Source organism: Burkholderia sp. FERM BP-3421, assembly GCF_028657905.1.
In the GTDB taxonomy this organism is placed as follows: Bacteria; Pseudomonadota; Gammaproteobacteria; order Burkholderiales; family Burkholderiaceae; genus Burkholderia.
The window spans coordinates 517,498-575,168 of the sequence record NZ_CP117780.1; the positions used below are offsets into that span (position 1 = coordinate 517,498).

The 57,671-nt window shown below is 68.0% G+C and carries 30 protein-coding genes and 4 pseudogenes (2 of these 34 only partly in view); 23 read left to right on the forward strand and 11 right to left on the reverse strand.

The genetic code is table 11. The features are described 5' to 3' along the window. The 4 genes from Bsp3421_RS03055 to Bsp3421_RS03070 form a co-directional block, all read left to right on the forward strand. On the forward strand, positions 1-113 hold the final stretch of the coding sequence (locus Bsp3421_RS03055; RefSeq protein WP_273995344.1) for an autoinducer binding domain-containing protein. Its footprint begins 904 nt before the window's first position; the window shows 113 of its 1,017 coding nt (coding positions 905-1,017); the start codon falls outside the window, past its left edge; it ends in the stop codon at positions 111-113. A gap of 151 nt (positions 114-264) precedes the next feature. Further along, positions 265-1,308 (forward strand): TRAP transporter substrate-binding protein DctP, encoded by a 1,044-nt coding sequence (gene dctP / locus Bsp3421_RS03060; RefSeq protein WP_273995345.1) that lies wholly within the window; start codon positions 265-267, stop codon positions 1,306-1,308. Further along, on the forward strand, positions 1,305-1,514 hold the full coding sequence (locus tag Bsp3421_RS03065) for a hypothetical protein (protein WP_273995347.1): 210 nt from the start codon (positions 1,305-1,307) through the stop codon (positions 1,512-1,514). The genes dctP and Bsp3421_RS03065 overlap by 4 nt, the downstream gene beginning before the upstream one ends. A 74-nt stretch (positions 1,515-1,588) precedes the next feature. Continuing rightward, positions 1,589-1,909, forward strand: coding sequence for an H-NS histone family protein (locus tag Bsp3421_RS03070; protein ID WP_273995348.1), 321 nt, complete (start codon positions 1,589-1,591; stop codon positions 1,907-1,909). Between the two features lie 829 nt (positions 1,910-2,738). Here Bsp3421_RS03070 and Bsp3421_RS03075 read toward each other — a convergent pair. After that, positions 2,739-4,055 (reverse strand): LLM class flavin-dependent oxidoreductase, encoded by a 1,317-nt coding sequence (locus tag Bsp3421_RS03075; protein ID WP_273995349.1) that lies wholly within the window; start codon positions 4,053-4,055, stop codon positions 2,739-2,741. A 501-nt stretch (positions 4,056-4,556) separates the two neighbouring features. Between Bsp3421_RS03075 and Bsp3421_RS03080 the strand changes: the two genes are divergently transcribed. From Bsp3421_RS03080 to argE, 4 genes are all read left to right on the forward strand, one after another. Further along, on the forward strand, positions 4,557-5,894 hold the full coding sequence (locus Bsp3421_RS03080) for a flavin-containing monooxygenase (RefSeq protein ID WP_273995351.1): 1,338 nt from the start codon (positions 4,557-4,559) through the stop codon (positions 5,892-5,894). A 65-nt stretch (positions 5,895-5,959) separates the two neighbouring features. Next, entirely contained in the window at positions 5,960-6,409 is a 450-nt protein-coding gene (locus Bsp3421_RS03085) for a RidA family protein (RefSeq protein ID WP_273995353.1), read from the forward strand. 383 nt (positions 6,410-6,792) lie between these two features. Then, positions 6,793-7,470, forward strand: a complete 678-nt coding sequence (locus Bsp3421_RS03090; protein WP_273995355.1) for a DUF1028 domain-containing protein — start codon at positions 6,793-6,795, stop codon at positions 7,468-7,470. Continuing rightward, entirely contained in the window at positions 7,463-8,626 is a 1,164-nt protein-coding gene (argE, locus tag Bsp3421_RS03095) for an acetylornithine deacetylase (RefSeq protein ID WP_273995357.1), read from the forward strand. Before Bsp3421_RS03090 ends, argE begins: the two co-directional genes overlap by 8 nt. A gap of 109 nt (positions 8,627-8,735) precedes the next feature. Here the strand turns inward: argE and Bsp3421_RS03100 are convergent, their stop codons facing one another. After that, a complete protein-coding gene (locus tag Bsp3421_RS03100; RefSeq protein ID WP_273995358.1) occupies positions 8,736-9,659 on the reverse strand; it encodes a LysR substrate-binding domain-containing protein in 924 nt (307 codons plus the stop codon). Between the two features lie 348 nt (positions 9,660-10,007). Here Bsp3421_RS03100 and Bsp3421_RS03105 point away from each other — a divergent pair, with 348 nt between their 5' ends. Together Bsp3421_RS03105 and Bsp3421_RS03110 are read left to right on the forward strand one after the other, a co-directional pair. Further along, positions 10,008-11,447, forward strand: coding sequence for a purine-cytosine permease family protein (locus Bsp3421_RS03105; protein ID WP_273995360.1), 1,440 nt, complete (start codon positions 10,008-10,010; stop codon positions 11,445-11,447). A gap of 414 nt (positions 11,448-11,861) precedes the next feature. Further along, positions 11,862-12,334: pseudogene (locus tag Bsp3421_RS03110) on the forward strand (IS6 family transposase); the annotation flags it as partial. Between the two features lie 63 nt (positions 12,335-12,397). Here the strand turns inward: Bsp3421_RS03110 and Bsp3421_RS34220 are convergent. From Bsp3421_RS34220 to Bsp3421_RS03135, 6 genes and pseudogenes are all read right to left on the reverse strand, one after another. Beyond that, positions 12,398-12,510, reverse strand: a pseudogene (locus Bsp3421_RS34220) (IS6 family transposase); the annotation flags it as partial. A gap of 133 nt (positions 12,511-12,643) precedes the next feature. After that, on the reverse strand, positions 12,644-13,525 hold the full coding sequence (gene galU, locus Bsp3421_RS03115) for a UTP--glucose-1-phosphate uridylyltransferase GalU (protein ID WP_273995361.1): 882 nt from the start codon (positions 13,523-13,525) through the stop codon (positions 12,644-12,646). Between the two features lie 428 nt (positions 13,526-13,953). Then, positions 13,954-16,269 carry a glucans biosynthesis glucosyltransferase MdoH gene (gene mdoH, locus Bsp3421_RS03120; protein WP_273995363.1) on the reverse strand — a complete coding sequence of 772 codons (2,316 nt, stop codon included), beginning with the start codon at positions 16,267-16,269 and terminating at the stop codon, positions 13,954-13,956. 1 nt (position 16,270) lies between these two features. Further along, positions 16,271-17,299, reverse strand: a complete 1,029-nt coding sequence (locus Bsp3421_RS03125) for a polysaccharide biosynthesis/export family protein (RefSeq protein ID WP_273995364.1) — start codon at positions 17,297-17,299, stop codon at positions 16,271-16,273. A gap of 98 nt (positions 17,300-17,397) precedes the next feature. After that, positions 17,398-18,438: a lipopolysaccharide biosynthesis protein gene (locus Bsp3421_RS03130; RefSeq protein ID WP_273995365.1), complete on the reverse strand. Its 1,041-nt coding sequence runs from the start codon at positions 18,436-18,438 to the stop codon at positions 17,398-17,400. Positions 18,439-18,830: 392 nt separating this feature from the next. After that, the gene (locus Bsp3421_RS03135; protein WP_273995366.1) at positions 18,831-19,109 is read right to left on the reverse strand and encodes a hypothetical protein; all 279 of its coding nucleotides are present in this window, start codon (positions 19,107-19,109) and stop codon (positions 18,831-18,833) included. 647 nt (positions 19,110-19,756) lie between these two features. Here Bsp3421_RS03135 and Bsp3421_RS03140 point away from each other — a divergent pair. After that, complete coding sequence (locus tag Bsp3421_RS03140; RefSeq protein ID WP_337995254.1) at positions 19,757-20,335, forward strand: SGNH/GDSL hydrolase family protein; 579 nt, start codon at positions 19,757-19,759, stop codon at positions 20,333-20,335. Positions 20,336-20,394: 59 nt separating this feature from the next. Here Bsp3421_RS03140 and Bsp3421_RS03145 read toward each other — a convergent pair. Beyond that, a pseudogene (locus Bsp3421_RS03145) lies at positions 20,395-21,109 on the reverse strand (fatty acyl-AMP ligase); the annotation flags it as partial. A 323-nt stretch (positions 21,110-21,432) separates the two neighbouring features. Then, complete coding sequence (locus tag Bsp3421_RS03150) at positions 21,433-21,909, reverse strand: alpha/beta fold hydrolase (protein ID WP_443111410.1); 477 nt, start codon at positions 21,907-21,909, stop codon at positions 21,433-21,435. A gap of 851 nt (positions 21,910-22,760) precedes the next feature. On the opposite strand from Bsp3421_RS03150, the gene Bsp3421_RS03155 reads away from it, so the two are divergent. From Bsp3421_RS03155 to Bsp3421_RS03165, 3 genes are all read left to right on the forward strand, one after another. Beyond that, positions 22,761-23,474 (forward strand): LuxR family transcriptional regulator, encoded by a 714-nt coding sequence (locus Bsp3421_RS03155; protein WP_273995368.1) that lies wholly within the window; start codon positions 22,761-22,763, stop codon positions 23,472-23,474. 465 nt (positions 23,475-23,939) lie between these two features. Continuing rightward, a complete protein-coding gene (locus Bsp3421_RS03160; protein WP_273995370.1) occupies positions 23,940-26,603 on the forward strand; it encodes a GH92 family glycosyl hydrolase in 2,664 nt (887 codons plus the stop codon). Between the two features lie 276 nt (positions 26,604-26,879). Further along, the gene (locus tag Bsp3421_RS03165) at positions 26,880-29,603 is read left to right on the forward strand and encodes a GH92 family glycosyl hydrolase (protein ID WP_443111411.1); all 2,724 of its coding nucleotides are present in this window, start codon (positions 26,880-26,882) and stop codon (positions 29,601-29,603) included. Between the two features lie 142 nt (positions 29,604-29,745). Here Bsp3421_RS03165 and Bsp3421_RS03170 read toward each other — a convergent pair whose 3' ends face one another. Next, on the reverse strand, positions 29,746-30,036 hold the full coding sequence (locus Bsp3421_RS03170) for a hypothetical protein (RefSeq protein ID WP_273995371.1): 291 nt from the start codon (positions 30,034-30,036) through the stop codon (positions 29,746-29,748). Between the two features lie 169 nt (positions 30,037-30,205). Between Bsp3421_RS03170 and Bsp3421_RS03175 the strand changes: the two genes are divergently transcribed. The 9 genes and pseudogenes from Bsp3421_RS03175 to Bsp3421_RS03215 all read left to right on the forward strand — a co-directional run. Then, a complete protein-coding gene (locus Bsp3421_RS03175) occupies positions 30,206-30,772 on the forward strand; it encodes a cysteine dioxygenase (RefSeq protein WP_273995372.1) in 567 nt (188 codons plus the stop codon). 69 nt (positions 30,773-30,841) lie between these two features. Next, complete coding sequence (locus tag Bsp3421_RS03180; protein WP_273995374.1) at positions 30,842-32,467, forward strand: rhodanese-related sulfurtransferase; 1,626 nt, start codon at positions 30,842-30,844, stop codon at positions 32,465-32,467. A gap of 165 nt (positions 32,468-32,632) precedes the next feature. Further along, positions 32,633-33,014, forward strand: a pseudogene (locus tag Bsp3421_RS03185) (hypothetical protein). A 1,753-nt stretch (positions 33,015-34,767) separates the two neighbouring features. Continuing rightward, positions 34,768-34,902 (forward strand): hypothetical protein, encoded by a 135-nt coding sequence (locus Bsp3421_RS03190; RefSeq protein WP_273995375.1) that lies wholly within the window; start codon positions 34,768-34,770, stop codon positions 34,900-34,902. After that, positions 34,899-39,989 carry a non-ribosomal peptide synthetase gene (locus Bsp3421_RS03195; protein ID WP_273995377.1) on the forward strand — a complete coding sequence of 1,697 codons (5,091 nt, stop codon included), beginning with the start codon at positions 34,899-34,901 and terminating at the stop codon, positions 39,987-39,989. The genes Bsp3421_RS03190 and Bsp3421_RS03195 overlap by 4 nt, the downstream gene beginning before the upstream one ends. Continuing rightward, a complete protein-coding gene (locus tag Bsp3421_RS03200; protein WP_273995379.1) occupies positions 39,989-44,683 on the forward strand; it encodes an SDR family NAD(P)-dependent oxidoreductase in 4,695 nt (1,564 codons plus the stop codon). Before Bsp3421_RS03195 ends, Bsp3421_RS03200 begins: the two co-directional genes overlap by 1 nt. Continuing rightward, positions 44,680-48,267: a type I polyketide synthase gene (locus Bsp3421_RS03205; RefSeq protein WP_273995381.1), complete on the forward strand. Its 3,588-nt coding sequence runs from the start codon at positions 44,680-44,682 to the stop codon at positions 48,265-48,267. Before Bsp3421_RS03200 ends, Bsp3421_RS03205 begins: the two co-directional genes overlap by 4 nt. Then, complete coding sequence (locus Bsp3421_RS03210) at positions 48,264-57,542, forward strand: non-ribosomal peptide synthetase (protein ID WP_273995382.1); 9,279 nt, start codon at positions 48,264-48,266, stop codon at positions 57,540-57,542. Before Bsp3421_RS03205 ends, Bsp3421_RS03210 begins: the two co-directional genes overlap by 4 nt. Continuing rightward, positions 57,539-57,671: the beginning of an amino acid adenylation domain-containing protein gene (locus Bsp3421_RS03215; RefSeq protein ID WP_273995383.1), read on the forward strand. Its footprint extends 5,648 nt past the window's final position; only the first 133 of its 5,781 coding nucleotides appear in the window; it begins with the start codon at positions 57,539-57,541; its stop codon lies beyond the right edge, outside the window. Before Bsp3421_RS03210 ends, Bsp3421_RS03215 begins: the two co-directional genes overlap by 4 nt.

The following is a 57,671-nucleotide window of genomic DNA, read 5'->3' on the forward strand; positions in this document are numbered from 1 at the left end:
CCTTTCGTGACGTCTGCCGCTCGATCAATCACAAGCTCGGCACCCACGACATTCGGCTCAGCGTCAAGGCCGCACGCAATCTGGGCCTGGTCCGGCCACTGTACGACTATTAGTTATATTCCCGTCTGAATATATCTGCGTTTTTTCTTATTAGCATTTCATCTAAGAAAAATGTGGATCGTACTCCCTTATGCTTCGGGGCATGACGCCGCACGATTGCAGGCAGGCGTCCGGATACTGGTTTGGACTCGCTCTGAAAACGCCATGAAACCAACAATGCTCGGGATGATCGCGATGCTGTGGGGAAGCCTCGCCGGAGTGGCCGCGGACTGCGCGGCAGCAGGCGTGAGCGCATCGCCGCGCTGGGACGTCGTGACGTCCTACCCCGAGGACACCGTATCCGGACAGGCGGCCGCGGATTTCGCGCGCCGCATGAACGGCGCGGGCGAGACGGGCGAAGCGGTGGCGCCGCGCTTCAACGACAAATCCGCGTTGGCCGCGCTGCTGGCGGAGACGACGAGCGTGCCGTTCGGCTTGCTGTTCGCCAGCGATATCGCCAAGGACGAGGCGGTGCTCGGCTTGTCCGCGCGCCCCTACGAGGTCAATTCCATCGACGAGGCGCGCGAGCTGGCATGCATTGCCGCGCCCGCGTACCGGGCCGCGCTCGCGCATCACAAGCTCGCGCTGCTCGCGATCATCGCGTGGCCGCCGACGGGGCTGTGGTCGCGGGCCGAGATTCCGGCCGCGACGCGTTTCTCCGGGATGCGCATCCGCACCTACGACCAGACCTCGGCGCGCATCATGCGCACGCTGGGCGCGGAAGTCGTGTCGATGCCGATCCAGGACGCGTTGGCCCTGCTCAAGACCGGCAGCCTCGACGCGATCATGTCGTCGGGCGACGGCGCGGCGGGGCGCAGCTACGGCGAGGTGATGCGCAACTTCACCGCGATCCGCTATGCGTATCCGGTGTCGTTCCTGGTGGCGCGGCAGGATTTCCTCGATACGCTGTCCGAGGACCAGCGCGCGGCGATCTTCGAGGCGGGCATGAAGACCGAATTGCACGCCTGGGCGCAGCTGCCCGAGCGGACCAACCGCAATTACGCGGCCATGGCGAACATGGGCGTGCAGGTTCACGACCCGGTCGCGTCGTCCGTGCTGAGCGCGATTCACGACGCCGCGCGGGCCGACACGCAAACCCGCCCGTCGACGGACCAGCAGACGGGGCCCTTGCTCGCGCAGTTTCACGAATGGCAGTCGGCCGATGCCGCGCGTTGCTTGAAGCAGCCTTACCGGGAAGCGGCGCGATGAATGCGCGGGCGAGGCGCGCGGGTGCGCTCGCCGCGCTGCTGGCGATCTGTCTGCTCGTGATCGCGCTGGCGCCGCGCACCGCATCGGTGTCGAGCGTGCTGGCGATCGACGGCCGCGACGGATGCCGGATCGAGAATGTCTATGTCGGCGATGGGGTGATTCGCGGACAGGGGGTATGCGTCAAAGAGGGGGCCCAGCGGGAATAAATCGGCGATCAGGAGGCGGGGAGACGAGGCGTCAGAACAACCCGCCCAGACCAAATTAATCTCCGGAGATCAAGATGAGTACAGCTAATCAAGAAACCTATCTGGAATTGAAAGCCAGGCTGCGATCCATCGACGAGGCCGTCGAGGTCGCCAAGAAGCGCGAAACCGAACAGGCCATCATGCGGATCCAGCAGACCATCCTCGAATATGGTCTCACCGCGAGGGATATCTTCGGCAGAAGGAAGATGAACGGCGACCGCGACCGGCGCTACGGCCGCGTCCGCGCGAAGTACGTCAACCCGACCACGGGCGAGACGTGGACGGGCCGGGGTCGGCCGCCGCGCTGGATCGCCGGGCAGAACTTCGATCATTTTTTGATCGGGCGCGCGGCTTGAGGGGGGGCCGGCGATGGGCGGATGGCGGGGCACACCGTTGAGCCGGCCGACACGACGGCGTTGAACGCCGCGGTGTTTGTTCCGGCGCCGTGTCCTGGGTTCGCGGGCGGCGCCGGCATGCCGCCGCAGTGGATCCCGCGCGCGCCGAGTCGGCTCATGGGTCGAAGGCGCCCGAAAGACAATCAGGATAAACCGATCTCGACGGTGTAAGGGCGAGGAGGGCTTGATGGCGTTCCTTGCCGCGGGTTCAGCTGGACCACGTCTGGTTTGTCTGTCTCGAAAAAAGATCACGATGGGTGATCTTTTTTCTTTCACGATGCGTGATCAAAATCCAGGAAGAGCACGTCGCGTGCATTCCTGCGATCCCTGGAGGACGAGCGGCCGCACTTCGATCTGATCGGACTTCCGCGCGCGGCCGATTCGCCGGCCGTGCGGCGCACACCGCACGATCCGGCCCAGCGTACTGACGCCAAGCGTGCGGCGGATCCAGGTGTGTTGGAAGCAGCGCTGATGCGGATCGCAAGGTGAGAGACACGCTCCGGCGTTACCGGGTCGCGTCTGCGTTCACCATCGTGGCGGGAGCCGCAATCACGATTGCGGTTTGGCGCGACGCCCGCGACGCCACTGTGCCGGCGTCGTCGGGCATACCGGTTACACGCATCGGCGACGGGCATGCAGCCGGGAGCGCTTATCGACCTTGCCCACATCGTGATGCGCGGCGTGGCACGCAAGCGGTCCGCCGGGTGAGCATGTCGCGCCGCGCGCGGCATCGAGCGCATGCGGGGAAGGGATAAACCGAGCGCGCGGCAGCGCATGCGCGCTGCCGGATTCAACGCCGCGAGTAGCCGTCTCGCGGCATCGCCAGCCCGAGATTCTCCCTGAAGGTTCGGCCCTCGTAATCCTGCCTGAGCAGCCCGCGCTGCTGGAGGATCGGCACCACCTGCTCGACGAACTCGCTCGCGCCGCCCGGCAGATGCGAAAACAGGATGTTGAAGCCGTCGGCCGCGTCGTGTCGCAGCCATTGCTGCATCTGATCCGCCACCATCCCGGCCGTGCCCACCATCTCCAAACCCTGGTAGCCGCAGATCCGCCGCGCGAGCGCCAGGACGCTCAGGTTCTCGCGCCGCGCGAGCTGCACCACGCGGTCGCGGCCGCTCTTGCTCGCATTGCTTTCCGGCATCTCCGGAAGCGGGCCGGCCGGGTCGCAGCGGGATATGTCATGACCCAGCGCGATGGACAGCGTCGCGAGGCTGCTCGCGTCGTCGACGAGCTCGTCGAGACGCGCGCGTTTTCGCTGCGCCTGCGCGAGACTGTCGCCCAGGACGACCAGCACGGCGGGCAGGATCTTCAAGCGCGCCGGACGGCCCGCCGCCGCGGCGCGTGACTGCATGTCGGCATGGAAACCCCGGGCCGATGCCAGGTCGGTCTGGTAGGTGAAGATGAGTTCCGCCGTCTCCGCCGCGATCTGCTTGCCGGCTTCCGACGCGCCCGCCTGCACGATGACGGGGCGCCCTTGGACGGGGCGCGCGACGTTCAGGGGGCCGCGCACCGTGAAGTGCGGCCCGCGATGATCGAGCACGTGCAGCTTCTCGGGATCGAAATAGATGCCGCGCTCGGCGTCCGTGCAGAACGCCGTTTCATCCCAGCTTTCCCACAGCCCGTTCATCACGTCGGAGAACTCGCGCGCGCGTCGATAGCGCGCGCCGTGCTCGAGATGGTCGTCCGCGCCGAAATTGGCGGCCTCGTTGGGATTGCTGGACGTGACGAGGTTCCAGCCCGCCCGTCCGCCGCTGATGACATCGAGCGAAGCGAGCCGGCGCGCGAGCATGTAGGGCGCGTTGTACGTGGTGCTGGCCGTGGCGATCAGGCCGATGTGCTCGGTCACGGCCGAGAGGGCGGGGAGCAGCGTCAACGGATCCAGCGTCGCCACGCTGGCGCTGCGCATGAGCGCATCGACGGCCCCCGCGCGCACCGCAAGTGAATCGGGCAGGAAGAGGCCGTCGAACCGGCCTTGCTCCAGCGTCCGGGCGAACCATTTCATGTGCGCGAAGCTGCGGTGGAAATCCGGCGCCGCGCCGGGATAGCGCCATGCGCCCGCGTGAGTGCTGGGCATGGCCAGCAGGATGAGTCGTTTGGATTCAGTCATGGCATGTCGCTCGTCGGGTTGATCGGCGCGCCCGCTCCGTGGCTCGCCGCGATTCGCGCCGAGCGGCGCCTGCGGGATGGAACGGCGGCGCGTCGGGCGTGGGTCGGCCTGGTTCCCGGGCGAGGGCGCATGAGGGTCGAGTGCGCATGCGGGTCGCCGGGAAGGCGGGGAATGCGCCGATTCTGTCATTTGACCGACCGGCGGTCAATGAAAATGAGAGTCAATCTCATTGGCTGACGTGTACTTGCGGCGGCACTGGGTCCCAGGTTGAAGACCGGCTTCATGCGCATCGCTCGCGCTCGGCGGGGAGCACTTTTTTGTTGGTCAACAACGACAAAAATCATCATTTCGCGCAGGGCGACCTGTCAGCAGAATGGGTTCATTGCCGCTCGCCCGTCGCTCGACGCACCCCGATGGCCGACACGCGCCGGCTGCATCTTTCGCACCGGCGCTGGCGCGACGATCGACCGCAATCGGCCCGCATTTCAGGAGGAGATAGCCGTGACCGCTGCAACGACTTCAATCGATACGCTCGTCGTGGGGGCAGGCCAGGCCGGCGTGGCCATGAGCGAACACCTGGGCCGGCTCGGCGTGCCGCATCTGGTGCTGGAGCGCGATCGCATCGCCGAGCGCTGGCGCACCGGACGCTGGGATTCGCTGGTCGCGAATGGCCCCGCGTGGCACGACCGGTTTCCGGGGCTCGAATTCGACGGCCTCGATCCCGATGCGTTCGCGTCGAAGGACGCTGTGGCCGACTACTTCGAGGCGTATGCGCGCAAGTTCGACGCACCGATCCGCACGGGCGTCGACGTGACGCGCGTCGTGCGCAGCGCGGGCAAGCCGGGCTTCGTCGCCGAGACCTCCGACGGCACGATCGAGGCGAACCGCGTGGTGGTCGCGACCGGACCGTTCCAGTGTCCGGTCATTCCGCCGATCGCGCCGGACGGTGCGCGCGTGATGCAAATCCACTCCGCCGACTATCGCAATCCGGATCAGTTGCCCGCCGGCGGCGTGCTGGTGGTCGGCGCGGGTTCGTCGGGCGTGCAGATCGCCGACGAACTGCAGCGCGCGGGCCGGGAGGTGGTCTTGTCTGTCGGGCCGCATGATCGTCCGCCGCGCGCGTATCGCGGCCGCGACTTCTGCTGGTGGCTCGGCGTGCTCGGCGAATGGGACAAGGAAGTCGCGACGCCGGGCCGTGAGCACGTGACGATCGCCGTGAGCGGCGCGCGCGGCGGCCATACCGTCGATTTCCGCCGGCTCGCGAACCAGGGCGTGACGCTCGTGGGACGGACGAAGTCGTTCGACGGGGGCGCGGCCGCATTCGAAGGCGATCTCGCGATCAATCTCGCGCGCGGCGACGAGAACTACCTGTCGCTGCTCGATGCGGCCGACGCCTATGTGCTGCGCAACGGCCTCGACCTACCGGAGGAGCCCGACGCGCGCCGCATCCTGCCGAACCCGGCGTGCGTCGCGCGGCCGATCCTGTCGCTCGACCTGGCCGCCGCCGGCGTCACGTCGATCGTCTGGGCGACGGGCTATGCGGTCGACTACGGCTGGCTGAACGTCGACGCGTTCGCGGACGACGGCAAGCCGCAGCATCAGCGCGGCGTGTCGAAGGAACCGGGCGTCTATTTCATCGGGCTGCCGTGGCTGTCGCGGCGCGGCTCCAGTTTCATCTGGGGCGTCTGGCACGACGCGAAGCACATCGCCGATCACATCGCAACGCAGCGGAAATACCAGGCGTACCGGGACGCATCGCAACGCGGCCCGATGCCGCACACGGGGCGCGACGGCGACGCAGGGCATGCCGCGCGCGCGTTGACCGATGCGACCCACTGACTGACTGTCGCGGCGCGTTCGCATTCCGTGCGTCGAGCGCGACCACCGATGATCGAAGGAGAGCCATGAGCCAACCCACCCATACCCGTATCCGGATGTTCAATACCCGGGATACCTACCCGAATCAAGCGCTCGACAACGACCTGTGCCAGGCCGTGCGGGCCGGCAATACCGTATATGTGCGCGGTCAGGTCGGCACCGGTTTCGACGGCAGGCTGATCGGTCTCGGCGATCCGCGCGCCCAGGCCGAGCAGGCGATGAAGAACATCCGGCAGCTGCTCGAGGAAGCCGGCAGCGACCTGACGCACATCGTCAAGACGACGACCTACCTGATCGACCCGCGCTATCGCGAACCCGTATACCAGGAGATCGGCAAGTGGCTGAAGGGCGTGTATCCGATCTCGACGGGGCTCGTCGTGTCGGCGCTCGGCCAGGCGCAATGGCTGGTGGAAATCGACGTGATCGCGGTGATCCCGGATCGCTGGCAGCCGAACGGCGTTCACGAGGCGCGATGAGCGCCGCGCGTTCGCGACAGGCGCGAGCAAAGCATGAAGGCCGGCACACAGGGGCCGACCGGTGAATCCGGAACCCATGACGCATGACAGGCCGCCGGAAAAAGGTGACGCGAGCGCGAGACCGGCTTGAACGGCGCGCGGCGCGTAGGACGATCAATTTTTACAGGATGACACGCCGACAGGTTGTCGCCGGCAATCGGAGGTCGTGTGGAGGCAGGCGGGTCCGTGACGTGCCGAACCTGAAGGTCGGCAAGCGTCGGCGGGCGCGGGGTGGGCCGCGGCGCAGCCGGCTGCGACAGGCGCGCATATCACGCCACCACTCATCCTGTCATCGCCGGACTGACGAGTACCGTCGCAAACGAGAGGCGTTCATATCAACCGACATGACTTTCTCTATCGTCGGGCGTTGCCCGGAATCGGGGCAGCTCGGGATCGCGATCAGTTCGTCGAGCATTGCCGTGGGCGCGCGCTGCCCGTGGGTGCGCGCGGGTGTCGGCGCGGTCGCGACGCAGAACATCACGTTGCCGGCGCTCGGTCCTCAGATCCTGGACCTGATCGAGCACGCGCAGCTCGCGCCGGCGACCGCGCTCGATCGCGCGTTGCATGCAAACGGCTGGAGCCAGCACCGGCAGGTCACGGTGATCGACGGGCAAGGGCGGACGGCATGCTTCACCGGCAGGGAAGCGCTCGGCACGCACCATGCGGCGATGGGCGAGCAATGCGTGGCGGCCGGCAACCTGCTGGCCGCCCCGGCCGTCATCGATGCGATGGTCCGCGCGTTCGAGCAGGCGCCCGGCCTGCTTGCCGAGCGGCTGCTGGCCGCGTTGCGCGCGGCGATGGCGGCCGGCGGCGAGGCGGGACCGGTCCATTCGGCGGCGCTGACGGTGGTCGACGACCTGACCTGGCCCATCGCCGACCTGCGTGTCGACTGGGCCGATATCGATCCGGTCGGGACACTCGATGCGCTGTGGCAAGCCTATCGACCGCAGATGCATGACTACCAGACGCGCGCGCTCGACCCGACCGCCGCGCCGCGCTATGGGGTGCCGGGCGATGAGTGACGCGTTGAGCCGCACGCTGCTCGCGCGGCTGATTGGTTTTGCGACGGTCAGCCGCGATTCGAATCTCGAGATGATCGATTTCATCCGCGACTACCTCGCCGGTTTTGGCGTCGCGAGCGAACTGTTCTACAACGCGGCGCGTACCAAGGCGAGCCTGTTTGCGACGATCGGGCCGAGCGATCGCGGCGGCATCGCGCTGTCGGGCCATACCGACGTCGTGCCGGTCGACGGGCAGGCGTGGACGGTCGAGCCGTTCCGGCTCACCGAGCGCGACGGTCGCCTGTACGGCCGTGGCACGACCGACATGAAGGGCTTCATCGCATCGGTGCTCGCGGCCGTGCCGGTGTTCGTCGCGCGGCCGTTGCGAGAGCCCGTGCATCTGGCATTCTCGTACGACGAGGAAGTGGGCTGTCTCGGCGTGCGGCCGATGCTGGCGGAGCTGGCGATGCGCGAGCATCGCCCGCGCCTGTGCCTGATCGGCGAGCCGACCGAGCTGAGGCCGGTGCTGGGACACAAGGGCAAGCTCGCGATGCGCTGCCGCGTGAAGGGCGCCGCGTGCCACTCGGCGTATTCGCCGCGCGGCGTGAACGCGATCGACTATGCGGCGAAACTGATCTGCCGGCTCGGCGAGATCGGCACGGCGCTCGCGCGGCCGGCGCGCCACGACAGCCGCTTCGATCCGCCGTACTCGACGGTGCAGACAGGGTTGATCAACGGCGGGCGCGCACTGAACATCGTGCCGGCCGAATGCGAGTTCGACTTCGAGGTGCGCGCGCTGCCGGATTTCGATCCCGACGAAGTGTCGAAGCGCATGCAGGCGTATGCGACGTCCGAACTGTTGCCGCGCATGCGCGCGGTTCAGCCGGACACCGACATCCGCCTGGAGACGCTCGGCGGGTATCCGGGGCTCGCGACCCGACCCGACAGCGACGCCGCGCGCCTGCTCGCGATGCTGACCGGCTCCGACGCGTTCGGCACGGTCGCGTTCGGCACGGAGGGCGGGCTGTTCGACCGGGCCGGCATTCCGACGGTGGTGTGCGGGCCCGGCAGCATGGCGCAAGGCCACAAGCCCGACGAGTTCGTGACGCTCGACCAGGTGCACGGCTGCGACGCGATGCTCCGGCGTCTCGCGGGCCATTTGTCCGCCACGGCTTGAGCGGACCGTCGCAAGCGGTGCATCGGCTCGCAAAGCACGCGTTCCGTCGACTGCGCGGGCTTGCCTGCCGCCCGGGCATTGCGTCGCCCGCGCCGTCTCGGCGCATCCGCTAGCGCGACGACCCCGCGTCGATCTCGCCAAGCCGCTCGCGGCAGAAATCGACGAACGACTGCGCCTGCTTCGTGAGCTGCCCGCGCTTCAACCGCGCGCTGACGAGCCCCGACGGGCTGACGGTTTCGCTGAGCCGGGTCGTCACGACGCGTTGGCCGTCGTACGTGTATTCGGAATACGGGCGCGTGACGAGCAACGAGAAACCGAAATTCCGGCCGACCATGCCGCGCACCATCTCGATCGACGGCGACGCGAACACGATGTTGGGGGTGAGCCCGAGGTCGTGGAACAGGCTGACGAAATAGGTTCGGCTCGGCTGCACGTCGAGCAGGATCATCGGCTCGACGCCGAGTTCGCGAAGCGACACATGCGCCTGGCCCGCGAACCGGTGCTGCTCAGGCAGCAGGACGTACGGCTGTTGCGGCGGCATCAGCGGCTCGGTTTCGATCGTGCCGTCGAGGTCGTGGTCGTACAGGAGGGCAAGATCGAACGAGCCGGCCGTCAATCCTTGCACGAGCTCCTGCTGATCGCCGTCGCGCAGCCGGATGCTGACGCCCGGATAGCGCTCGCGAAAACCCGCGAGCAGTTGCGGCAGATAGAGCGGCGCGACCGTCTCGAAGCAGCCGATGTCGATCTGGCCGGTGACGACATCATTGTCGGCGAGCGCGTTCTGCTCGAACGCGTGCGCGATGCGCAGCAGCTCCTGCGCCTGCCGGTAGAAGCGCGCGCCGACGGGCGTCAGCGACACGCCCTGCGCGTGATGCCGGATGAAGAGCGTCACGGCGAAGCTTTCCTCCAAGCCCTTGATCGCGCTGGAGACCGACGGCTGCGCGATGAAGAGCTGGCGCGACGCTTCGGCGACGCTGCCGCATTCCACCGTCGCCACGAAGTACTTCAATTGCCGCAAAGTATAGTGAGCCACAGGCACCTCTGCCACTCGGCCCCGACTGCCGCGTCGGGGCGCATGCTGTCCATTGCCTCACGCAGCACATTACCGGAAGAAGCCGGCGCCGGGTTTCCCGCTGCAGAGCTTTTTCGTGGGCTTCGAAAATATTTTTAGTATTTCTCCCTCGCGGCTCGCGTGGCGCACCATCGGCTCCGATCTGGATCATGCTGCGGTTGCCGTGGCGGCGGAGCGTCGGCTCGCGCCGGCGCACATGAGGGCGCAGTGACCTTCGCCGCGTGTCCAGTCCGATCATCGACAATCGCGCCGCCGCGCACCGGCTGATACCGGACGCATGCAGCGGCGCGCAGGACAGGAGACATTGCCATGACGAACGTGGAGCGCAGCGCGTCCCCCGTGATAGAGAAATACACGATCGGCCATGTGCCGCCCGCAGACCGGCACGGCAGGGTGAGCGATCTGTTCACGCTGTGGTTCGGCGGCAATATCGCGCCGCTGCCGATCGTGACCGGTGCGCTCGGCGTGCAGATCTTCCACCTGAACCTGATGTGGGGGATCGTCGCGATCGTCGTCGGCCAGGCGGTCGGCGGCGTGCTGATGGCGCTGCACTCCGCGCAGGGGCCGCGGATGGGCATTCCGCAGATGATCCAGAGCCGCGCGCAGTTCGGTTCGTGGGGGGCGTTGCTCGTCACCGTGATCGCGGCCGTGATGTATGTCGGCTTCTTCGCGTCCAACATCGTGCTTGCCGGCAAATCGGTGCACGGCATCGCATCGTCCGTGCCGGTGCCGGTCGGCATCGTGATCGGCGCAGTGGGATCGGGGCTGATCGGGATCGTCGGATATCGGGTCATCCACATCCTGAACCGTATCGGCACGTGGGTGCTCGGCATCGGCATCCTGGTCGGCTTCTGGATGATGCTCACGCACATCGAGACCGACGACTTCCTCACGCGCGGCGGCTTCAGCTTCGCGGGCTGGCTCGCGACGGTGTCGCTGTCGGCGCTGTGGCAGATCGCGTTCGCGCCGTATGTGTCGGACTATTCGCGCTACCTGCCGGAACACGTCGGCGCTGCCGCGACGTTCTGGGCGACCTATCTCGGCTCCACGCTCGGTTCCACGCTGGCGTTCATCTTCGGGGCGGTTGCGGTGCTCGCGGCCCCGGCCGGCGCCGATACGATGGATGCGGTCAAGCAGGTGACCGGCCCGCTCGGCCCCCTGATGCTCGTGCTGTTCCTGCTGAGCGTGATCAGCCACAACGCGCTCAATCTGTACGGCGCGGTGCTCGCCGTGATCACGTCGGTGCAGACCTTCGCCCACCGGTGGATCCCGACCGCGAAGGCGCGCGCCGTGTTGTCCGTGGTGATCTTCGTCGCATGCTGCTACGCGGCGATCGGCGCATCGACGAATTTCGTCGCCCAACTCGTCAATCTCGTGCTCGCGCTGCTCGTCGTGCTGGTGCCGTGGACCGCGATCAACCTGATCGACTTCTACGTGATCCACAAGGGCAAGTACGACATCGCATCGATCTTCATGGCGGATGGCGGGATCTACGGCCGCTTCAATCCGCAGGCGCTGATCGCGTATGCGATCGGCATCCTGGCGCAGATTCCGTTCATGAACACGCCGATGTACGCGGGCCCGATTCCGGCGCTGCTCGATGGCGCGGATCTGTCGTGGGTGATCGGGCTGGTGCTGACGTCGCTGCTGTATTACGGGCTCGCGATGCGGGGCGGCGAGTCCAGGCGCCGGCAAGCCGGCGCGAGACTGACGTCGACGATGATGGGGGGAACGGAAGGGCTGGAGTAACGGGGCAGGGCGTACGCCGCCGCGTCGGGCGCGGCGCGGCGGCGTGGCATGGTAATGCTGACGGCCCTGATCGAGAAGCATGTTCACGGAACGGACGAAATGGGTCGGCGCGTGACGCGGCAATAGCTTGAATCGATCGTTCATCCGGACGGAGCCTCGGCGACAGGCATTCGCCAAACACCCGGCTTTCCGGAAACCCGGCCGAGTGAGCCCCCATAAAAATGACCGGCTCAGTCTCGCGCATCGACCCGAGAGGGATCAGGAAGTCACGGAACGGGATCGAGCGTGTCGCCGGCGACTGCCGGTCACATCGACGGGTACTCGCTACGCTGCTCGCGTACCAGGCTCACTGCGCGCGCTCGGACCTCCGGGGAAAACTTGTTTGGCTTTTGATTCATGGCTCCGTTGTCTCAAGATGAAGTGGTCGTGACGATCAACGGCCGGAAGCACGGGTTGTGGCGGGCCGTCGATCAGCACGGCGCGGTGCTCGATGCGCTGGTGCAGCGTCGCCGCGACACAGCAGCAGCCAAACGGCTGATGCGCACGTTGCTCGGGCAGCCATGGCTGCCCGCGTGTGATGATGACGGACAAGCTACGCAGCTACGCGGCGGCGAACAACGAACTGGGTCTGAACGTCGGGCATCGGCAGTACAAGGGATTGAACAACCGGGTGGAAAATTCGCAGCAGCCGACCCGGGTGTGCGAGAAGGTGATGCGGCGGTTCAAATCGGCACGCCAGCTTCAACGATTTGCCTCGGCCCATGGACAGGCTTCGAATCCGTTCATGGGGTGCCGCAACAATCGCAGCGCGCTGTGCAAACGCGGGGCATGTGCCCAGGCCTTCGCGGCCTGGGAAAGGGCCTTCATGCGACCGCATGCCGGCGTAAGCCGATCGATACTCGCCTCACTCATCCTGGTTTGTCCGGTTGCCGCACAACCTGCCAGTGCCGTTCAACCATGCGCAGGCTCAGCGGAAAACAGTAGTACAACCAAACGGCGTGGCAGATGATGTCCGGCGGAACCGGTAGCCCCTGAACGAAACCGGTGCCTCGGTCGACGGCAGAATGGAGATGGATACCTTCTTCCTTTCCCATTATATTTATCGACTTCGGCGACAAACTGACAGTACCGATCCGAGAGGCCGTGGCGAGGGCAATCTGTGAAGCTTGCGGGGAGCGGGCAGAACATCTGGATGATCACGCGACAGTGGCGGGTATCCGCGCGGCGAGGTAATCCGCGAAATCACTACCGACTTCAGGGTGGCGGAGGCCAAACTCAATGCTTGCTTTTAGATAGCCAAGCTTACTACCGCAGTCGTACCGAGTGCCGGCGTACTTGTATGCGAGCACTTGTTCCTCAGAGAGTAAGGCTTGAATCGCGTCGGTCAGTTGATGTTCTCCACCTGCGCCGGGCTTTAGCTCGCGGAGGTGTTTGAAAATCCGCGGTTTAAGGATGTAGCGACCAACAACACCCAGGTTGGATGGCGCAACGTCAGGTGCAGGTTTTTCGACGATCCCTGACATCTTAATGATCGATTCCTCCCATTCCTTGCCGTCGATAATCCCATATGATTTCGTTTCGGAGGAGGGGATTTCTTCGACCCCGATGACCGAGCTATGGTAGTGATCGAACACGTCGACCATTTGCTTCAAGATGGGAGGTTCACCATCAAGCAGGTCGTCAGCCAAAATGACGGCGAATGGATGATCGCCAACGAGCTTTTCCGCACAGAGCACGGCATGCCCGAGCCCAAGCGCTTCAGGCTGCCGTACGTAAAAGCAGTCCACGTTGCGCGGCTTGATGCTTCGCACAAGATTCAGCAGCTTTTCCTTGCCACGGGCTTCGAGTTCCGCCTCGACCTCGTATGATTTATCAAAATGATCTTCAATGGCACGTTTGCTTCGCCCCGTAACGAAGATCATCTCGGTGATCCCGGCCGCGATCGCTTCCTCGACAGCGTACTGGATCAGAGGCTTATCGACGACAGGCAGCATTTCTTTGGGGCTGGCCTTGGTGGCCGGCAGAAACCGCGTACCGAGACCGGCTACGGGGAAAACAGCTTTAGTTACTTTCAGCATTGCATTTTTTCCGGTAAAAATCGTCGCCGGTCGGCACGAGTTATTGAAAAAATTCATCCGATCGTCTTTTCGTGGATCCAATGAACGATCAGTAGGATTCTATTCTGGATAGGGATTTGCAACGGGCACGCGCCTACCGCGTCAATGGACGTGGGTGCCTACTGAAGTACCGAGCCATCGGAACGCCAGGAGGATGTCCCGTAGCGGAATCAACGGAAGACTGGAAATAAACTTCCTCCACCGCCACAGCCTCGTGCGTGGATAAGCAAGCGGGCCACTGTGCCGACCACGATGCGGATGGCCAACACCATCATGGCGGCGTGTGAAGACGAAAGCGCCGTAGCGAGTTGCCAACGCGAAGCTTCGATGAGCCCAAGGCCCTCCATCAGCCAATGCCCGCGGTTCGGAGCACGTCGACGGTCACCGCGTCACCTCTTGCGAACCACAGTTGTCTCCATCGGAGAGGGTCCTCGGGTCGCCTTCATGTGGAGCGCATCGAAACAGCCTCGTTCACTCAGCGCGAGCAGCATGTTCTTACCGGTCAACGGCTTGCCCTCCATAATCATTGGAAGGAGGCGATGAGCGACGTGAGGTCTCACGCGCGTTTCTGATCGATGCTTGATGTAGAAACCAATGTCGTGCGTGGCGTACTCCATGACGGCCGCCGGATTGTCCGCGTCGGGAAGGTCGTGTCGCAGGTCGCGCTCCCAGCGCACCGTGTCTTCAATGACCTGGGGCTTGTACGTTTCCTCCGGAATGGTGAAGAGCTGGCGAGCCTGGATACCGTCAATGGACAGGCTGGTCAAGCGAGCAATCCAGACGCTGCCCGTGAATCCGGCCAAGATTGGAAAGAACCAGAGCATGATGTCGCTTGGCGTCACCCACTTGTTTGAGAGGGCTTCGATGATGAGCGCACGACTATTTGAGATTCCATTAACCGCGTAGGCCATGGAGACCCAGCAGATGATCCCGGTGATGCTGACCCAACCGAAGTGCCGGAAGCAGTCGGACCAAGGGAGCGGGTCATCATCACGCTGCTGGGTGCCCCACGAGATACCTTTCCGCTTTAACCATAGCCATACGAATCGAGTGACATAGATCATCATGATCGGCGAGAAAAAGAAAGAGAAGACGGTCTCAAGCAGCAGTGACCAGGCGAGCTTGTCCTTCCCGCCAAACCCGCGAGCGCGATCGCTCTTGACGTGCACGATGAACGCCAGGATGCGTGGCATGAACAGGAAAACCAGCGACGAGATCAGGAGCATCATCATCGGCATTTCCAACAGCCGGATGGAACCGATCACGAGGACTCCCTTGCTCAAAAAATGGACCATGCCGTACGCCGATACGACTAGGAACATCGCCCAGAGCGGGGCGGCTAGGTAACCTACCGACCCGTTGAGGAACGTTTCCCGGTGAACCGATCGAAGGCCATCGATGAACAGGAACCGCAGATGCTGCATGTTGCCCTGCATCCACCGGCGCTCACGGATCAAAAATCCCAAAAGATTGGCCGGGAGCTCTTCGTAGCTTCCTTCAAGCTCGGGGAGGAACCAGACCTCATAGCCGGCGCGCGCCATCATCGCGGATTCGATGATGTCGTGACTCAGCGGTTTGCCACCCCATGGGGCCGCGCCAGGTAGTTCGGGGAGGATGCAATACTTGATGAACGGCTTCATCCGTATCATCGCGTTGTGCCCAATGTAGGACGCATGTCCCATGAACATGGCTTGCAGGCTGTACGAAAAGACGGAACCGTAAAGTCTGGCGGCAAACTGCTGCATTCGACCGAACAGGCTGCGACGCATCACGGGCTTGGGGTTGGTTTGCAGGATACCGACGCGTTGGTTACCCTCCATCATGCGGAGAAGTTCGACGATCGCCTTGCCATCCATGATGCTATCCGCGTCCATGACCAGCATGTAGTCATATTTCTTTCCCCACCGACGGCAAAAATCGGTGACATTGCCAAGCTTGGCGTTCAGATTGACGGGGCGACGGCGGTAGAAAAAGCGACCTTGCGGAAATCGCTCACGGAGCTTGTGCACTGCGCTTTGCTCCACGATGTTGTACTCGAGCTTTCGGCTGTCCGACAGAAGGAAATTGTCGAAATGGTGTGCGTATTCCGGAAACTCTCGCGCGATCGATTCCCACGTCGCAGCCATGCCCGCAGCAACCCGAGGGACGTCCTCGTGATAGACCGGATAAACGATGGCAACCTTCGCTTCCTTTCGCGGTTCGCGAGCCGACTGTGAGGGGTGCCATGGGTTGTTGCCTGGTCCTCGAAGCGTATGCCAAGTTCCGAGCATCAGTTTGAAGAAGTTCGACGCCAGGAACCAAGTCATGATCCCGTAGATCACGAGGTAGATCTTGATTGTGATCTCGGGCATCTGCTGCGCGCGCAGGGTGTAATCCGACAGCAGCAGAATGATGATCGTGGTGACCAAGGTCAGGGCCAGCGTAACTCTACGCCGATACTCGACGACCCGCTCCCAACCCGGCGCCTCGCCAATCGGCGCGTGCGGGCCATGCGAGCGCCGGAATCGGTGCCACACGTTGTATTTCCAGGAGACGTTCAGCGGCGGAGGCGCGATGGTGATCCGCTCCGGCTTGGGCTGGATCACCGCCTCCTGATTGGCTTCAAGCCATGCATGGAGGTCTTCCCACGTGTGAACCGACGCACGAAGTCGATCGGCTTCCCCGGCCGGGAGGTCCAGCCGATCTATGTAGGCATCAAACGTCATATCATTTGGCGGCTTGGACGGGGACAGCCAGCTGGAACAGAATGCTCACCGCGCGCTCAACCGATACGATCGGAGCTTCAGCCACATAGACCATAGAGCCGTCCTTGATCGGGAATCGATGCGACGCGACAAGCCCTTCAAGCTTGTTCCAGGCGAAGTTGTACAGAACGGGGCGCTTGCCCAGCGACGTTTCTTCAAGCACAAACACCGCGTGATCGTCGGCAGCGTTGGCGTTCAGGCCGGACGCCGAGGCCAGCACTTCGGCCAACGTGGGCACGTGCGCGAAATTAAGCTCTCCGTTTTTGTGAACCCCACCGCCAACCACCGTCACCCGCACGAGCGGAGCGCGTTTGACCAGTATCCGATCATCTGGCGCCAAGGCGATTTTCTGGGCCAAGGCTTCATTGAGAGGCAATGTTACGGATTCGCCGTTCCGAATGACCGTTACCTGCGTCGCCATGCTGTCACCGCTCTGGCCATTCGTTGATCCGGTGAGATCGGTGCCGCTTCCTAAGGCCTGGGTCAAAGCTGAGGCGAGCGAGAGCCCGGCCGGCGTCCAGGGGAGAATCCTGGGTGCGCCGATAGCCCCGGTGACGACGATGCTGCCTTGCGGCGAGGAGGTCACGGAGATTTTTGCCGATGGACTCTGCAAAATGCCGAGCCCTGCATATCGATGTGCAATCGTGGTCTGCGCGGCATCAAGCGTCAGACCTCGAATCGATGTCGGGCCGACGTAGGGAAGATCGATCATCCCGGCCCCCGAGACCGTGTAATTGCCGAGATCGATCGAAGACGGAACGTTCGATGCGCCCTGCTGCGAATCCGAGCCTGGCCATGGTGAAATCGTCCAGACTTGAACGTGCAATGCATCGCCGGGTGCAAAGGTAAACCCCCCGTGGTGCTTCTCACCGGACAGCGATGCCAGCGATTGCAGGAGCACAGTTTGATGGCGCGCTGCCTCAGCCGCGGCTCGTTGTTGGGCAAGAACGGGGGTGACGTTCACAATATCGACGTCCTGGCTCGACTTCACGGAAGACACCGAAGGGCCGGCGGACGGCAGGGTGCCGCACGCGGACAGTACCAAGGCCGTGCTGACGAGTCCAAGGCGAGTGGCTCGAGAAAAGTGCTTCATCGGAGAAGTCCCCACAGAACGAGAGTAGCAAGCAGTACACCTGCGATCCATTCCAAACGCCGCGGCAGTTCGGGTGAGTTCGGGCTGGACGGAGCGCTGATGAGGTTCAGGTAATACTTGTTCTTCATCGCGTTCAGTTGCGCCTGCTCGACAGCAGTTTCGACTTCATGCAACAAAGATATGTCGTTGTCGCGCGCTACTGTCAGCTCGTCATAACGCGCTGCTTGGCGCGAAAGAGTCTTGCCGTCGCTCTCCGTGCTGGAGATCTTGGCTTGAACAGCGGCTATGGCCGACATCAGGTTCTTGGCGACCGGGTTATTGGGCGTCGCCTTGGAGATCGCGTCGTACTGCGCAGACATCCGCGTTTTTTGCTCGTTCAACGAGTTCAGAAGCGCCAGGTTCGAGATGTACAACTTGGAGGGGTCATGCATACCGGTCGACGTGCGATAGGCCGCGAGTGCGGCCACGTCGCTCTTCAACTTGACCTCTATCGAGGTTCGTCGATCGACCGCATTCTTGATATAGTCGGCTTCCTGCTGCTGATTCATCTCGTCGATATGACGAACGGCATCTTCCAAAATCTTTTTGGCGATCGTTGCGGCGAGGGCGGAAGAATAGCCTTCAACCGATAAAGAAACGATTCCGCTGTTCTGGTCAATCGCGGCATTCACGCGATTCTGATAGTAGTGCCACAGTGTGACATCGTTTTTCCTGAAGAGCGTCGACAATCCACCGAAGCGACTGATGAAATCGCCCTGACCAAAATGCTCGGGCAGATTAATCGTATTGGCTACGTTTCGGTATTCGTCCCATGAGCCGACGTAGTCCTTAACGATGTATGCGCCCTCTGTAGAGCTGCCGCCGCCTGCGCCGGAGAGCATCGACGTCAGACTTTCCGAAGCTTGAACGGGCTTGTAAACGAGGAGGGAGGCCGTCGAGACATAGACAGGCGACGCGACCAACAGAAAGTAGATAATGCAAACGAGATTGGGAACCACGACAATGGCCCAAAAAAGTGGCTGGCGGAGCGCTTTCATATTATCGATGGTCCGTATGGTTTGTTTGTATCGAGAAAATTTATACCCTGATGCATATAATCTAAATTTTTATTTTTTAAGACCAATAAAGGTCATCGCATGGGACTCTTATGTTCGCGTGGGTATTGTCAACTTGTTCGGTGGTCAGACAGCAAGGACGGGTGAGGCGGGCATCGATCGGCTTACGCCGGCATGTGGGCGCATGAAGCCGTTCGTTGTTTGCCGCTGCGTGGCTTGTCCTTCACAATCACGCGCGCAGGCATGGCGCTGGAGAAACTTGCGTATCAGTCGCTTGGCCGCGGCCTTGTCGCGGTGGCTCTGCACAAGCACATCGGGCACCGCGCCTTGCTAATCGACGGCCCGCCGCAGCCGATGCTTCCTGCGGTTGATCGTCACCACCACTTCGTCCGGATCGCGTGTCGCCACGCCCCGGCGCCGTCGAGCGATTCCGCTTCGTGATCGCCGTGCCGAACTTCGTCGCCCGGCATCGCACCGTTTCGTACGTGAGCTCGATGCCCGTGTGGCCAACATCTCTTCACCATGCGCAGGTTCATCGGAAAAAGATAGTACAACCAAGCTGTATGGCAGATGATGCCCGTCGGAAACCGATAGCCATTGAACGAAACGGGTGCATCGACCGGCGGCAGAACTGCAATAGGAACTTTCTTCATGCCCCATGATATTCGTCGACGTCAGCAACCAACTTGACAGTATTCGTAATGCTAATGGTTGTTTGTCCTGATAATTTGAACGTTTGTAAACGTTGAGGAAACAATGCAAATTGGCTCACAAGACTGGGTGACGTAGTCAGCCTGACGACCGGGTAGCGGATGGTGGGCCCGAGCAACGGCAGGGAGGGGAGGTTCGACGGACGGCATCGTTCTCGGGCGATCATGTGCTGTGTGATCGCTGGTCCGGGGCGGTGCTGCACGACGTAACATGCGTTGATGTTGGAGGACTGCGAGCCATGGCGGGCTGTCGAGATTGGTAGACGTTACGACGGAAACCTCATCGCGGGCTGTCGGGACTTCCGCCATCTGAGATGTGGGGAGAGGCGGGACGTGCGGAAGCGTGACGGTATGTGCCAGGCACGCCGGACGCGGAACTGCAGTTCTTGATCCAATTCTTCCCTGCTCGAAGACGGAAGCGCGCGGCGGCCTTGCACGACCGTGCAACGGATTGGAAGATGGCGCCTGTCACCGGGCGGCGCGCCGCCTGCCGGTCCTCCGCACTTGCCTCCACGTCCGTCGCGATGAAACATGTTCTGGTCTACGCCGATTCGCTGTCCTGAGGCATCGTCCCGGGCACCCGCCGCCGCCTGTCGTTCGATGCGCGCTGGCCCGGGGTGCTCGAGCGCGCCCTGTGCGCGCACGGCACCGCGACGCGCGTCGTCGAGAACTGCCTGAACGGCCGCCGCACCGCCTGGGACGATCCGCTGAAGCCGGGGCGCAACGGCACGGCGGGCCTCGGGCAAGTGATCGAGATGCATGCGCCGCTCGATCTCGCCATTCTGATGCTGGGCACGAACGACTTCCAGACGGTTCATGCGAACACCGTCGAGGATTCCGCGCGCGGCATCGGCGCGTTGATCGAGGCGATCCGCGGCGCGCCCGTCGAGCCCGGCATGAAGACGCCCGACATCCTGATCGTGGTGCCCCCCGCCATCCGCGTGCCCGAGGGCGAACCCATGCCGAAGTTCCTCGGCAGCGAAAGCCGCTGCATCGGGCTCGCCGACGCCTACGGCGACATCGCCCGCACGTACCGCTGCGCGCTGTTCGACGCAGGACAGGTCACCCGGACCAGCGCGCAGGACGGCATCCATCTCGACGCCGATCGGCACGCCGTGCTCGGCGAGGCGCTCGCGCGGCGCGCATTGCCGATGCTCGCGCGCACGTAAGCCGCGTCGCGGCGGCGCGATCGCGAAACCGCACCGCCTGTCGCTCGCCGCTCCTCCCTTCAGCCCACCGGCGACGCGCATCCGGCAAGCACGGGCTCCAGCCACGCGCGCGCGTCATCGGCGAGGTGGGCCTTCTCGATCGTGAACGCGCCGTGTGCCAGCATCGCGGCACAGGCTGCGCGCTGGATCTTGCCGCTCGACGTGGTGTGGATCTCGCCCTTGCGAACCCGGACCAGCGCGCTGACCGTGAGCTGGCACGCCTGCCAGATCTCGCGCGTGATCGCGGCGGCCGCGTCGGCGAGCGAGAACGCCCCGGTCGCCTCCAGCACGACGACAACGCCCGCCTGCGCATCGCGCTCGACCAGGATCGCGGATCCGGTTCGAGCGGATCTGGGTCGACGCGTCGAGCACCGCGCCTTCGATGTCCTGCGGGTGGTAGTTCACGCCGTTCAGGATGATGAGGTTCTTGATGCGGCCGGAGATGAAGAGATGGCCCCGCTCGTCGACGAAGCCGAGGTCGCCCGTGCGCAGCAGGCCCTGCGGGTGCGCGTCGCTGCGGTAGGCGTGGAAGGTCGCCTCGGAGACGTCGGGGCGGCCGAAGTAGCCGTGGCACACGCTGTCGCTCGACACGCGGATTTCCCCGATCGAGCCGGTCGCGCAGGCGGCGCCCGCTTGCGGGTCGATGATGCGGATCAGCTGCCCGGCGTTGTCCAGCGTGCCGACCGACACCACGTCGAGCGCGCGCGCATCGTCCGAGCCGGGCGCGAAGCGGCCGTCGGATCCGCGTCGAAGTGGTGGCGGAAGCGGCCGTGCGCCGCGTTCGCGCGATACCGGTCGCGCGCCATGCCGGCGTGCTGCGAACCCTGGCCGGCGAAGCAGAACGCGCCGCTCGCGCCCGGCTTCGCGCGCGCCGACGCGTCGTCCAGCGCGGCCGCGTGGGCGCGCAGGGCGGCCGCCGCGGCGACGGGATCGTCCGGCGCGACGCTCGCGCCGCGCGTGCCGCCGTAGACGACGCAAGGCGCGCGCCGCGCCGGGCGTGTAGCGGTAGGTTTCGTCGAGGCGCAGATCGGCGCGCAGCGGCGGCAGGACATAGCGCATCAGGTCCGCATCGGCGAGCGCCGCGTCGGGAAAGAATCCCCAGCGCCGCACGACGTCGATGAACGCCGCATCGGGCAGGGCGTGGGTGCGGCCTTCTGGCGCATGACGGGGATTGCCGCGACGGGCGCGTGATAGCTCGACAGGAACAGCCCGGCGAGCGCCGGGCCGCCGCGCGCATCGCGCCGTCGTGCCACTTCGTAGGCGAGCAGCGCGCCGAAGCGGTGTCCGAACAGGAACCGCGGGGCGCCGTCGTCGACGTCGTCGACCGCGTCCGCGAGGTCGGCGATCAGCGTCGGCCAGTCGGTGGGGAAGGGGCGGTCCTGGTGGGCGCCGCGGCCGGGCAGGTCAGGGTCGTGAACGAGAAGGCCTCGCCGAGCGCCTCGACGAGTGGCGCATAGCTCGCGTGGCCGCCCCCGCGAAGGCGAATGCGACGATGCGTGCGCGGCTGTTGAGCGTTCCTGCGCTCGTCGAAACAACCCGACTCATGAAACCCCCCGCAATTGACTTGACGGTAAATTATCAGAGCCAGTAAATCGAGCGACACTACAACTTATTACAGTTTTTGATATATGAAAATATCGTAATAGGTATTGAAAAATGGTGAAGAAATGCGAATTTTTGAGGGGCGATAGTTTTGTGTTGTGAGTCAATTTGACATGAATTGAATTCAATTGATGTAATAATTAGATTCTCTGTTTCTGTTTTTTGGATCATCAAGAACAGGAGCGCTGGAGCAGTCGTAAGCAAGGAGACTACGGTAAGTTTGACTTGGATCAACATGTGGTCTGGCGCAACATATGTATACCGATGACTTGCGGAGACCGATGAACAGGGCGAACGATTGTCTTGTTTTTCTCGAAAATCTAAACATCAAAAAATTAATGCAACCTATTCGAGAAATAGATTGATAGAATTCTTTGAATATGTGAACTTTAATCTTTTCATATTTATCCTGGTGGCTGATAAGCCGCACTGAACGGACTCGACAGCCAAGCTGCTGCAAGGCGCCGATGCGTTGTCCCCCTTGCATGACCGATGCGAATCGGATGTGACCGATGTGCCCGGCGCATTCGTTCCGCGGTCGTCCAGACCGTCGCGCGTCGTTGGACGACGTCCCCCTCATCCGAGGTCGCGGGTCGACGCGCGGCAGTGGCCCACGCGCCGCGCTTCCATGACGGCGTCCGAAGTCGGGCGGCAGGCATGCGCGCGCGAGACGGTTCGCGTAGGGAGCAGATCGTCCGGACGACGTCCGGCTGCCGCAGGTCGTCGCCGCGTCGCGCCGCGTCGGATCGACCACCTATCTTTCGCATTCACATTGGGCGACACCATGTACGAAGACTTGTCCGTTGAGTCGTTTAACGAAATCCTCCATGTGCACAGCGAGCGCGGCCTGTTCGATCACACGCAATCCCGCATCCGCCAACTGGGTTTCAAGAACTTCGTCTATCGCTACCAACTCGCGGGCGCCTCCACCAGCCGGCGGGCATTCGACGGCTACCCGCCCGCGTGGAGCGCGCGCTACGAGGATGCGGGGTATGCCGAGATCGATCCGCTGATCCGGCAATGCCTGTCGCGCACCGTGCCGCTGATCTGGGACGACGCGCTGTTTACAGGGCCGGCGGCGCGGCTGCGCGCCGAAGCGAAGGCGCACGGGCTCGTGTACGGCCTGAGCTGTCCGGTCCACGATCGCGGCGGCATGTTCAGCATGCTGTGCATGGCGACCGATTTCCCGTTCCAGCATCGCCAGGACAATACGCTGCGCCTGCTCAGCCTCGCGCAACTGCTCGCGAGCTTCGTGCATTCGGCGATGCGCAAGCTGCTCGAGTGCAAGGCCCCGGCGCAGAACACATGCGACCTGACCACGCGCGAGCGCGAGGCGCTGCAATGGGCGGGACGCGGCAAGACCGCGTGGGAGATCTCGAAGATCCTCGGCATCACGCAGCGGACGGTGGTGTTCCACTTGACGAACGCCGTTCGCAAGATGGGCGCGACCAATCGCGCGCAGGCGGTCGCGATGGCGTCGGCGCGCGGCGTGATTTGAGGCATGGCGATCGCGAGGCGCCTGGGCTCGGGGTGCTCCCGCGCGCCGTCGCGCGGGCGGCAGGGCGAACCGGTTCCTTGAGACCATGCCGCAGTCTTATCGCCTGCCAAGATCCAGGTGTCGCCGGCAGGGGCCCCGCGCGCCGCTGACGGTGCGCGGCCAGCGTGTCGCGCGGACTGTGTCGCCGTGGTCGATACGTGCAAGGCCGCTGGATTGCCCGACTGGATGCAAGAGGTCCCGGCGCGATCGCGCGGGCCTGATTGCGCCGCCGATTTTATTCATTCGTCGAGTCTCCCCGCGCATGCGTCACGGAGGGGGCGGTCGATATCGCGTGCTGTTCCCGTTGTTTAAGTAAACACAATAAAAATCAGGGAAACTTCGCGATAGCCGGTGTGTAGGCTTTCGAGGCATGCTACTGTAAGAAAAGACAGCTTCTGTTATCGAAAATATATTTAGGAAACCAAAATGCGTAACGGAATGTTCCAGGCGGCGACGGCGGCCGTGATGGCGGCGTTGGCCATATCGGGGTGCGGAGGCGACTCCCTGGATGCGGCGCCGGCTTCGTCTGCGGTGGTGACCGGCAACACGACGGCGACCGTTCCGGGTGATAGCGCATCGGCCGGCGCGACGAGCGGCGCGAACGGTTCGACCGGTTCGAATGGAAACGGTGGAGCCGACGGCGCGGCGCCCCCGGCGCGGACGGACATTCCCGGCCTGACGAAATTCGTCAACGTCCTGATCGGTACCGGCGCCCCGGACGCGGGCGGGCTCTATCCGGGCAACGTGAATCCCGCCGCGCAGGCGCCGTTCGGCATGGTCAGCTTCGGGCCGGACACGCCGGGCAGCCGGAGCCCCTGGGGCAACGGCTCGGGCGGTTACTATTACGCCGACACGACGATCGATTTCTTCAGCCTCACGCATCTGTCGGGACCCGGCTGCCGCGGCCAGGGCGCTGTCGCGATGATTCCGGGCGGGCGTTCCCTGTCGTTCTCGCACAAGGACGAGGTGGCATCGCCCGGCTATTACCGCGTGAAGACCGGCAACGGCATCCTCAACGAACTCACGGCGACGACCCGCACCGGCATGGCGCGCCTGACCTATCCGGCCGGCGCGTCGCCGAACCTGGTGATCAATGCGTTGCGCAGCAACGGCATGAAGTCGGGCGTTGCGCCGAGCCTCGTGGACCTCAAGGTCGACGTCGCGGCGGGCGTCGTGTCCGGCAAGACGGTGGTCGGCGCGTTCTGCGGCGGCACCTGGTACAAGCCGGTGTACTTCTACATCAAGCTCGATACGCCGCTCGATCCGGCCGCGACCAAGGTCGCGCCCGGCGTGGCGACGCTCGTGTTCGCGCCGAAGGCGGGCGGCGGTGCGACGACCGTGCAGCTGAAGGCCGGCATTTCGTCGGTCAGCGTGGCGAACGCCCAGCTCAATCTGACGAAGGAGAACCCGGGCTGGTCGTTCGACACGACGCGGAACGATCTGGACGCAGCGTGGAACAGCCGGCTCAACACGATCCAGCTCGACCTCGCGCAACCGAATGCCATGAAGAGCCTGGGCAGTGCGCAGGCCAGGACGGCAAGCGACCACGTCACGCAGTTCTATACCGCGCTGTATCGCACGCTGGCCGGGCCGACCGTCTATAGCGACGTGAACGGCGAGTACCGGAGCATGCGCCAGCTCAACCTCGGCGATCCCGGCAACACGGCGCCGCAGCGCGAGACGGCCAACGTGTCGCAGGATCCGGTTCCCGATCAGCCGCGGGCGTACCGCACGCACTATTCCAGCTTCTCGCTGTGGGACACCTATCGATCGGTGACGCAGTTGCAGGCGCTGCTGTTTCCCGGCGAAGCGAGCGACATGATGCAGTCGCTCGTGGTCGATGCGAAGCAGTGCGGCGCGTTTCCCCACTGGGTCGACGGCAGCGACGACACCAAGCCGATGGAAGGCGACCATGCGCCGAACGTGATCGCGGGCGCCTATGCGTTCGGCGCGCGCGGCTTCGACCTCGCGGCCGCGCGCAAGTACATGCTGCAATCGGCGTTCGGCACGGGCGGTCCGGGCAGCGCGTTCGTCGAGGGCGCGTGCAACAACCTGGGCAGCGTCGACGACAGCGCCGGCGTGAGCACGGTCAGCGACTTCTATTTGAAGAACGGCTATGTCTCGACCAATGTGGCGGGGGACCACCACGCGGGATCGATGACGCTGGAGCTGAGCACGACGGACGTATCGGTCGGCAATTTCCTGGCCGCGCTCGGCCGGGCGGAGGATGCGGGCAGCGTCGCCGCGCTGCGCAGGCGCGGGCGCAACTGGATCAATATCTTCAACGCGGACATCCCGGCAAACAGCGGCTACTACGGCGAATCGAAAGGGCTCGTCACGAAGGATTCGAGCGGCCAATGGGATTTCAGCGAGAACAATAACCGTGGCTTCCACGAGTCGACCGAGCCGAACTACACCTGGACGATCGGTCACGACTACGCGGAGCTGATCAAGCAGCTGGGCGGCAACGCGGCGGCGATCGCGCGCCTGAACACCCTGTTCGGCCTGAGCCAGACCGATCCGTTCAACGGCCCCCTGCCGAGCGCGGCGACGCTCAACAGCGGCGAATCGGGCAGCACGCTCTATATCGGCAACGAGCCCGCATTGCAGACGCCGTGGGCCTACAACTGGGCGGGCAGGCCGCAACTCACGCAACGCGTGATCCCGGTGGTGATGACGAAGACGTTCTTCAACACGCCCGGCGGCCTGCCCGGCAACGACGACTTCGGCGCGACCTCCGCGTTCTATCTGTGGGCGAGCCTCGGCCTGTATCCCGTCATTCCGTCGGCGCCCGGCATGGCCATGTCCACGCCGCAGTTCAAGGGCATGACGATCTGGCTCGCCGACGGCACGAAGAAGCTGCGCATCGAGGCGGACGACGAGGCGCTGCTGAACGGCAAGCCCTACATCAAGTCGGTTCGGTTGAACGGCAAGACCTACCCGGGGTCGTGGCTGCCGCTGGCGGCCATCGCCGGCGGCGGCACGCTGACCTATACGTTGTCGGCCACCCCGACGAACTGGGCGGCGGACCCGTCGCTGGCGCCGCCGTCCGGCCCCGGCGCCGACTATACGAAGCCGGGAACGAAGTAGCCGCCTTCACTTTGCCGCGCGGCGAGCCTGGGGTCCGGGAGGCGGTCGATGGCCGCAGCCGGGCCGCCTGCTCGAACCCGAATCCCGAATCCCGAATCCCGAATCCCGAATCCCGAATCCCGAATCCCGAATCCCGAATCCCGAATCCCGAATCCCGAATCCCGAATCCCGAATCCGGATGCCGCGTCGGCGCGCCTGGGGGCATGGCGTGCCGAACGAGGGGGGCGCAGCGGCGGCGGGCCGGATCGGCGTCCTCCCACACAACCGTCACCCGTCATGAAACGGAGGCATGGAATGCGCCACACATCGAAATCCGCCGGCATGCTCCTGGCACTGAGCGTCGGCGTCGCGTCATGCGGCGGCGATCTCGAGTCGACGCCGCTTGCCGCGACGAGCGCCGCATCACCCGCTGCCGTAGCGGGCGCTTCCGATACCGGGGCAGGAAGCGATGCGCATGACGAGACTTCGGCTTCGATGGGCGGGGGAGAGGCGGCGTCGCCGACGCGGACCGTCGATCCGACGCGCGTCCTCCGAAGCGTCGACCCCATGATCGGGACGTCGAACCTGGACATCGCCGCGAACTGGAGCAGCGGAATACGCGGGCATGGCCACACCTACCCGGGGGCGACGGTGCCGTTCGGCATGGTTCAGCTGGGACCGGACACGGCGGGCGGGCCCAGCGCCTTGCCTTATGACTGGGATCGCACGGCCGGCTACCAGTACGACGACCCCTGCATCACCGGATTCACGCACACGCATCTGTCCGGCGCGGGCATCGGGTCGGGCGGCGAGGTCCGTTTCCTGCCGACGCTCGCGCCGGTCGACAAGGCGACGCTGGCCAAGATCAACGGGACGTCCGCGACCTACAACGCGCGTTTCAGCCACGCCGACGAAAGCGCCGGACCGGGATACTATCGCGTGCGCATCTCGCCCGAAGGAACGGGCAATCCTCCCTGGAACGTCAAGGGCGCCGCGATCCTCGCCGAGATGACGGCGACCTCGCATGCGGGCGTGCATCGCTATACCTACTTCCCGAGCGCGGCCGCGCAAAAGCGGAGCATGATCGTCAGCATCGCCAAGCCGATCGGCGGCTCGCTCAAGAGCGGGAAAATCCAGGTCACGGATGATCGGACGATCTCCGGATGGCAGATCACCGACAACTGGGCGAACAACAAGCCGACGTATTTCGTGGCGCGGTTTTCTCAGCCGTTCGATCGCGACGTCGTGATCAGCCAGGACGGCGGCACCGCCTACCTGACGTTCGCGGCGGCGGCGTCCGGTTCAGCGTCGTCCCTGACCGTCAACGTCGGCATCTCGCCGTCGGGAGTGGCCGACGCCGCGGCGAATCTGTCCGCCGAAGTCGGCGCGAAGCCGTTCGACGACGTGAAGAGCGGGGCCGAACAGGCATGGGCCCGGGTGCTCAACCGCGTGCAGATCCAGGGCGGCACCGAGGACCAGCGAACCGCGTTCTATACCTCGCTTTATCATGCGATGCTCGGTCCGACGCTCTACAACAATGCGGACGGCAGCTACGTCGGCATGGATTCGGTCAACGACAGCCGAACCGCGCCGCCGACGACGAGCAAGCATGCGAATCCCGGGTTCGACTATTCGTCCTCCTTCTCGCTGTGGGATACGTTCCGCGCCCAATCCCCGTTGATGACCTTGATCCAGCCGGAACGCGTCGACGGCTGGGTCCGGTCGCTGCTGGCGCAGTTCAAGCAGAACGGCAAGGGCGAGCTGCCGGTCTGGCCGCTGGCTCAAACGGAAACCTTCACGATGGCCGGCCATCCGGCTATTCCGTTGATCGCCGACGCTTACCTGAAGGGCCTCACGAATGCGGGCACCGACGAGGTCTGGACCGCGCTGACCACCACGCAGGGGGCCAGCGCGCACGGTTTCGATCAGTATCGAACCCGCGGGTATGTTTTTTCCGGAAGCAATGCCTCGGTCTCCACGACGCAGGATTACGCCTTCGCCGACTGGGCGACCGCCGCGGTCGGCAAGGCGGCCGGCAAGGATACGTCGGCTTTCACGGCTTACCTGAAGCGCAGCCTCAACTACCGCAACGTGTACAACCCGACGAAGAACAATGGCTGGATATTTGCGCAACCGAAGGGCAGCACGGGCGCTTGGGGCGTTCCCTTCGATCCGGCCGGCGCGGAGAAGGACGACTATTCCGAAGCGAATTCATGGATCGACACCTGGAACGTGTTTCACGATTTTCCGGGGCTTATCGCCGTCCTCGGCGGCAAGGCGCGATTCGCCGCCCAACTCGATCAGACGTTCAATCCGAAGAACCCGCTCGGCTTCCGCTTCGGGCAGGGCTTCCCCGATCTCACCGGCCGGATCGGCCAGTTCGTCGCGGGCAACGAGCCGGCCAATCAGCTTCCCTATCTGTATGACGTGATCGGCGCGCCGTCCAAGACGCAAGACCTCGTGCGCACCGTGATGGACGACATGTATTCGCTCACGTTGACCGACCGCGATCGCGCCGAGCTGAGCCGCGCCAGCCTGAAGGCGGCCCAGGACGATCCGCGCAGAGTGCGGGCGTCGGCGATTCCCGGCAATGACGATTTCGGCCAATTGTCCGCCTGGTACGTGCTGTCGGCGCTGGGCATTTATTCGCTCAATCCGGTGGGCGGCGTGTACTACTTCGGCACCCCCTTGTTCGCGGAAGCGAGCATCGACATTCCGGTCGCGTCCTCCGCCGCATCGGGCGGCGCCCTGACGTTCGGCCAGGTGCGCCGCTTCACCATCACGGCGCACACGACGAGCGGCGCGCCGCCGTCGAAGGCCAATCGCTATGTGCAGTCGGCCACGCTCAACGGCAGCCCCTTGCATCGCCCCTACATCACGCACGATGAAATGCGGGCCGGCGGCAAGCTCGACTTTGTCATGGGCCCGACGCCGAACGATGCCTGGGTCGACCAATGGGATGGCACCGACCCGAACAGCGCTTTCGCGCCCTCCGTGGTTTTCGGTGGGGGGCGGCTCTAGGAAGGCCGGATCCGGTCGACGGGCCGCCGTCGCCGCGCCGAATGCGGTCGGTGCGGCGGCGCGTGGACGAACGGCTTGGCACACCGGCGGAAGCGCCGGCCGGAGTGAGCGCGTCTTCGCACCAGGGCGGGATAGGCGTTGCTCATCGGGTTTCATGTCTGCTGCCCGCTGCCCGCTGCCCGCTGCCCGTTCGCGCAACGCGGCGATTTCGCGCAGGCTCGCGCTGAGCCATGCCGTCCACGCCGCCCCACGCCCCACGCCCCACGCCCCACGCCCGGAACGCCCGGAACGCCCAGAACGCCCAGAACGCCCAGAACGCCCAGAACGCCCAGAACGCCCAGAACGCCCAGAACGCCCAGAACGCCCAGAACGCCCAGAACGCCCAGAACGCCCAGAACGCCCAGAACGCCCACACCGCCCACACCGCCCACACCGCCCACACCGCCCAGCGGTGTGATGGCGGGCTGCATCATCGGAGGCTGGCCCGGCAACCCGGCTGCGGATACCCGTCGCCTCCGCATCGATATCGCCAATCTTCATATGTGTCGCACATGGCGTTTCAGGTGCATCATGGCGGTCCATCCCATTCGAAGAGGCGGTCGATGAGCGGGCCTTCGTTACATGAGACGTCGTTGCGCCCGTTGATCGACGGGCTGGATGCGCTCTTCGCGTCCGGCGCGAACGAGGCGCGCCTGCTTGCCGAGGGCGGGGCGCTGCTTGCCGCGCTCGTCGCACGCGACGACTGGCTGCCCGACGCGTTCGCGCAACCCGACCCCGAGCGCTACCGCCAGTACCTGCTGCATCTCGATCCCGACGCCCGTTTTTGCGTCGTCAGTTTCGTATGGGGTCCCGGCCAGACGACGCCGATCCACGACCATACGGTGTGGGGCTTGATCGGCATGCTGCGCGGTGGCGAGTTCTCGCAACCGTATCGGCTCGACGCAGCGGGTCGGCCCGTGCCGTCGGGCGCTGCGGTGCGGTTGCGGCCGGGCGCGATCGAGGCCGTGTCGCCGCGTATCGGCGACATCCACCGCGTGACCAATGCGTGCGCGGATCAGGTGTCGATCAGCATTCACGTGTACGGCGCGGACATCGGCAAGGTCAGGCGCGCGGTCTACCTCGACGATGGCACCGTGAAGCCGTTCGTGTCGGGTTACTCGAATGCGTGATGCGTGACGCGTGACGCGCGCGTCGATCCGGGCTTCTCTTCCCCTTTCTCACCGACTTCAACCGATATCGTGACGCCATCCGCCGATTCCACTTCCCGCTTTTCTGTCGCGTCCTGCCAGGACGTGCGCGCGCGTCTGCTCGCCCGCGACGAGATCGCGCTGCTCGACGTGCGCGAGGAGGATCCCTACGCGCAAAGCCATCCGCTGTGGGCGGCCAATTTTCCGCTGTCGAAGCTCGAACTCGACGCGTGGACGCGGATCCCGCGCCGCACGACGCCGATCGTCGTCTATGGCGAGGCCGACGGCGAGGATCTCGCGCCGTGCGCCGCGGAGAAACTCGCGCAACTCGGCTATACCGACGTGCGGCTGCTCGAAGGCGGCCTCGCCGGCTGGCGCGCGGCGGGCGGTGAGCTGTTCATCGACGTGAACGTGCCGAGCAAGTCGTTCGGCGAGTGGGTCGAGGCCGAGCGGCATACGCCGTCGCTGTCCGCGCAGCAGGTGAAGGCGCTCGTCGATGCGCGGGCGGACGTGGTGATCGTCGATGCGCGCCGCTTCGACGAATATCAGACGATGAGCATCCCGACCGCGACGAGCGTGCCGGGCGCGGAACTCGTGTTGCGCGTGCGCGCGCTCGCGCCGGACCCTGCGACGCAGGTGGTCGTCAACTGCGCGGGCCGCACGCGCAGCATCATCGGCACGCAGTCGCTGATCAACGCGGGGCTGCCGAATCCGGTGGCCGCGCTGCGCAACGGCACGATCGGCTGGACGCTGGCGGGTCAGGCGCTCGACCGCGGCGCGGCGCGGCGTGGTCCCGACGCGATCGACGCGGCGTTGCGCGCCGACGCGCGCCGCGCGGCGCGTGCGGTGGCCGAGCGGGCCGGCGTGCCGCGCATCGCGTTGGCCGAGGTCGCCGCGCTCGACACGCCGGCCCGCACGCTGTACCGCTTCGACGTACGCACGCCGGAGGAATACGCGGCGGGTCATCTGCCGGGCTTTCTGAGCACGCCGGGCGGCCAGCTCGTGCAGGAGACCGATCATCACGCGGCCGTGCGCGGCGCGCGGATCGTGTTGGCCGACGATGACGGCGTGCGCGCCGACATGACCGCCTCGTGGCTCGCGCAGATGGGCTGGGATGCGAGGGTGGTCGAGCCGGCCGACGCCGCGGCGCGGGTCGAGCGCGGCGAGCCGCCGCGCGACGCGCCGGCGCCGCCGCATGCGTCGGAGGTGTCGCCCGCGGCGCTCGCCGCTTGGCTGGCGCAGGCCGCGCCCGGCGAGATCGCCGTGATCGATGTGACGGCGAGTGCGAACTACGTGAAGCGCCATGTCCCGGGCGCGTGGTTCGCCGTGCGCGCCCGGTTGCGCGATGCGCTCGCGGCGATCCCGGTCGCGAAGCGCTACGTTTTCACGTGCGGATCGAGCCTGCTTGCGCGGTTCGCGGCGGCCGATGCGCGCGCGCTGCTGCCGGCCTCGGCGCAGATCGCGGTGCTGGCGGGCGGCACGGCGGCGTGGAGCGACGCGGGGCTGCCGCTCGAGCACGGCGAGACGCGGCTCGCGTCGCCGCGCGTCGATCGCTATCGGCGGCCGTACGAGGGCACCGACAACGCGGCCGCCGCGATGCAGGCGTACCTCGACTGGGAGTACGGGCTCGTGGATCAGTTGAAGCGCGACGGCACGCATCATTTCACGGTGATCTGAGGGCGCGGGCGGGCGGTTGCGCCGGCCGGTTCGCGCGCGGCCGGGCAAGCGCGCGAGGTCGGACGCGCCGGCGAGGCACGCTTCGATGGCGCGCCTCGGGGGAAGCCGCCGTCATCCGGCGTTCGGATGGCGGGGCGGCAGGTTGTTCGTCGTTACAAGTGAGCCATGGTGACAAAAATCCCGGTGAGCACGTGGGCAACGGTCCTCGCCTTGTGCGCGGGCTGCACGATGATGCCCGTTCATGGGCAGGGCGTGGCGAACTTGTCGGCATCTGAACGAGGCGGCCGGCGGGCCCGATGACAATTTCAGGCCGCTGCTTGCCGCGACGGTCATTGGACCGGGGCGCGCGTATTTCCATTCCGCCCCGGCCTCCCCGTGCATGATGAAGCGGACATTCATCGTTCCTGGCGACACCGTGACCGTCTACAAGCCCTACCAGAAGTGGTATCAGGTGATGTATGTGAACGACAAGACGGGAGAGGCGGTGGAGGGGTGGATCGCGGAAAGCCGTTTGCGCCTGGGCGGTAGCGTGGGGGGCGATCAATAGTCGAGGCGTGCGGTGGCGTCACCGGGCCGGCGTCCGGCGCGTCGGGCGAAGGATTGCGTCGGGCGTTTCGGCGCGAAGCGGCCGCCGCGCCGGCTGCGACAGCGCCCGGCATCAGCCGGGATCGGAGTCCGATGCATGCGCCTTGGCGGCGGGCGCGAGGTAGCGGGTCGCATGGTCGGGATTGATCCTCTCGGGGAATGACTTGCCCCGCGTGCCGCGCAGATCCGCTTGGCCGTTCCTGCCGCGGCATCATCGGCGCGGCCGTTCCATGAGCGTTCGCTGACGCGGATCGCGTCTCCATCGCGTCGGTTCACAACGCCGCCGCGTGGGCGGAGCGCTGGTCGCCCTCATGGCCCGACTGGATCGAGATCGTTCCGTCCGAAGCGGCGGCGGATCGGCGTCAAGGTGAATACGTGACGGCGTCATTCATGTTTCATGACGCATCATCGTAAGGAATCCGATGCATTGGATCATGGCATGCGTTGCTTGCCTGCGCGGTTCGAGGATGGAGAGATAGCGCGACATCGGCGGATGCGTGCCGCGCAGGCGAACCGGCTTGGCGTGACGATCAGCCAAACGGATCGAGCCGGAGTGGGCTGGCGCTTGGCTGCGCGAGAACGCCGTCCCGCGATTCGATGGAGCGCGTCCGGATATAGAGCGCTTCCCGGCGGCTCAACGCCAAGATCGATCGTCCCGAGCGATGCGCACTGAATCCGAACAAAACCGGAAAGGGCGAGCGTTTCCAGAGGGCGCGGGATGATGCGCATGGCAGGCGATCCGGATCTTCGCTCGCCCGGGCAGAGTGAAGATCCTTTTCAGATCGATTGTTCATCTTTTTTGGGCGACATCGACGACTCTCATTTCAAGGAGATGAATTATCGAATTTAAAACAAATGACTTTTGAAATAATTTTATCGATGCTCTGGTGTTGTGCTCGTGGAAGTTTTCATGGAGTCGAATTGTTTCATTTAATTTGAATATGCATATTTGATACAGATATATCGACAGCGGCGGCTTAAAAATGATAATCTTGCGACCATGTTCGGTTTTAAACGAAATGCTCGCTTTATCGTGCATGATGTGTCTTGAATTGAAAATGTACGCATGTCTTTATTGTGATTCTTGAAATATTTTGCATGTCTTTATTGAGGGGCGTCGGCGGTCTTGAACGGTAGGCCGGGCAGGGCCGGCGCTCCTGAAAAGTCGCGGCTTGAGCCCGCGGCGCATCGTGGCGTGAAACGATTTCGCGTTTAACGAACGGATTGGGTGTCGATGATCGAGGGATTGATTTGATTCAACGAAGAATTTAAATGCATGAGCTTGCGTTGATTCATGGTTTGTTCAATGAAGTGCGGCATTCCGGGGTGCGATTTCATTAAGCTGGATTCGATGCCCGCCGTGTTGTGCCATCGGTAGAGCATGCCGCATTTCGCATCGCCGGCAACACCGCAGTCTGTCGATTGCCGCCGGCCTTGATGCCAAGCCGGCCCGCGCCAAGCATTCGTTTGCGCGTCGCATGGGCCCGGCTCATCCCGGGTTGCCGAGTCAACCACTCATCCTCACAACAACAAATCCACGATCCGGCTGACCTGGTCACGTCGGCCGGGCGTGATCGTGTCCGAGACACGCATAGGGCGCCGATCCAGGCGGCGTCATGGCGGTTCGCTGGCATTCCTGGGCGGTTCTGGCGTTCCGGATGTCGGCTTTTATATTCGCATACCTAAGTAATGTCGAGTCAACAAGGAGATTTTCGATGAAGGTCGAATTGAAGCGACGGGTCGACGGCGCCGAGCGGATCTCGGTCCGGAACGGATCCGGGCCGGATCGGACCGACCCGGCGGTGCGCACGCGCCGGCACGATGGCCGTACGACGGAGAACGCGCAATGAATGTTTCATCCAACGGCGTATCGGCCGGGTCGCGCCGCGACGTGTTGTCCATCGCTGGACGATTGATGTCGCGTGCGGAAGCGACGCCCGATCTGCTCGCGTATGCATCGGCCGATCCGACGCGGGACGCGGTGCTGACCTACGCGGCATTGTGCGAGCGCGCATCCGCGATCGCGGCGCGCCTCGCGCGCGAGACGGCGATCGGGGACCGCGTGATGCTGGTCTACCAGGATCCGCTGGACTTCGTTCCCGCGTTCTTCGGCTGCTGCCTGGCCGGCGTGATTCCCGTTCCCATCACGCCTCGCCACGGTCGCGACACGATGGTCGCGATCGCGCACGACTGCGGCGCAACCATCGCGCTGACCGCCGAAGCACGCGACGCGCTGCCGGACCTGCGCTGGATGCGCACGGACGACGGCGAGCGCGGCGCGCCCTTCCTGCGGGTCGTGGCCGATACCAGCCCGGCGCTGCTGCAATACACGTCGGGGTCGACGCGCACGCCGCAGGGCGTCGTGGTCACGCACACGGGCTTGTGCGCGACGATCGACGACCTCGATCGCGGCGCGATGCACGACGCGCGCAGCGTGATGGTCAGCTGGCTGCCGTACTTCCATGACATGGGCCTCGTCTACGGCATCCTCACGCCGCTGCATTGTGGCTTCCCCGCCTATCTGATGGCGCCGGAAAAATTCGTCGCGCAGCCGATGTCGTGGCTGCGCGCGATCGCGGCACGGCGCGGCACGCACACGGCCGCGCCGAATTTCGCCTACGCGCTGTGCACGGACCGCGCGGCCGATCTCGCGCCCGGCACCGACCTGTCGTCGCTGCGCTACGCGCTCAACGGCGCGGAACCCGTGCGCTGCGACACGGTGCGCCGCTTCACGGCGGCGTTCGCGCCGTTCGGGCTGGGCGAATCCGTGGTCGTGCCCGGCTACGGTCTCGCCGAGGCGACTCTGAAAGTGACCGCCGGGCGCTGCGGAGAGGGCACGCGCAGCATGCGTTTCGAGCGCGGCGCATTGGCGCGCGGCCGCGTGGCGACGGATGTGGAAGGCGTGGAGCTGGCGGCGTGCGGCGCGAGCCTGATCGATACGCGCGTGCGGATCGTCGACCCGGACACGCGCGTGCCGTGCTCGCCCGACGCCATCGGCGAAATCTGGGTGGCTGGGCGCACGGTCGCCGACAGTTACTGGCGGCGACCGGAGGAATCGCGCGAGATCTTCGGCGCGCGGCTGGCGGACGGCGACGGCCCGTGGCTGCGGACCGGCGATCTCGGCTTCCTGCATGACGGCGCGTTGTTCGTGGCGAGCCGCCTGAAAGACCTGATCATCGTCGGCGGCCGGAATTTCTACAGCCACGACCTCGAAGACACCGTGTCGGCCTGCCATCCGTCGATCCGCATGGGGCGCGTGTTCGCGGCCGCGGTCGACGGCGCGGACGGCGAGGGGATCCTGGTCGGCACGGAGGTGCGCGCCGGCTGCGACGAGGCGGCCGCGCGCGCGATCCTGCCGGTGATTCGCGCGGCGCTCACGCGGGCGCATGGCGTGGCTCCGGCGCGCATCGTGCTGCTGTGGCGCGGGAGCATCCTGCGCACGTCGAGCGGCAAGACCCGCCGGATCGCCACGCGCGACGCGCTGCTGCGCGGCGAGCTGCGGATCGTGGCCGACGACGGCGGCGACGCGGCCGACGATGCGCTCCTGGCCGAGATCGCCCGCTTCGTGCCCGGGGCCGCGACCGATCCCGCCGCCCGGCTCATCGACCTCGGGCTCGACTCGCTGTCGGCCGCGCGGCTGGCTGCCGCCGTGCGCGCGCGTCACGGCGTGGAACTGTCGTTCGCGACGCTGTTCGCGGCCTCGGCCGGGCAGCTGCGCGACATGATCGCCGACGGCCCGCGCGCGCCCGCCGCCGCGCCCGCCGCATTGCGGCAGTACGCCGCCGGGGAGCCGTTCGAGCTGTCCGAGATGCAGCAGGCCTACTGGATCGGCCAACAGGGCGGCGTGCCGCTCGGCAGCGTGGCGCCGCACATCCGCGTCGACTTCGAGGTCGACGCCGCGCGCGTGCCCGAGCTGGGCCGGCGCCTCGCGCAGCTCGTCGCGCGTCATCCGTCCTTGCGGATGACGGTGTGCGCGGACGGGCGCGGGGTGTTCGATGCGCACGCCTATGACCTGCCCCTGCCGCAGCAGGATCTGCGCGGACTCGACGCGGCGGCCGTGGACGAATGCCTGCGCGCGACGCGCGCGCTGCTGGCCGAGCGCGATGCGCAGCCCGTCGTCGCGGCCGTCACCCGCCTCACCGACAGCACGGCGATCCTGCACCTCCGGCTCGGGCTGCTGGCGGGCGACCTGCGCAGCTTCCTGCTGCTGATGCACGAACTGGTTCACGGCGCGGCCGACACGCCCGCGCCGTTCATCGCGCCGCTGCCGCCGCCGTCGCTGCCCGACGCGCACCGCGAGGCATGGCTGCGCCGGGTCGAATCGGTCGCGCCGGCCCCCGAACTGCCGATGACGATGGCGCTCGCCGAGGTCGCGGAGCCGCGTTTCGCCGCCTGTCGCGCGGAACTGAGCGCGCCGCTGTCCGCCGCGCTGACGGCGCGCGCGCAGGCGCTGGGCGTCACGCTCACGTCGCTGTGCATTGCCGCGTTCGCCGACGTGCTGCGGCTGTGGGCGGCGTCCCACGCCTTCACGCTCAACGTGACCTGCAATACGCGGGCGGCGCAGGCTGGGCAGGCGATCGGCGACTACACGAGCAATACCCTGCTGACGCTGAGCGCGCATCACGCATCGTTCGGCGCGTTCGCGCAGGCGGTGCAGCAGCAGGTGTGGGCCGATCTGGACGCGCCGTGGTGCTCCGGCGTATCGATCCTGCGCGAGCTGGCCCGCCGCAACGGCGCGCCCGTGCTGATGCCGGTGGTGCTGACGAGCCTGCTGTCGGGCGATCCGGCCGACGATCTGGCGATCCTCGACGGCATCGGGCGCGTGGTCGACATAGCCAATCCGACGCCGCAGGTGTCGCTGCACGCGATTCTCGGCCGGCGCGGCGAGCAGCTGGTCGTGATGTGGGAATCGGTCGCGCAGCTGTTCCCCGACGGCCTGGTCGACGCGATGTTCGCGACCTTCCTCGGCGCGCTGGAGACGATCGCGACCGAAGCGGCCGCCGTCGAACGGCCGACGATCGCGCGGCTCGCGCCGGAGCAGGCGGCGCGGCGCGCGGCCGCCAACGCCACCGGGGTCGCGCGCGCGCCGCGCCGGCTGGAGACGCCGATCGTCCATCATGCGCGGGCGACGCCCGAGGCGATCGCGGTGATGCAGGGCGGGACGACGTTGACGTATGGCGCGCTGCTGCGCGACGCGGAGGATATCGCCGGCGCGCTGCGGCAACGCGGCGTCGCGCGCGGCGAGGTGGTGGCGGCGATCGTCGCGCCGGGCCCGCGCGCGGTCGCGGCGCTGCTCGGCATCGTGTTGGCGGGCGCGGTGTACCTGCCGATCGAGCCGTCCTGGCCGATCGCGCGCATCGAGGAGCTGCTCGGGGAGGCGGGCGCGCGTCACGCGGTCACGACGGCGGGCGACCTGGCGCTGCCGGTGCCGACGCTGCGCCTCGACCTGCGGCTGCCGCGCAGCGCGCCGGAGCCGGACACGAGCACGGACACGAGCACGGACACGGACACGGACACGGACACGGACACGGACGACGCGGCCTACGTGATCTTCACGTCCGGTTCGACGGGGCGGCCGAAGGGCGTGCTGATCGCGCACGCCGCCGCCGCGAACACGATCGACGACCTCAACGCGCGTTTCGCGGTCGGCCCGGCCGATCGCGCGCTGTGCGTATCGTCGCTGGCCTTCGACCTGTCGGTCTACGACATCTTCGGCCTGCTCGCGGCGGGCGGCACGGTAGTGTTCCCCGAGCGCGCGCGCGATCCCGATGCGATCGCGCAGGCGCTGCGCGACGCACAGGTCACCATCTGGAACTCCGTGCCGGCCGTGCTCGAACTGCTGCTCGACGTGGCGGCGCCGCGCTCGCCGGATCTGCGCCTCGCGCTCCTGAGCGGCGACTGGATCGCGCCCGGGCTGGCCGCGCGGCTGCGCGACGCGTTTCCGGCGCTGCGGCCGATCAGCCTGGGCGGGGCGACGGAAGTGTCGATCTGGTCGGTCGTGCATCCGATCGCGCCCGCCGACGCGGCGCTCGCGTCGATTCCCTATGGCCGGCCGCTGTCGAACCAGCAGTGCTTCGTGCGCACGGCCGACGGCCGCGAGCGTCCGGACGGCGTGGTGGGCGAGCTGCTGCTCGGCGGACGCGGCCTCGCGCTCGCCTACCTCGGCAACGACGCGGAAACCGAACGCCGCTTCTTCCTCGACGCCGAGGGCCGGCGGCTGTACCGCACGGGCGACCTCGCGCGCTGGCTGCCCGACGGCGAACTCGAACTGCTGGGCCGCATGGACGGGCAGGTCAAGGTGCAGGGCTACCGGATCGAGCTGGGCGAGATCGAGGCGGCCGCGATGCGCGCGGGCTGCGTCGCGCGCGCGGTGGCGTCGGTGGCCAAGCGCCACGGCGCGACGGTGATCCAGCTGCACGTGGTCGCGCACCCGGGGTCGCACGGCGACGTCGTCGCGGCCGTGCGCACCGAGCTGGTCCTGCATCTGCCCGCCTACATGCAGCCGCATCACGTGATGGTGCTCGATGCGCTGCCGCTCACGGCGAACGGCAAGGTCGACCGCGCCCGTCTCGCCGCCATGGCGGCCCCGTCGGCCGCGTCCGCCGCTCCGGTCCAGGCCCCGGTCGCGGCGCGCCGCGACACCTCGCTCGAGGCGACGATGCGCGCCGCGTTCGCCGAGGTGGTCGGCGTCGAGATCGACCCGCAGCAGGGTTTCTTCGATGCGGGCGCCACCTCGATGCACATCGTGCGGCTGCGCGCGCTGCTCGCGTCGCGCGGCGTCGCGGTGCCGCCGCTCGTCGAATTCTTCTCGCTGGCCACGATCCGCGCGCTCGCCGCGCGCGCCGGCTCGGGCGAGGCAACCTTTTCACCTACGACTGACGTCGACGGCGTACGCGCCTATCGACAGCGCGTACGCGCACGCAAGGAGGCTTTGTGATGACTTACGAAACACCCGTCGACGCCGTTGCCATCATCGGCGCCAGCTGCCGCCTGCCCGGCGCCGCCACCCTCGAACAGTTCTGGTCGATGATCGCCGACGGCCGGGTCGGGATCGAGCGCTTCGGCGCCGACGCGGCGCGCCGCGAGGGCGTGCCGGAGACGGTGCTGGCCCAGCCCGGCTTCGTCGGCGCGGGCGGCCCGCTCGACGGCGTCGACCAGTTCGACGCCGCGTACTTCGGCATCCCGCCGTCGCAGGCGGCGGCCATGGACCCGCAGCAGCGGATCTTCCTCGAATGCGTGCACGAGGCGCTCGAACGCGCCGGGCACGGCGCGGTGCGCGGCGCGCGCGTCGGCATCTGGGCCGGCTCGGCCAGCGTCGACTATCTCGTCGACCACGTGCGCGACCGGCTCGATCGCGCCTCGCCGAATCGCTATCTGCAGCAATGGGTCGGCGTCGACAAGGATTATCTCGCGACGCAGGTCGCCTACCGGCTCGACTTCGGCGGCCCGGCCATCACGCTGCAGACGGCCTGTTCGACCTCGCTCGTCGCGGTGGTCCAGGCCTTGCAGGCGCTGCTGAGCTTCCAGTGCGATTTCGCGGTCGCGGGCGGGGTCAGCGTCGCGCTGCCGCAGCGGCAGGGGCATGTATACGAGGAGGGCAGCATCCTGTCCGCGGACGGCGCGTGCCGGCCGTTCACGACCGACAGCAGCGGCACGGTGTTCGGCAACGGCGCGGGCGTGGTGGTGCTGCGCCGCCTGGAGGACGCGCTCGCCGACGGCGATCCGATCATGGCGGTGATCCGCGGCGGCGCGGTCAACAACGACGGCGCGGCGAAGGTCGGCTTCACCGCGCCGGGCGGCCGCGGGCAGAACGACGTGATCCGCCAGGCGCTCGCGCTCAGCGAGGTCGACGGGGCGTCGATCGGCTATGTCGAGACGCACGGCACGGGCACGGCGATCGGCGACGAGGTCGAACTGGCCGCGCTGCGCGCGGCGCTGGGCGAGCGCGCCGACGCCGACGCACGCTGCGCGCTCGGCACGCTGAAGGCGAATGTCGGGCATCTGAACGCGGCGGCGGGCGCGTGCGGGCTGATCAAGGCCGCGCTCGCGGTCGAGCACGGGCAGATTCCGGGCGCGCTCGGCGCGGCGCAGGCGATCGACGCGCTGCGCGGCGAGTCGGCGTTCTACCTGCCGGCGGCGACGACGCCGTGGGCGGCGCCGGTTCGACGCGCGGGCGTGAGTTCGTTCGGCATCGGCGGCACCAATGCGCACGTGATCATCGAGGCCGCGCCGCCGCGCGCGCCGCGCACGCCGCACGTCGCGCCGCTCCTGCTGCTGTCGGCGCGCGGCGACGCGGCGCTGTCCGCGTTGTGCGCGGACTATGCGGCGTTTCTCGAACGGAATCCCGAACTGCGGATCGAGGATGCGTGCCTGACGGCGGCCCTCGGGCGTCGTCATTGGGAGCAGCGCGCGGCGTTTCGCGCCGAATCCCGCGCGGAACTGATCGGTGCGCTGCGCGCATTCGCCGCCGGCGAGCGCGAAGCGGGCGTGATCGCGGCGGCGCTGCCGGCGCGCGTGCCGGAAGTGAGTTTCGCGTTCGGCGGCGTGCGCGACCTCGATGCGGCGCTGGCCGGCGTGCAGGCCTGGCAGGCGAGCGGCGTCACGCCGGCCAGCGTGTGCGCGACGGGCGACGGCGTGTTCGCGGCGGCCTTCGCGGCGGGCGCGCTGAGTCTCGACGATGCGCGGCAGCGCCGCGTGGCGCGCGCCGTCGCGCCGTCGCTGCTGTGGATCGGGGCGGCCTCGGGCCTGCCGCTCGACAGCGCGGAAGCCGTGCGCGACGAACTCGCGAACGCGAACGCGACGGCGGACGCCGCCGCCACGGCGGCGCTGGAAGCGGCGGGCGCGGAATACGTGCTCGATTTCGGCGAGGTGGCGCTGGGCGCGCAGGCGGCCGGCATGGCGTCGCTCGATCCGGCTTCACCGGACACGCTCGCGCGGCTGTGGACGGCCGGCGTGACGCTCGATCTCGCACAGCACTACCGCGACGGCAACCGCGTGGTGCTGCCGACCTATCCGTTCCAGCGCGAACGCCACTGGATCGACCGCGCGCCGCGCTTCGCGACGGGCGGTGCGAGCCCGTTCCTCGGACGGCGTACTGACGCGCCCGCGCTGAACGCGATCTTCTTCGACGCCGAATGGAGCGTGGCCACGCTGCCGTTCCTGCAGGATCACGTGATCTACGACAAGGTCGTGGTGTCCGGCGCGGCGCTCGCGGTGATGATCGCCGACGGCGTGCGTGTGCTCACGGAATCGGACGCCTGCGTGCTGAGCGACCTGCGATTCCCGGCCGCGCTGGTGATTCCGCCGGGTGCGGCGCGGCACGTCCAGCTGCAACTGGTGCGGGACGGCGAGGGCTTCGAGGCCACGGTGCTGACGCCCGATTCCGCCGACATCCATGCGACGGCGCGGGTCGACGCGGGCGAAGCGCCGGGCGTCGCGCCGGCGCAGCCGGTGCAGGGCGAAGCGATCTCCGCCGCGCTGCTCGACGGCTGGCTGCGCGCGCGCAGCGTTGTCATGGGGCCGACCTTCCGGCGGCTCTCGGAGATGGTGGTCGGCGATGGCGAAGCATCCTGCGCGATGCGCGCCGACGCCGACGACGCGGGGTGGCAGCTGCACCCGGGGATTCTCGATTCGGTGCTGCAGCTGGTGGCGGCCGCCGCGCGGCCCGACGGCAGCAAGGCGTTCGTGCCGACCCGCATCGCGCGGCTCGCGCTGCACGGGCGCACGGGCGCCGGGATGCGCTGCCATGCGTCGGCCGGGCGCGGCGCGGCGAGCGTGTTCGACGCCAACCGGATGCTGATCGAGCTGACCGGCCTCGAATCGCGCGAGGTCACGCGCAATGAATTGCTGCGCATCGAGCCGCTGCGCGAGGGCTACGCGGTCGAATGGCGCGACGTGGCGGACGGCGAGCGCGCCGCGTTGCCGGAGCCGATCGTGATCCTGCGCGACGCGGGGCAGGTCGCGGCGGGCTTGGCCTCGCTGTTGCGCGACGAGCGCAAGGACACGCTGGTCGTGGCGAGCGTGGACGAGATTCCGTTCGACCGGGCGGGCCTGATCGTCGATTGCCGCGGGATCGAGGCGCGCGCGGACGCGCCCGCGCCGGCGCTCTACGAAGGGGCGCTCGCGTTGTTCGCGACGGCCGCGCGGCGCGACCTGCCGTGCCGGATCGCCGTCGTGCTCGCGCCGGATGCGCCCGCGGCCGCGCCGCTGCAGGCGCTGTCGCGCGCGGTGGCGATGGAAACGCCGCATCTCCAGACGCTCGCGCTGCATGCGGGCGACGCCCGCGCGATCCGTCGCGGCCTTGACTTCATCGACCGGGAGACCGAAGTCGCGGTGCGCGGCGAGGCGGTCAGCGCGCCGCGCTTCGACGAGCGCGCGCTGCCGCGCCGCGCGGATCTCGCGCTCGCGGGCGACGCGACCTGGCTGATCACGGGCGGCCTGGGCGAACTGGGCCTGCGCGTCGCGGGCTGGCTCGCCGCGCTCGGCGCGCGCACGCTGGTGCTGACCGGCCGCCGGCCGGCCGATGCCGCCGCCGAGGCGGTGCTGGCCGCGCTGCGCCGCGACGGCGTCGAGGTGCGGGTGAAGCAGGCCGACGTGGCGGTGGCGGCGGACGTCGATGCGCTGCTCGCCGAGATCGACGCGACGCTGCCGCCGCTGCGCGGGATCTGCCATCTGGCGGGCGTGGTCGAGGACCGCCTCGTCGTCGACGTCACGCCCGAGTCGCTGGCCGCGACCCTCGCCGGCAAGGCCCAGGGCGCATGGCTGCTGCACGAGCGCACCCGGCGTCATCCGCTCGAGCACTTCGTGCTGTTCTCGTCGGCCGCCGCCGCATTCGGCGCCGCGGGACAGTCGACCTACGCGATGGCGAACGCCTACCTCGACGCGCTCGCCGCGCACCGTCGCGCGCAAGGGCTGCCCGCGCAGTCGATGGCCTGGGGGCCGTGGCAGGACGTCGGCATGCTGGCCCGCACGAGCGCGACCGCGAAGCGGCGGCTCGCGCAGCTGGGCATCGGCCAGATCGACACCGAGTGCGGCCGCGCGACCTTCGAGATCGCGCTGGCGGCCGAGCTGCCGCCGCACATCGTGCTGCTGCCGGTCGACTGGCCGCGCCTGATCGAGCAGTGGCCGCCGCATGTGCCGGCGAGCCGCTTCGCCGGCATCGCCACCGCGCAGCCGGGCGCCGGCCTCACGTCGTCGGTCAGCGAGCTGCTGGCGCTGCCCGCCGACGAACGGCGGCCGCGCCTGTTCGCGCTGCTGGCGGAAGACGCGGCGGCCGTGACCGGCACGCCGCTCGCCTCGCTCGATCCGGAGCGCTCGCTGTTCGACTACGACCTCGATTCGCTGCTGATCACCGATCTGCGCGTGCGGCTCGAAAAACGTTTCGGCCGCACGATCTCGACCACGGTGATTTTTTCGAATCCGACCATCGCCGCGCTCGCGGACCATCTGGCGCGCACGCTGTTCGGCGCGACGGACAGCGCTCCGGCGACGCAGCCGGTGCCGGCTTCCGCCGCGCGGGCTCACGCCGCCGAGATCGAGCCGTCGACCGATACGGCGCAGCTGTCTCAAGAGGAGATCGTCGAAATGCTGTCCGCGAAACTGGACGAACTTCGCGGAGCGGGGGCGCGATGAGCCAGATCGAAACGACTGCCCTGATGCAGAACGCGCTGCGCGAGATCGAGCGTCTGCAGCGCAAGCTCGGCGGCGTCGAGCAGCAGCTGCACGCGCCGATCGCCGTGGTCGGCATGGGTTGCCGCTTCGCGGGCGCCGATTCGCCGGAGGCGCTGTGGCAGCGCCTGCTCGACGGCGCGGACGGCGTGCGCGAGGTGCCGGCCGAGCGCTGGGACGCCGAGCGCTACTTCGATGCGGACCCGGACGCGAGCGGGCGCATCTACTGCCGGGCCGGCAGCTTTCTCGACGATGTGGCGTCGTTCGACGCCGGATTCTTCGGGATTTCGGCGCGCGAGGCGGCGATGCTCGATCCGCAGCAGCGCATGCTGCTCGAAGTGGTGTGGGAAGCGATCGAACGCGCCGGCATTCCGGCCGCCGAGCTGAAAGGCTCGGCGACGGGCGTGTTCGCGGGCGTGATGCACCAGGACTACGCGCACCGTTTCCGCGACGCGGACGACGTCGACCTGTACACGGCGTCGGGCAATGCGCCCAGCGTGCTCGCGGGCCGCGTGTCGCACGTGCTCGGCCTGCACGGGCCGACGCTCACGATCGACACGGCCTGTTCGTCGTCGCTGGTCGCCGTGCATCTTGCCTGCAATGCGCTGCGTGCCGGCGAATGCGACATCGCGATCGTCGGCGGGGTCAACGTCGTGCTGTCGCCGTTGTCGACCGCGGCCGAGTGTCGGGCGCACATGCTGTCGCCGAGCGGCCGCTGCCGTTCGTTCGACGACGGTGCGGACGGCTTCGTGCGCGGCGAGGGCTGCGGCGTGGTCGTGCTGCAGCGGCTCGCCGACGCGCAGGCCGCGGGCCGCGCGATCGATGCGCTGATCGCGGGTTCGGCGGTCAACCACGACGGCCGCAGCGCGGGGCTGACCGTGCCGAACGAGCATGCGCAGCGCGAGCTGGTGCGCAGCGCGCTGCGCGCGGCGCGCATCGACGCGTCGCAGGTGCGCTATGTCGAGGCGCACGGGACCGGCACCGCGCTCGGCGATCCGATCGAGGCGGCGGCGCTCGCCTCCGTGTTCGCGGGCCGCGCGCCGGACGCGCGCGTGCTGCTCGGGTCGATCAAGAGCAACTTCGGGCATCTCGAAGGCGCGGCCGGGATCGCCGGGCTGATCAAGGCGGCGCTCGCGGTGCGTCATGGCGTGGTGCCCGCCACGCTGCACGTGCGCACGCCCAATCGCGGCATCGAGTGGGACACGCTGCCGCTGCGCCTCGCGCTCGGCAACGAGCGCATCGACGCGGGCGACGCGCCCTGTGTCGCGGGTGTCAGTTCGTTCGGCTTCAGCGGCACCAATGCGCATGCGGTGGTCGTCGCGCCGCCGCGCGTCGATGAGGGCGGAGCGGCGCGTGATGTGGCCGAGGCTGAGGTTGAAGCTGAGGCGGGCGCGTGCTTGTTGACCGTCTCCGCGAAATCCGACGCCTCGCTGCGCGGCAATGCCGCGCGTTATGCCGATCACCTGACGGGTCTCGACGCGTCGGCGTGGGCGGCGGCCTGCCATGCGTCGCATGTCGCGCGTTCGCATTTCCCGCACCGGCTCGCGGTGGTCGCCGCGAGCGCCGACGCGATGGCGCGCGAGCTGCGCCGCTTCGCGCGCGGCGAGGACGCGGCCGTCGCGAGCGGCGTATGCGGCGCGATGCCGATCGGCCGCGCGGCGGCAACCGCCGAGGCTGACGCGGCGCAGGATCCGGCCGCGCGCCTGGCGGCGCTCGCGCAGCGCTACGTGGCCGGCCAGCCGGTCGACTGGCCGGCGGCGATCGTCGCCGGCGGCCGTCTCGCGCCGCTGCCGACCTATGCCTTCGACCGGCAACGCTACTGGGTCGACGAGCGCCGCGCGAACGCGTCGTCGCCGCTGTACCGCGTCGCCTGGCAGCCGGCGCCGACGCCGGCCGTCTCGCGCCGCCCGGGCGGCCGGATCGTCGCGGGCGATCCGGCGTGCTGCGCGGCGGTGGCGCGCGCGCTCGACGCCGTGGGCGAACGCTGCACGATCGTGGCCGCCGAGATCGAGGCGATCCGCGCGGCGGGCTCGGCCGAACACGGCATCGTGCTTGCGTTCGACGACGCGGCGCGCGAATCCGCGCGTGAGCCGGTGGCGGCCGTCGCGCGTCACGGCGCGCTGCTGGGCGCGCTCGCGCGCCATCTGGCCGAGACGCCGTCGGCGGGGCCCGTCACGGTCGTCACGCGCGGCGCGCTGGCGACCGGGCCGGCGGAGGACGTCGACCCGGTCGCCGCCGCGTTGAGCGCCGCCGTGCGGGTGGCGCGACGCGAGCAGGGCGAGGCGTGGCGCGGCACGATCGATGTCGACGGTGCGCCGGCCTCGTTCGACACGCTCGCGGCGCTGCTTGGCGACGCATCCGCCGAGGAGCAGCAGGCGGTGCGCGGCGCGACCGTGCTGGTGCCGCGCCTGCGGCGCGCGGGGGCCGGCGCGGCCGACGCGATCCCGGCACTCGACGCCGACGCGGCCTATGTCGTGACGGGCGGCACCGGCGCGCTCGGTCTCGCGACCGCGCGCTGGCTCGCGGGCCGCGGCGCGCGTCATCTGCTGTTGATCAGTCGCGGGGGCGAAACCGGCGAGGACGTGCAGGCGGCCTGCGCGCGCTTGCGCGCCGACGGCGTCGAGGTGCGCGCGGCGGCGGCCGACATCGCCGACGAAGACGCGTTGCGCGAGGCGCTCGCCACGGCCGGCCGGCCGATTCGCGGCGTCGTGCACTGCGCGGGCGTCGTGCGCGATGCGCCGCTCGACACGCTGGACGCGGCGGCGTTCACGGCCGCGCTGCGCGCGAAAGTGGGCGGGGCGGTGTTGCTGGAGCGCCTGACCGATGCGCAGCCGCTCGACTTCTTCCTGCTGTACTCGTCCATCTCGGTCGTGGTGGGCCGCCACGGGCAGGCGGCGTATGCCGCCGCGAACGCGTATCTCGACGCGCTCGCGCAGCGGCGCAGCGCGCGCGCGCGCCCGGCGCTGTCGATCGGCTGGGGGCTGTGGGCGGCCGGCATGGGGGCGGCGGACGCCAGGACGGCCGGCCGGATCCGTGCGGGCGGCCTGCATCCGCTCGGCGAAGCCGAGGCGTTCGCGGCGCTGGAGCAGGCTTTCACGGGCGAGCCGCATGTGATCGTCGCGGCGATCGATCTTGCGCGGATCGCCGCGCAGCCCGACCTGCCGCGCCTGATCGAAGGCCTCACCGGCCGCCCGCCGGCCCCGCGCGCGCGGACCTTGTCGTTCGAGCAGCTGCGCGGGCGCACGGCCGACGCGCGCCGCGCCTTGGTGGCCGAGTATCTCGACGCCGAATTGCGCGCGGTGCTGTCGAGCCCGGCGGCGCTGCCGCATCAAACCTCGCTGCTGGATCTCGGCGTCGACTCGCTGACCGGCGCGGAACTGCGCAATGCGCTCGAACGCGCGTTGGGCGTATCGGTTGCGATCACGCACCTGATCGACGGCTCGTCGCTCGACGCCTTGATCGCGCGCGTCATGACGCAGGTGGAACGACGGCTCGTGACCGAACAGACCTCGGCCGCCGGCGCCGACACGGAGGAAATCACGCTATGACCCTGGTCAGACTCATGACCGATCTCGCCGACGCGGGCATCACGCTGCACCGCCGCGGCGACCAGCTTCACGTCCAGGGGCCGCCGGGCGCGCTCGGCGGCGCGCTTGTCGCGCGGCTGCGCGACGCCAAGGAAGCGCTGCTGCGCGTACTCGACGACGACGAGGCGTCGCGCGCGAGCCCGCTCGCGCCGGCGCGGCCGGGCGAAGGCGGCGACGCGGCGGCGCTGTCGCCGGGACAGGCGCGCCTCGTCGCGGCGACGCGGCTCGGCGATCCGGCGATGTACAACGAACAGGCCGCGATCGAACTCGCGGATGCCGTCGACGCGGCGGCCATCGCCCGCGCGTTCGCGTCGCTCGCGCGCCGGCACGACATCCTGCGCACCGTGTTCGTCGACGGCGAGCCGCAGCGGCAGGCGGTATTGCCCGAGCCGGTCGTGCTGCTCGAACGGTGGGCGGTCGACGGCGACGACACGTTGCGCGCGCGCGCGGCGGAGCTGGCCCGCATGCCGTTCGCGAGCGGCGCGCCGATGTGGCGCGTCGATGTGTTCTCCACGCCCGAGCGGGCGGCCGTGCTCGTGCTGACGATCCACCATGCGATCTTCGATCGCTGGTCGATGAGCGTGCTGATCCGCGACTTCAGCGCGTATCTCGCTTCGCCGGATGCGCCGCCGGCGTCGACGCCGCCTCTGAGCTACCGCGACTTCGCGGCCTGGCAGCACCGCTGGATGGCGACGCCGGACTATGCCGCGCAGCTCGAGGACTGGGTGGACACGCTCGCCTCGGTCGACGAGGTGCCCGCGATCCGCGGCGATCGTGCCCGGCCGCCCGCGCCGAGCGGGCGCGGCGGCACCCTGCGCGTCGCGCTGCCGGCTGACTGCATCGAAGCGGCGGCGGCGTTCTCGCGGACGCACAACACGACGCTGTTCACGACCCTCTTCAGCGTGTTCGCGCTGCTTCAGCATCGCTATACGGGCGAGGCCCGGGTGCTGGCGCTGACGCCCGCGGCGAACCGGCCGTTCCAGGCGGCCGAGGACATCGCCGGCTACTTCGTCAATCTGGTCGCGCTCGCGGCGGACCTGCGCGACGGCGACAGTTTCGGCGCGCTGGTCGGCCGGATGCGTGACGTCACGGCGCGCGCCTTCGCGCGGCAGGGCGTGCCGCTCGATGCGATCGTCGACCGGCTGCGCGCGCGCGGCGGGCCGCGCCACGACCAGTTCGCGCAGACCGTGTTCGCGTTTCAGAACGTTCGCCTGCCCGCGGTGCACACCGCGAGCGGCACGGCGAGCCCGTTCGATCTCGACAGCCCGTTCGCGCGTTTCGATCTCTACCTGTCGATCGAAGGCGACGAGCGCGGCACCTTCGCGGTTTGGCAATACAACACCGACCTGTTCGACGCAGACACCATCCGCCAGCTCGGGGCGCATTACATCGCGCTCTTGCGCGCGGCGCTGGCCGCGCCGGAAGCGGAGGCGCACGCGTTGCCGATGCTGTCCGGCGACGATGAGGCGCAGCTGCGCGCATGGGGGCGGCATGCCGAGCCGTATCGCTCCGACGCCACGATCGTCGAGTTGTTCCGCGCATGCGCGGCGGCGCATCCCGAGCGCACCGCGCTCGAACAGGGCACCGCGCGCTGGTCCTACGCGGACCTCGATCGCTGGTCGGCGCGCGCGGCCGCACGCCTGCGCGCGGCGGGCGTCGCGCCGGGCGCGGTGGTGGGCGTCGCGGGCGAGCGATCGCCGCGCCTGCTCGCCGCGTTCCTCGCGGTGCTGAAGGCGGGGGCGGCCTATCTGCCGCTCGATCCCGGCTATCCGGCGGCGCGCCTGGGCGCGCTGCTGGCCGACGCGGCGCCCGCGCTCGTGATCGTCGCCGACGGGCTCGACGCGGGCTGGCTCGGTGACTACGCCGGGCCGGTGCTGGGCCTGTCCGATTGCGAGGCCGAGGCGGACGGAGCGCCCGAGCGCGAGGCCCCCCGCGCCGAGGCGGACGACCTGGCCTACGTGATGTACACGTCGGGCTCGACCGGCCAGCCGAAGGGCGTGGCGATTCCGCATCGCGGCGTCGTGCGGCTCGCGACGGGCGGCGCGTATGCGCGGCTGGACGCCTCGACGGTGATGCTGCAGCAGTCGCCGCTCGGCTTCGACGCGTCGACGTTCGAGATCTGGGGCTGCTGGCTCAATGGCGGGCGGCTGGTGCTCGCGGCGTCCGGCATGCCGTTCTTCGATGCCGTGTCCGAGGCGATCGCGCGCGACGGCGTCACGACGATGTGGCTCACGGCCGACCTGTTCCGCATGATGGTCGAGGAGGAGCCGGCGGCGCTCGGCGGCCTGCGCGAGCTGCTGACGGGCGGCGACGCGCTGCCCGTCGCGAGTTGCCGCGCGTTTGTCGAGGCGTGCCCCGGTGTCGCGCTGATCAACGGCTACGGTCCGACGGAGAACACGACGTTCACCTGCAGCCACCGCGTGACGGCGGCCGACGTGCGGCGCGGCGCGATCCCGATCGGCCGGCCGATCGGCAACACCGAGGTACGCGTGGTCGACGCGCGGGGCGGCCTGGTTCCCGTCGGCGTGCCCGGCGAGCTGTGGGCGGGCGGCGACGGGCTGGCGCTCGGCTATCTCGGGCGCGCCGATCTGACGGCCGAGCGCTTCGTCGACGCACCGTCGCCCGACGGCGGGCGCTGGTATCGCACGGGCGACCTCGTGCGCTGGCGGCGTGACGGGGTGCTCGAATTCCTGGGCCGGATCGACTCGCAGGTCAAGCTGCGCGGCTATCGGATCGAACTCGGCGAGATCGAGGCGACGCTGGGCCATCACCCGGCGCTGAGCGGCTGCGCGGTGGCCTTGCGCCGCAGCGCGGCGGACGAGAAGCAGCTGGTCGGGTATCTGGTCGCGCGGCCGGAGGCGGGCGAGGCCGTCGAGGCGGGCGAGGTGCAGGCCTGGCTCGCCGCGCGGCTGCCGGGCTATATGGTGCCGCGCACGTGGGTCCGGCTCGATGCGTTGCCGCAATCGGCGAACGGGAAGGTCGACCGCAAGCGCCTGCCGGAACCGGAGATCGAGATCGGGTCGGCGGCGGCGAGCAGCGAGGCCGAGGCCGTGCTGGTGGAGATCTGGCAGGGCCTGCTCGGGTTGGCGCGGGTGGGGGTGCGGGACAACTTCTTCGCGCTCGGCGGCGATTCGATCCTGAGCATCCAGATGGCGTCGCGCGCGGCGGAACGGGGGCTGCGCATCAGTCCGCAGCAGGTGTTCAGCTATCCGACGATTGCGGAGCTGGCTGCGCAGGGTTGCGAGGCGGAAGACGTTTCGGGCGTGGCGGCGGAGCAGGGCGAGGTGCGGGGCGAGGTGATGGCGGGGCCGATCCAGGCGTGGTATCTGGGCTGGCCGGGCGAGGACTGGGAACAGTTCAGCCAGGGCGCGTATCTGGGGCTGCACGAGCCGCTTGAACCCGAGGTATTGATCGCCGCGCTGCAAGCGGTCGCGCAGCGGCACGATGCCTTGCGGATCGCGTGGCGGCACGACGGGAGCGCATGGCGTCAGGAAAGCGGCGCGGGTGCATCGGTCGAGGTGGAAATCGAGGATCTGCGCGGTCTGTCCGAGGCGGAGGCCGAGCAACGGCTGGAAGCGAGTGCGGCCGAACTGCAAGCGGGCCTGAGATTGAGCGGCCCGAGCCTGTGGGCGGCGCGCCTGTATCGAATGGAACGAGGCTGGCGACTGCTGTGGCTGGTGCATCACGCGTCGGTGGATGGCGTGTCGTGGCGGATCCTGTCGGACGATCTGTGGCGCGCGTATGCGGCCCTGCAAGAGGGCGAGCCGGTGAAGTGGCCGGCCAAGAGCGTGTCGTATCAGGCGTGGTCGCGGGAAATGTCGGCATGGTCGCGCGCGTTGCCGGAAGCGGAATTGCGGTACTGGCAGGAGATGGACGTGCCGGGTACGCCGCTGCCGGTGGACGGCGGGCATGTGTCGGAAAACACGGTCGCCACGGAGTCGCGCGTCTCGCTGGACTGGGATGCGGAAACGACCGAATGCTGGTTGCGGCAAGCGGGCGACGCCTACCGGATGCGCCCGGAAGAACTGCTGGTCGCGGCGCTGGCGCGCACCTTGTCGGACTGGACCGCGACCCCCGAATGCGTGCTGGACCTCGAAGGTCACGGCCGGGACGGTTTGACGGGCGTGGACGTGTCTCGAACGGTCGGCTGGTTCACGAGCCTGTATCCGCTGCGCCTGCCGCTGAGCGGCGATCTGTCGCGTGACCTGAAGTCGGTGAAGGAGCGGATGCGCGGCGTGCCGCACGGCGGGGTCGGCTACGGGGCGCTGCGCCACGGCGCGCAGGCCCCGGAACTGGGCGGGCACGACCGCACGGTCTGCTTCAACTATCTGGGCCAATGGCGGCTGGACGAGGGCGGCGAACCACGCTCGGCCTGGCTCGGCGAAGCGCCGGGCGGCACACGCTCGGCCGCGATGCGGCGGCGCTACGCGCTCGACGTCGTGGCGCAGGTCCACGACGGCCGCCTGCGCGTCGACTGGCGCTACAGCACGGCGCTGCACGAAACAGCCACGATCACGGCGCTCGCCGCCGGGTTCCGCGATGCGCTGGCCGCCGTGCTGGCCCACTGCCTGTCGCCGCGGGCGGGCGGCCTCACGCCGTCGGACCTGCCGCTCGCCCACCTCGACCAGCACGAGATCGACGCGATCGAGCGCGACCACCCGCGCCTGGAAGCGCTGTACGGCGTCACGCCGCTCCAGCAGGGCATCCTGTTCCATTCGATCGCCGACGGGAGCGCGTCGCTGTACGTCGAGCAGCTGCACTGGAAAATGACCGGCGCATTCGACGCGGCGCGGTTCCAGCGCGCCTGGTCGGACGTGGTCCAGGCGCATGCGTCGCTGCGCACGACCTTCCGCTGGCGCAACCTGAAAAGCGCGGTCCAGCTCGTCCACGACCGGCTCGAACCGGACTGGGACGTGCTCGACTGGGGCGCGCTGCCCGCCGACGCCCGCGCCGGCCGCTTCGCCGCGCTGGGCGAGCAGGACCGCGCACGCGGCTTCGATCTCGAACGCGGCCCGCTGCTGCGCGGCACGTTGATTCGCGAGCCCGGCGATGCGTGGCGCTTCCTGTGGAGCTACCACCACGCCGTCGTCGACGGCTGGTCGGTGCCGCTGATCCTGAAACAGGTGCTCGACCGCTACGCCGCGCTGCGCGCGGGCGACGCGCGTCCGCTGCCGGGCAGCCGCTTCCTGCCGTTCGTGAGCTGGCTGGCCGCGCGCGACCCGTGCGAGCAGGCCGCGTACTGGAAGCAGGTGCTGGACGGCATCGACGAGCCCACGCCGATCGGCTTCGCCTCGCCCGCGCGCGGCCCGCAACCGCAGGGCCAGGGCCGGCGCGCGTTCGCGTTCGACGCGGCGCTGCGCGATCAGGTCGACCGCGCGGCGCGGCAGGCCGGCGTGACGCGCGCGAGCCTGCTGACGGGCGCGTGGGCGCTGACGCTCGGCTATGCGGGCGGCGGGCGCGACGTTGTGTTCGGCACGACCCTGTCCGGCCGCCCCGCGACGCTGCCCGGCGTCGAACAGATGGTCGGGCTGTTCATCAACACGGTGCCGGTGCGCGTCGGCATCGACGACGACGCGCGCGTGTCGTCGTGGCTGCAGGACCTGCATCGCGGGCAGAGCGAACGGGCGCGGCTCGGCGCGGCGTCGCTCACGGACATCCAGCGCTGGGCGGGCTACGACGGCGGCGAGCTGCTGAGCAGCCTGTTCGTGGTCGAGAACTACCCGGTCGACCGGACGCTGGCCCGGCGCGACGTCGGGCTCGACGTCAGCGAGTTCGCCGCCGCCGAGACGCGCACCAACTATCCGCTCGTCGCGCAGCTGATCCCGGGCGCGGAAACCGTGCTCTACGTCGACTTCGATACGTCGCGTTATGACGACGAAGGGATCGGCCGGCTCGGCGCGAGCTTCCTGCACGTGCTCGCGCAACTTGCCGCGCGGCCGGACGCGCGGCTCGGCGAGATCGCGCTCGTCGACGACGGCGAAGCGCACCGGCTGATACACGCGTGGAACGCGACGCCGCCCGTCGGCGCGGGCGATCTGCTGCATGCGGGCATCGAGCGGCACGCGCGGCTGACGCCGCTCGCGCCCGCGATCGTCGGCGCGGACGACGCGATGAACTATCGCGAGCTGGCCGACGAGACGCTGCGCGTCGCGCGGGCCGTGGCGGCGGCGGGCGCGCGGCGCGAGCCGGTCGCGGTGCTGCTGCCGCGCGCCGCGCGCACGGTCGCCGCGTACTCGGGCGTGATGCGCGCGGGCTGCGCGTACGTGCCCGCCGATCCCGCGATGCCGCCGGGACGGCTGCGCGACCTGCTCGCGACGGTCGGCTACGTGCTGACGACGCGCGCGCATCTGCCGCTGCTCGAGGGCGTCGCGGCGCGCGCGATCGTGCTCGACGAGAGCGAGGCGGCGGATGCTGCGGCGGTCGATACCGCGGCGGTCGACACCGCGGCGGTCGCTACCGCATTGCCGGATGCCGCGCTGCCCGAGGTCGCGCCCGACGATCTCGCCTACGTGATGTTCACGTCGGGTTCGACCGGCAAACCGAAGGGCGTGATGATCACGCACCGCGCCGCGTCGCTGACGATCGAGGCGATTCTGCAGCGCCATGCGATCGGCGCGTCCGACCGGCTGATGTGCGTGTCGGCGGCGGGCTTCGACCTGTCGGTGTTCGATTTCTTCGGGGCGTTCGCGGCGGGCGCGGCGGTCGTGCTCGCGCCGGAATCGTCGACGGTCGCGCCGGGCGTCTGGCTCGACCTGATGGTGCGCGAGCGCGCGACCGTATGGGAATCCGTGCCGGCCGTGGTGGAGTTGCTGCTGCTCGAATGCCGGCAGCGCGGGCGCGCGCTGCCGCCCGCGCTGAAGCTCGTGATGATGAGCGGCGATCGCGTGCCGGTCGGGCTGCCCGCGCAGATCCGCGCGGCCGCGACCGCCGACATCGAGGTGTTCGCGCTCGGCGGCGCCACCGAGGCGGCCATCTGGTCGTGCTGGTACGACACGCGCGGGCTCGCGCCCGACGCCGCGTTCGTGCCGTATGGCCGGCATTTGCCGGGGCAGCGGCTGTATGTGCTGTCGTCGTCGCTGCAGGCGGTGCCGGTCGGCGTGCCGGGCGATCTGTGGATTGCCGGCGCGGGGGTGGCGCTCGGCTATCTCGGCCAGCCCGACCTGACGGCCTACCGGTTCGTCGACAACCCCTATGTGCCGGGCGAGCGAATGTACCGGACCGGCGACCGCGCGCGCGTGCTCGCCGACGGCAACCTCGAATTCCTCGGGCGGGTGGACGATCAGGTCAAGATCGGCGGCTTCCGGATCGAGATCGGCGAAATCGAGGCCGCGCTCGGGGCGGCGCCGGGCGTCGAACGCGGGGTGGCGTCGGTGATCGAGCGCGAGGGGCGGCGGATGATCGCGGGCTACGTGCTGTTGCGCGCGGACGCGACGTTCGACCTCGACGCGATCCGCGACACGCTCGCGCGGCGTCTGCCGCCTTACATGCGGCCCGCGTCGGTCATGGCGCTCGACAGCGTGCCGCTGAGCGCGAACGGGAAGGTCGACCGCAAGCGCCTGCCGGAACCGGAGATCGAGATCGGGTCGGCGGCGGCGAGCAGCGAGGCCGAGGCCGTGCTGGTGGAGATCTGGCAGGGCCTGCTCGGGTTGGCGCGGGTGGGGGTGCGGGACAACTTCTTCGCGCTCGGCGGCGATTCGATCCTGAGCATCCAGATGGCGTCGCGCGCGGCGGAACGGGGGCTGCGCATCAGTCCGCAGCAGGTGTTCAGCTATCCGACGATTGCGGAGCTGGCCGCGCAGGGTTGCGAGGCGGAAGACGTTTCGGACGTGGCGGCGGAGCAGGGCGAGGTGCGGGGCGAGGTGATGGCGGGGCCGATCCAGGCGTGGTATCTGGGCTGGCCGGGCGAGGACTGGGAACAGTTCAGCCAGGGCGCGTATCTGGGGCTGCACGAGCCGCTTGAGCCCGAGGCATTGATCGCCGCGCTGCAAGCGGTCGCGCAGCGGCACGATGCCTTGCGGATCGCGTGGCGGCATGACGGGAGCGCATGGCGTCAGGAAAGCGGCGCGGGTACATCGGTCGAGGTGGAAATCGAGGATCTGCGCGGTCTGTCCGAGGCGGAGGCCGAGCAACGGCTGGAAGCGAGTGCGGCCGAACTGCAAGCAGGCCTGAGATTGAGCGGCCCGAGCCTGTGGGCGGCGCGCCTGTATCGAATGGAACGAGGCTGGCGACTGCTGTGGCTGGTGCATCACGCGTCGGTGGATGGCGTGTCGTGGCGGATCCTGTCGGACGATCTGTGGCGCGCGTATGCGGCCCTGCAAGAGGGCGAGCCGGTGAAGTGGCCGGCCAAGAGCGTGTCGTATCAGGCGTGGTCGCGGGAAATGTCGGCATGGTCGCGCGCGTTGCCGGAAGCGGAATTGCGGTACTGGCAGGAGATGGACGTGCCGGGTACGCCGCTGCCGGTGGACGGCGGGCATGTGTCGGAAAACACGGTCGCCACGGAGTCGCGCGTCTCGCTGGACTGGGATGCGGAAACGACCGAACGCTGGTTGCGGCAAGCGGGCGACGCCTACCGGATGCGCCCGGAAGAACTGCTGGTCGCGGCGCTGGCGCGCACCTTGTGCACGTGGACCGAGACAACGGAGTGCGTGCTGGACCTCGAAGGTCACGGCCGGGACGGTTTGACGGGCGTGGACGTGTCTCGAACGGTCGGCTGGTTCACGAGCCTGTATCCGCTGCGCCTGCCGCTGAGCGGCGATCTGTCGCGTGACCTGAAGTCGGTGAAGGAGCGGATGCGCGGCGTGCCGCACGGCGGGATCGGCTACGGGGCGCTGCGCCACGGCGCGCAGGCCCCGGAACTGGGCGCGCACGACCGCACGGTCTGCTTCAACTATCTGGGCCAATGGCGGCTGGACGAGGGCGGCGAGCCACGCTCGGCCTGGCTCGGCGAACCGCCGGGCGGCATGCGCTCGGCCGCGATGCGGCGGCGCTACGCGCTCGACGTCGTGGCGCAGGTCCACGACGGCCGCCTGCGCGTCGACTGGCTGTACAGCACCGCGCTGCACCGGACGCAGACCGTCACCGCCCTTGCCGCCCGGTTCCGCGACGCGCTGGACGCCGTGCTGGCCCACTGCCTGTCGCCGCAGGCGGGCGGCCTCACGCCATCGGACCTGCCGCTCGCCCATCTCGACCAGAACGATATCGACGAAGTGCTACAGCTATTGAACGAGCAATCATGAATCCAACCTTGTCGAACACCGCCCAGCAAGCCCGCTCGAACGTCGAGACGATGCTGCCGCTGACGCCGACGCAGCAGGGCCTGCTGTTTCACACGCTGAAGGCGCCGGAGTCCGGCGTCTATTACGAGC

Excerpts from the sequence above, each read along its gene's own strand:
- dctP (WP_273995345.1), top strand. The coding sequence starts at position 265 with ATGAAACCAACAATGCTCGGGATGATCGCGATGCTGTGGGGAAGCCTC.
- Bsp3421_RS03065 (WP_273995347.1), top strand. The coding sequence starts at position 1,305 with ATGAATGCGCGGGCGAGGCGCGCGGGTGCGCTCGCCGCGCTGCTGGCG.
- Bsp3421_RS03070 (WP_273995348.1), top strand. The coding sequence starts at position 1,589 with ATGAGTACAGCTAATCAAGAAACCTATCTGGAATTGAAAGCCAGGCTG.
- Bsp3421_RS03075 (WP_273995349.1), bottom strand. The coding sequence starts at position 4,055 with ATGACTGAATCCAAACGACTCATCCTGCTGGCCATGCCCAGCACTCAC.
- Bsp3421_RS03085 (WP_273995353.1), top strand. The coding sequence starts at position 5,960 with ATGAGCCAACCCACCCATACCCGTATCCGGATGTTCAATACCCGGGAT.
- Bsp3421_RS03090 (WP_273995355.1), top strand. The coding sequence starts at position 6,793 with ATGACTTTCTCTATCGTCGGGCGTTGCCCGGAATCGGGGCAGCTCGGG.
- argE (WP_273995357.1), top strand. The coding sequence starts at position 7,463 with ATGAGTGACGCGTTGAGCCGCACGCTGCTCGCGCGGCTGATTGGTTTT.
- Bsp3421_RS03105 (WP_273995360.1), top strand. The coding sequence starts at position 10,008 with ATGACGAACGTGGAGCGCAGCGCGTCCCCCGTGATAGAGAAATACACG.
- galU (WP_273995361.1), bottom strand. The coding sequence starts at position 13,525 with ATGCTGAAAGTAACTAAAGCTGTTTTCCCCGTAGCCGGTCTCGGTACG.
- mdoH (WP_273995363.1), bottom strand. The coding sequence starts at position 16,269 with ATGACGTTTGATGCCTACATAGATCGGCTGGACCTCCCGGCCGGGGAA.
- Bsp3421_RS03130 (WP_273995365.1), bottom strand. The coding sequence starts at position 18,438 with ATGAAAGCGCTCCGCCAGCCACTTTTTTGGGCCATTGTCGTGGTTCCC.
- Bsp3421_RS03135 (WP_273995366.1), bottom strand. The coding sequence starts at position 19,109 with ATGAAGAAAGTTCCTATTGCAGTTCTGCCGCCGGTCGATGCACCCGTT.
- Bsp3421_RS03155 (WP_273995368.1), top strand. The coding sequence starts at position 22,761 with ATGTACGAAGACTTGTCCGTTGAGTCGTTTAACGAAATCCTCCATGTG.
- Bsp3421_RS03160 (WP_273995370.1), top strand. The coding sequence starts at position 23,940 with ATGCGTAACGGAATGTTCCAGGCGGCGACGGCGGCCGTGATGGCGGCG.
- Bsp3421_RS03165 (WP_443111411.1), top strand. The coding sequence starts at position 26,880 with ATGAAACGGAGGCATGGAATGCGCCACACATCGAAATCCGCCGGCATG.
- Bsp3421_RS03175 (WP_273995372.1), top strand. The coding sequence starts at position 30,206 with ATGAGCGGGCCTTCGTTACATGAGACGTCGTTGCGCCCGTTGATCGAC.
- Bsp3421_RS03190 (WP_273995375.1), top strand. The coding sequence starts at position 34,768 with ATGAAGGTCGAATTGAAGCGACGGGTCGACGGCGCCGAGCGGATCTCG.
- Bsp3421_RS03195 (WP_273995377.1), top strand. The coding sequence starts at position 34,899 with ATGAATGTTTCATCCAACGGCGTATCGGCCGGGTCGCGCCGCGACGTG.
- Bsp3421_RS03200 (WP_273995379.1), top strand. The coding sequence starts at position 39,989 with ATGACTTACGAAACACCCGTCGACGCCGTTGCCATCATCGGCGCCAGC.
- Bsp3421_RS03205 (WP_273995381.1), top strand. The coding sequence starts at position 44,680 with ATGAGCCAGATCGAAACGACTGCCCTGATGCAGAACGCGCTGCGCGAG.
- Bsp3421_RS03210 (WP_273995382.1), top strand. The coding sequence starts at position 48,264 with ATGACCCTGGTCAGACTCATGACCGATCTCGCCGACGCGGGCATCACG.